This window comes from Pseudomonas sp. IT-P4 (genome assembly GCF_949767755.1).
Lineage (GTDB): Bacteria > Pseudomonadota > Gammaproteobacteria > Pseudomonadales > Pseudomonadaceae > Aquipseudomonas > Aquipseudomonas monachiensis.
Genome location: NZ_CATKPX010000038.1, coordinates 1 through 46,855, shown reverse-complemented (window position 1 = coordinate 46,855; position 46,855 = coordinate 1). Strand labels below are relative to the sequence as shown.

General features: G+C 59.4%; 43 protein-coding genes and 2 pseudogenes. 18 read left to right on the top strand and 27 right to left on the bottom strand.

Translation table 11 applies throughout. The features are described 5' to 3' along the window. Positions 1-48 precede the first annotated feature (48 nt). The 4 genes from ACM6IT_RS16995 to ACM6IT_RS16980 form a co-directional block, all read right to left on the bottom strand. Positions 49-777 (bottom strand): dienelactone hydrolase family protein, encoded by a 729-nt coding sequence (locus tag ACM6IT_RS16995; protein ID WP_414918390.1) that lies wholly within the window; start codon positions 775-777, stop codon positions 49-51. A gap of 67 nt (positions 778-844) precedes the next feature. After that, on the bottom strand, positions 845-2,749 hold the full coding sequence (htpG, locus tag ACM6IT_RS16990; RefSeq protein WP_056722293.1) for a molecular chaperone HtpG: 1,905 nt from the start codon (positions 2,747-2,749) through the stop codon (positions 845-847). Between the two features lie 81 nt (positions 2,750-2,830). Further along, a complete protein-coding gene (locus tag ACM6IT_RS16985) occupies positions 2,831-3,283 on the bottom strand; it encodes a PaaI family thioesterase (protein WP_414913119.1) in 453 nt (150 codons plus the stop codon). Next, on the bottom strand, positions 3,280-3,756 hold the full coding sequence (locus tag ACM6IT_RS16980; RefSeq protein ID WP_056721692.1) for a PaaI family thioesterase: 477 nt from the start codon (positions 3,754-3,756) through the stop codon (positions 3,280-3,282). Before ACM6IT_RS16980 ends, ACM6IT_RS16985 begins: the two co-directional genes overlap by 4 nt. 157 nt (positions 3,757-3,913) lie before the next feature. Between ACM6IT_RS16980 and ACM6IT_RS16975 the strand changes: the two genes are divergently transcribed. Then, positions 3,914-4,186 (top strand): hypothetical protein, encoded by a 273-nt coding sequence (locus ACM6IT_RS16975; RefSeq protein ID WP_056722291.1) that lies wholly within the window; start codon positions 3,914-3,916, stop codon positions 4,184-4,186. A 68-nt stretch (positions 4,187-4,254) separates the two neighbouring features. On the opposite strand, the gene ACM6IT_RS16970 is transcribed toward ACM6IT_RS16975, so the two are convergent. From ACM6IT_RS16970 to sdhC, 12 genes are all read right to left on the bottom strand, one after another. Further along, complete coding sequence (locus ACM6IT_RS16970; RefSeq protein WP_056721690.1) at positions 4,255-4,656, bottom strand: MAPEG family protein; 402 nt, start codon at positions 4,654-4,656, stop codon at positions 4,255-4,257. Then, positions 4,656-5,393, bottom strand: coding sequence for a DUF599 domain-containing protein (locus tag ACM6IT_RS16965; protein ID WP_056721688.1), 738 nt, complete (start codon positions 5,391-5,393; stop codon positions 4,656-4,658). The genes ACM6IT_RS16970 and ACM6IT_RS16965 overlap by 1 nt, the downstream gene beginning before the upstream one ends. 194 nt (positions 5,394-5,587) lie before the next feature. Beyond that, a complete protein-coding gene (gene brnQ, locus ACM6IT_RS16960; protein WP_056721686.1) occupies positions 5,588-6,901 on the bottom strand; it encodes a branched-chain amino acid transport system II carrier protein in 1,314 nt (437 codons plus the stop codon). Positions 6,902-7,302: 401 nt separating this feature from the next. Further along, positions 7,303-8,184: a succinate--CoA ligase subunit alpha gene (gene sucD, locus ACM6IT_RS16955; RefSeq protein ID WP_007919877.1), complete on the bottom strand. Its 882-nt coding sequence runs from the start codon at positions 8,182-8,184 to the stop codon at positions 7,303-7,305. Continuing rightward, the gene (sucC, locus tag ACM6IT_RS16950; RefSeq protein WP_007919879.1) at positions 8,184-9,350 is read right to left on the bottom strand and encodes an ADP-forming succinate--CoA ligase subunit beta; all 1,167 of its coding nucleotides are present in this window, start codon (positions 9,348-9,350) and stop codon (positions 8,184-8,186) included. Before sucC ends, sucD begins: the two co-directional genes overlap by 1 nt. A gap of 198 nt (positions 9,351-9,548) precedes the next feature. Then, a complete protein-coding gene (lpdA, locus tag ACM6IT_RS16945) occupies positions 9,549-10,985 on the bottom strand; it encodes a dihydrolipoyl dehydrogenase (protein ID WP_007998079.1) in 1,437 nt (478 codons plus the stop codon). A 98-nt stretch (positions 10,986-11,083) separates the two neighbouring features. Beyond that, positions 11,084-12,304: a 2-oxoglutarate dehydrogenase complex dihydrolipoyllysine-residue succinyltransferase gene (gene odhB / locus ACM6IT_RS16940; RefSeq protein ID WP_056721685.1), complete on the bottom strand. Its 1,221-nt coding sequence runs from the start codon at positions 12,302-12,304 to the stop codon at positions 11,084-11,086. A gap of 42 nt (positions 12,305-12,346) precedes the next feature. Continuing rightward, positions 12,347-15,178, bottom strand: a complete 2,832-nt coding sequence (locus tag ACM6IT_RS16935) for a 2-oxoglutarate dehydrogenase E1 component (RefSeq protein WP_223542121.1) — start codon at positions 15,176-15,178, stop codon at positions 12,347-12,349. 253 nt (positions 15,179-15,431) lie between these two features. Beyond that, complete coding sequence (locus tag ACM6IT_RS16930) at positions 15,432-16,136, bottom strand: succinate dehydrogenase iron-sulfur subunit (protein ID WP_008063297.1); 705 nt, start codon at positions 16,134-16,136, stop codon at positions 15,432-15,434. 11 nt (positions 16,137-16,147) lie between these two features. Beyond that, complete coding sequence (sdhA, locus tag ACM6IT_RS16925; protein ID WP_056721681.1) at positions 16,148-17,920, bottom strand: succinate dehydrogenase flavoprotein subunit; 1,773 nt, start codon at positions 17,918-17,920, stop codon at positions 16,148-16,150. A 3-nt stretch (positions 17,921-17,923) separates the two neighbouring features. Then, on the bottom strand, positions 17,924-18,292 hold the full coding sequence (sdhD, locus tag ACM6IT_RS16920) for a succinate dehydrogenase, hydrophobic membrane anchor protein (RefSeq protein WP_056721678.1): 369 nt from the start codon (positions 18,290-18,292) through the stop codon (positions 17,924-17,926). After that, positions 18,286-18,660, bottom strand: coding sequence for a succinate dehydrogenase, cytochrome b556 subunit (sdhC, locus tag ACM6IT_RS16915; protein ID WP_032829628.1), 375 nt, complete (start codon positions 18,658-18,660; stop codon positions 18,286-18,288). The genes sdhD and sdhC overlap by 7 nt, the downstream gene beginning before the upstream one ends. A 364-nt stretch (positions 18,661-19,024) precedes the next feature. On the opposite strand from sdhC, the gene gltA reads away from it, so the two are divergent. Beyond that, on the top strand, positions 19,025-20,314 hold the full coding sequence (gene gltA, locus ACM6IT_RS16910; protein WP_056721677.1) for a citrate synthase: 1,290 nt from the start codon (positions 19,025-19,027) through the stop codon (positions 20,312-20,314). A 1,012-nt stretch (positions 20,315-21,326) separates the two neighbouring features. On the opposite strand, the gene ACM6IT_RS16905 is transcribed toward gltA, so the two are convergent. The 3 genes from ACM6IT_RS16905 to ACM6IT_RS16895 form a co-directional block, all read right to left on the bottom strand. Further along, positions 21,327-22,985 carry a cation acetate symporter gene (locus tag ACM6IT_RS16905; protein WP_414913117.1) on the bottom strand — a complete coding sequence of 553 codons (1,659 nt, stop codon included), beginning with the start codon at positions 22,983-22,985 and terminating at the stop codon, positions 21,327-21,329. Then, positions 22,982-23,293 carry a DUF485 domain-containing protein gene (locus ACM6IT_RS16900; protein WP_056721673.1) on the bottom strand — a complete coding sequence of 104 codons (312 nt, stop codon included), beginning with the start codon at positions 23,291-23,293 and terminating at the stop codon, positions 22,982-22,984. Before ACM6IT_RS16900 ends, ACM6IT_RS16905 begins: the two co-directional genes overlap by 4 nt. 228 nt (positions 23,294-23,521) lie before the next feature. Continuing rightward, positions 23,522-24,373 carry a glycine betaine ABC transporter substrate-binding protein gene (locus tag ACM6IT_RS16895; protein WP_056721670.1) on the bottom strand — a complete coding sequence of 284 codons (852 nt, stop codon included), beginning with the start codon at positions 24,371-24,373 and terminating at the stop codon, positions 23,522-23,524. A 289-nt stretch (positions 24,374-24,662) separates the two neighbouring features. Between ACM6IT_RS16895 and ACM6IT_RS16890 the strand changes: the two genes are divergently transcribed. Continuing rightward, positions 24,663-26,258: a beta (1-6) glucans synthase gene (locus ACM6IT_RS16890; RefSeq protein WP_414918389.1), complete on the top strand. Its 1,596-nt coding sequence runs from the start codon at positions 24,663-24,665 to the stop codon at positions 26,256-26,258. An 83-nt stretch (positions 26,259-26,341) separates the two neighbouring features. Here ACM6IT_RS16890 and ACM6IT_RS16885 read toward each other — a convergent pair whose 3' ends face one another. Then, complete coding sequence (locus ACM6IT_RS16885; RefSeq protein WP_409078478.1) at positions 26,342-26,710, bottom strand: hypothetical protein; 369 nt, start codon at positions 26,708-26,710, stop codon at positions 26,342-26,344. 225 nt (positions 26,711-26,935) lie between these two features. On the opposite strand from ACM6IT_RS16885, the gene ACM6IT_RS16880 reads away from it, so the two are divergent. Both ACM6IT_RS16880 and ACM6IT_RS16875 read left to right on the top strand, forming a co-directional pair. Then, a complete protein-coding gene (locus ACM6IT_RS16880; RefSeq protein ID WP_414918388.1) occupies positions 26,936-28,234 on the top strand; it encodes a serine/threonine protein kinase in 1,299 nt (432 codons plus the stop codon). Beyond that, on the top strand, positions 28,227-29,015 hold the full coding sequence (locus tag ACM6IT_RS16875) for a VacJ family lipoprotein (protein WP_056721662.1): 789 nt from the start codon (positions 28,227-28,229) through the stop codon (positions 29,013-29,015). The genes ACM6IT_RS16880 and ACM6IT_RS16875 overlap by 8 nt, the downstream gene beginning before the upstream one ends. Before the next feature lie 156 nt (positions 29,016-29,171). Here ACM6IT_RS16875 and ACM6IT_RS16870 read toward each other — a convergent pair whose 3' ends face one another. Next, on the bottom strand, positions 29,172-30,086 hold the full coding sequence (locus tag ACM6IT_RS16870) for a DUF808 domain-containing protein (protein WP_056721659.1): 915 nt from the start codon (positions 30,084-30,086) through the stop codon (positions 29,172-29,174). A 134-nt stretch (positions 30,087-30,220) separates the two neighbouring features. Between ACM6IT_RS16870 and ACM6IT_RS16865 the strand changes: the two genes are divergently transcribed. Further along, a complete protein-coding gene (locus tag ACM6IT_RS16865; protein ID WP_015096199.1) occupies positions 30,221-30,829 on the top strand; it encodes a TetR/AcrR family transcriptional regulator in 609 nt (202 codons plus the stop codon). Between the two features lie 145 nt (positions 30,830-30,974). Here the strand turns inward: ACM6IT_RS16865 and ACM6IT_RS16860 are convergent, their stop codons facing one another. Continuing rightward, positions 30,975-31,415, bottom strand: coding sequence for a GlcG/HbpS family heme-binding protein (locus ACM6IT_RS16860; protein ID WP_056721658.1), 441 nt, complete (start codon positions 31,413-31,415; stop codon positions 30,975-30,977). Positions 31,416-31,696: 281 nt separating this feature from the next. Here ACM6IT_RS16860 and gcl point away from each other — a divergent pair, with 281 nt between their 5' ends. The 8 genes from gcl (at position 31,697) to ACM6IT_RS16820 (ending at position 41,416) form a co-directional block, all read left to right on the top strand. Beyond that, positions 31,697-33,472 (top strand): glyoxylate carboligase, encoded by a 1,776-nt coding sequence (gene gcl, locus ACM6IT_RS16855; RefSeq protein ID WP_056721656.1) that lies wholly within the window; start codon positions 31,697-31,699, stop codon positions 33,470-33,472. 137 nt (positions 33,473-33,609) lie between these two features. Continuing rightward, positions 33,610-34,392: a hydroxypyruvate isomerase gene (hyi, locus tag ACM6IT_RS16850; RefSeq protein WP_414918387.1), complete on the top strand. Its 783-nt coding sequence runs from the start codon at positions 33,610-33,612 to the stop codon at positions 34,390-34,392. Between the two features lie 131 nt (positions 34,393-34,523). Beyond that, positions 34,524-35,414, top strand: a complete 891-nt coding sequence (locus ACM6IT_RS16845; RefSeq protein WP_056721654.1) for a 2-hydroxy-3-oxopropionate reductase — start codon at positions 34,524-34,526, stop codon at positions 35,412-35,414. A gap of 180 nt (positions 35,415-35,594) precedes the next feature. Further along, the gene (locus ACM6IT_RS16840; protein ID WP_414918386.1) at positions 35,595-36,875 is read left to right on the top strand and encodes a glycerate kinase type-2 family protein; all 1,281 of its coding nucleotides are present in this window, start codon (positions 35,595-35,597) and stop codon (positions 36,873-36,875) included. Next, a complete protein-coding gene (gene pyk / locus ACM6IT_RS16835; RefSeq protein WP_414918385.1) occupies positions 36,865-38,280 on the top strand; it encodes a pyruvate kinase in 1,416 nt (471 codons plus the stop codon). The genes ACM6IT_RS16840 and pyk overlap by 11 nt, the downstream gene beginning before the upstream one ends. A 203-nt stretch (positions 38,281-38,483) precedes the next feature. Then, positions 38,484-39,398, top strand: coding sequence for an urea transporter (locus tag ACM6IT_RS16830; protein ID WP_414918384.1), 915 nt, complete (start codon positions 38,484-38,486; stop codon positions 39,396-39,398). Between the two features lie 21 nt (positions 39,399-39,419). Further along, the gene (locus ACM6IT_RS16825) at positions 39,420-40,244 is read left to right on the top strand and encodes an ion transporter (protein ID WP_056721646.1); all 825 of its coding nucleotides are present in this window, start codon (positions 39,420-39,422) and stop codon (positions 40,242-40,244) included. 173 nt (positions 40,245-40,417) lie between these two features. Continuing rightward, entirely contained in the window at positions 40,418-41,416 is a 999-nt protein-coding gene (locus ACM6IT_RS16820) for a sulfate ABC transporter substrate-binding protein (protein WP_046037670.1), read from the top strand. An 84-nt stretch (positions 41,417-41,500) separates the two neighbouring features. Here the strand turns inward: ACM6IT_RS16820 and ACM6IT_RS16815 are convergent, their stop codons facing one another. Beyond that, on the bottom strand, positions 41,501-42,130 hold the full coding sequence (locus ACM6IT_RS16815; protein ID WP_056721642.1) for a hypothetical protein: 630 nt from the start codon (positions 42,128-42,130) through the stop codon (positions 41,501-41,503). A 235-nt stretch (positions 42,131-42,365) separates the two neighbouring features. Here ACM6IT_RS16815 and ACM6IT_RS16810 point away from each other — a divergent pair, with 235 nt between their 5' ends. The 4 genes from ACM6IT_RS16810 (at position 42,366) to ACM6IT_RS16795 (ending at position 45,829) form a co-directional block, all read left to right on the top strand. Next, positions 42,366-43,571, top strand: coding sequence for an MFS transporter (locus tag ACM6IT_RS16810; protein WP_414918383.1), 1,206 nt, complete (start codon positions 42,366-42,368; stop codon positions 43,569-43,571). A gap of 248 nt (positions 43,572-43,819) precedes the next feature. After that, positions 43,820-44,707, top strand: coding sequence for a LysR family transcriptional regulator (locus ACM6IT_RS16805; protein ID WP_414918382.1), 888 nt, complete (start codon positions 43,820-43,822; stop codon positions 44,705-44,707). Between the two features lie 82 nt (positions 44,708-44,789). Next, positions 44,790-45,257, top strand: a complete 468-nt coding sequence (locus ACM6IT_RS16800) for a helix-turn-helix domain-containing protein (RefSeq protein WP_414918381.1) — start codon at positions 44,790-44,792, stop codon at positions 45,255-45,257. Further along, positions 45,254-45,829: a PIN domain-containing protein gene (locus tag ACM6IT_RS16795; RefSeq protein WP_414918380.1), complete on the top strand. Its 576-nt coding sequence runs from the start codon at positions 45,254-45,256 to the stop codon at positions 45,827-45,829. Before ACM6IT_RS16800 ends, ACM6IT_RS16795 begins: the two co-directional genes overlap by 4 nt. Positions 45,830-45,831: 2 nt before the next feature. Here ACM6IT_RS16795 and ACM6IT_RS16790 read toward each other — a convergent pair whose 3' ends face one another. From ACM6IT_RS16790 to ACM6IT_RS16775, 4 genes and pseudogenes are all read right to left on the bottom strand, one after another. Next, complete coding sequence (locus tag ACM6IT_RS16790) at positions 45,832-45,966, bottom strand: hypothetical protein (protein WP_414918379.1); 135 nt, start codon at positions 45,964-45,966, stop codon at positions 45,832-45,834. Next, positions 45,933-46,069, bottom strand: a pseudogene (locus ACM6IT_RS16785) (phosphonate metabolism protein PhnP); the annotation flags it as partial. The gene ACM6IT_RS16790 and the pseudogene ACM6IT_RS16785, both read right to left, overlap by 34 nt. After that, entirely contained in the window at positions 46,066-46,632 is a 567-nt protein-coding gene (gene phnN, locus ACM6IT_RS16780; protein WP_414913108.1) for a phosphonate metabolism protein/1,5-bisphosphokinase (PRPP-forming) PhnN, read from the bottom strand. The pseudogene ACM6IT_RS16785 and the gene phnN, both read right to left, overlap by 4 nt. 20 nt (positions 46,633-46,652) lie before the next feature. After that, positions 46,653-46,855: pseudogene (locus tag ACM6IT_RS16775) on the bottom strand (alpha-D-ribose 1-methylphosphonate 5-triphosphate diphosphatase); the annotation flags it as partial.

Genomic DNA, 46,855 nt, shown 5'->3' with positions numbered 1-46,855 from the left:
GCGAAGGGGCCGGTTCAGGCTCTGACAAAGTCGGTGTCAGGCAACAGATCAGCCCTTGAACACTTCATCCAGCAGATTGTGCATCGACGTGAACGCCCGGGCAGCCACCTTGGCGTCATACATCATCATCCCCGGCACGTTGGCGTGCGGGTCGGTGAACGAGTGGAACGCACCGCCATAGCTCAGCAATTGCCAATCCACAGCCGCCGCATTCATCTCATCTTCGAACGCCGGCAACTGCTCCTTCGGCACCAATGGGTCGGAAGCGCCGTGCAGCACCAATACCTTGCCCTTGATGTTATTCGCATCAGCAGGGTTCGGCGTGTCCAGCGTGCCGTGGAACGACACCGCGGCCTTTACCGGCGCGCCGGTACGGGCGAATTCCAGGGCGCAGCAGCCGCCGAAGCAGAAACCGAAAGTGGCCAGTTTCGAAGTATCGACAGCCACCTCGCCCTGCCCCTGCAGCTGCTCGAACGCCACTTGCATGCGCTTGCGCAGCAATGGGCGGTCATTCTTCAACGGCATCATGGCCGCGCCGGCCTCGTCATTGTTCGTCGGACGAACCGATTGACCGTAAAGGTCAGCGATCAACACCACATAACCCTTGGATGCCACTGCTTTGGCGATCTCTTCGGCACCGGCGCTGACACCCATCCAGTTCGGCGCCATCAACAACCCCGGGCGCGGGCCTTTATGGTCGGCATCAAAGGCCAGACGGCTTTCGTAAGCCTGGCCGTCAATCTGATAAGCAACGGAACGTAGAGTGATTTGGCTCATTTCTGACTCCTGATTATTGAACACCAGAATGAAAAAACCCGCCGAAGCGGGTTTTTCTGCAACACGGTCAGGCCGATAGTTCGACCAGCAGCTTGTTCAGACGGCGCACATAGGCCGCCGGGTCTTTCAAACTGTCGCCGGCCGCCAGGGCCGCCTGATCGAAGAGGATGTGCGCCAACTCACGGAAGCGCTCGTCGCTCTGCTCGTTGTCGAGCTTCTCGATCAGCGGGTGAGTCGGGTTGAATTCGAAGATCGGCTTCGAATCCGGAACCTTCTGACCGCTGGCTTCGAGGATCTGACGCATCTGCAAACCCAGGTCCTGCTCGCCGATGGCCAGAATCGCCGGGGAGTCGGTCAGACGATGGGAAACCCGAACGTCAGCAACGGATTCGCCCAGCGCAGCTTTCAGACGCTCGACCAGACCTTCTTTGGCCTTGGCGACTTCTTCCGCGGCCTTCTTGTCCTCTTCCGAGTCCAGGTTGCCCAGGTCCAGGTCACCGCGTGCCACGTCGACAAAGCTCTTGCTGTCGAAATCGCTGAGGTAGCTCATCAGCCACTCGTCGATGCGGTCGGTCAACAGCAGCACTTCGATGCCTTTCTTGCGGAAGACTTCCAGGTGCGGGCTGTTTTTGACCTGGGCGTAGGTTTCGCCAGTCAGGTAGTAGATCTTGTCCTGACCTTCCTTGGCACGCGCCAGATACTCGGCCAGGCCAACAACCTGCTCGCCATCGTCGCCATGGGTCGATGCGAAACGCAGCAGGCCGGCGATTTTTTCCTTGTTGGCGAAATCTTCTGCCGGGCCTTCTTTCATGACCTGACCGAAGTTTTTCCAGAAGCCCTTGTATTGCTCAGGCTCGTTCTTCGCCAGTTTTTCCAGCATGTCCAGGACGCGCTTGGTCAGCGCCGACTTCATCGAGTCGATGATCGGGTCTTTCTGCAGGATTTCCCGCGACACGTTCAGCGACAGGTCGTTGGAGTCGACCACACCCTTGATGAAGCGCAGGTACAGTGGCAGGAAGGACTCGGCCTGATCCATGACGAACACGCGCTGCACGTACAGCTTCAGGCCTTTCGGCGCTTCACGCTGGTACAGGTCGAACGGCGCACGGGTCGGCACGTACAACAGCGAGCTGTATTCGAGCTTGCCTTCGACCTTGTTGTGGCTCCAGCTCAGCGGGTTTTCGAAATCGTGAGCGATGTGCTTGTAGAACTCCTGGTATTCCTCGTCCTTGATCTCGGTACGCGGACGGGTCCACAGGGCGCTGGCGCGGTTGACGGTTTCCCACTCAACGGCCGGCTGCTCTTCGCCTTCGGCAGCGGCCACTTCTTTCGGCAGCTCGATCGGCAAGGCGATGTGGTCGGAGTACTTCTTGATGATGTTGCGCAGGCGCCAGCCATCGGCGAACTCGTCTTCACCGGATTTCAGGTGCAGGACGATGCGAGTTCCGCGTTCGGCCTTGTCGATGGTCGCCACTTCGAAGTCACCTTCGCCCCTGGACGACCAGTGCACACCTTCGCTGGCAGCGCTGCCGGCACGACGGCTGTACACATCGACTTTGTCAGCAACGATGAATGCGGAGTAGAAACCGACACCGAACTGGCCGATCAGGTGCGAGTCTTTCTTCTGGTCGCCGCTCAGGTGCTTCATGAAATCGGCGGTGCCGGACTTGGCGATGGTACCCAGGTGGGTGATCGCGTCTTCGCGGCTCATGCCGATACCGTTGTCTTCGAGGGTGACGGTTTTAGCGTCCTTGTCGAAGCTCACACGGATTTTCAGTTCGGTGCCGCCTTCCAGCAACTCTGGCTTGGCCAGGGCTTCGAAACGTAATTTGTCGACAGCGTCAGAGGCGTTCGAGATCAATTCGCGAAGGAAAATTTCCTTGTTGGAATACAGCGAATGGATCATGAGATGCAGCAGTTGCTTCACCTCGGTCTGGAAGCCCAGGGTTTCCTTTTGAGTTTCCACACTCATGGTCATCAAACTCCAATCAGATGGCATAAGCCGCGACCATGAGGGTCGACGGCGGGTTGTCCTCAGAGTTTGGGGCTGAGTTCAGGATTTCAAGGGCTCTTCGAGTTTGAAATGTGCACGGGCCGTGGCGATGGGTTCGGCTTCGGTGCTTTGCCAGGCGGTAATCGCCACATTGGCGACCCGGCGTCCCTGGCGCCAGACCTGGCATCGGGCCCAGGTATCGCGAAATTGCCCGGCTCGCAGGTAATCCAGGGAGAAGTCGATGATCTTCGGTACCCCGGGCGATCCGGCAAACACCAACAGGTGCAGCGCCGCGGCCAATTCCATGAAACCGGCGATCACACCGCCATGAATCGCCGGCAACAAAGGGTTGCCAATGTTGTCCTTGTTCGCAGGCAGCTTGAACAGCAACTCATCCCCCACCCGCGAACATTCGACGCCGATCAGCCGAGCATAGGGAATCAAATCCAGCAGCGCGGCGTAATCGCCCTGCTCGTGGGCCTTTTGCAATTGATCCTTGATCGACTCGTTCATTGCGCACCTCCGGTAACCGCGCCACCAAAGCCCTTGGTGCCCTTGATGTGCTTGCCCATGCGCATGAAAGTGCCCATCACATGGGCAATGGGTTGCCCGGGGTCATCCTGATAGGCGAAGCCACGGGCAAAAATCACGTCGGTGGTGACCCGATAGCACTGGGCAAAGCCATAGACATCCTTATGCGGCTCGGCGGCGTGCATGTAGTCGATGCGCAGGTCGAGGGTCGGACAGACTTCGAATTCCGGGAGCACGCAGAGGGTCGCCATGCCACAGGCGGTATCCATCAACGAGGTCAGCGCTCCGCCATGAATCACGCCGGTTTCGGGATTGCCGACGATCTGCGGGCTGTAAGGCAGTACAATCGTCAGCCCTTCGTTGCTGGCGCTGTGAACGCTTAGTCCAAGTACCTGGCAATGTCGCAGCGCTGACAAAAAGCGCTTCGCACGCTCAAAAACGGGGTTTTCAGCCATTTGATAAAGCCCTTGTTTATGTCCGTACAGTGCGGTGGCGGCCCGGATAAGAGTTCCGCGCTAGAGCAAACTTATATATCTGAAAGAATTATGGAACTTAACCCTGATGCGTGGGCTCTTAATGCCAGTAGATGCTTTTCATCAGGAGAAACACCCCATGCGTAAGACTTTAGCTATTGCCTTGATGTTGACCGCTTCCCTCGGTCTCGCGGCCTGCGATAAAAAATCCGAGGACAAAGCTCAAGATGCTGCCAAACATGCTGAGCAAGCTCAGCAAGACATGAGCAAAGCTCAGGATAAAGTGAACGACGCTGCGAAAGAAAACGCCGAAGCCGCCAAAGATCAGGCTGAATCGAACGCTGAAGCGGCAAAAGAGGCTGCTCCGGCTGCTCCAGCCACTCCAGCCGCTCCGGAAGCACCTAAGAACTAATACGGTTTTTAGCGTGGCAAAAGAAAACCCGCCAAGTGCGGGTTTTCTTTTGCCTTGAAAAAAAGTGGTTAGAGCAAAAACGTTCGAAAAGTCGGACTAATCATCAACAACAGCGAACAGATTAATCCCAGTAGCCAAACCAGACTGCGCTGCCAGGCCAGGTCCTTCCAGTAACACACCAGATAAATAACCCGCGTGATCACGAAGATGATCGCCAGACAGTCGATCAGCCAGCCCGCCGTCTGCGTGGTATGCGCCATCAACACACCCACCGCAAACAACATGAAGGCTTCGAAACTGTTCTGATGCGCTGCCACCGCCCGGGCACCCAGCCCCGTGAGTTGCATCTGCTGTTGGCGCGGCAGGTGGTTATCGTAACCACCCTGCTCTTTCATGGCCCTGGTCACGGGCATTCGCGCCAGATAAATCAACACTGCACTGATAAACACGCACCAGAATGGAATACTCATCAAGCAGCCTCTTTGATTACCTCCGGCAACGGCGCCTCTGTAGGGGTATAGACCATCACGTCGAGTACGTCGGAATGAAACTCGCGGTGGTACAACACGAATACGACGCCGGCACTCATCAACATGAACAGCCACGGGCTGACGAACCAGGCCAGCATGGTCATGCCGAAGTAGTAGGAACGCAATCCGAAGTTGAACTGGTTGGCGGCCATGGAGATGACGCGGGCGGCGCGGGAAGCGAATGCCTTGCGTTCCTGCTCCGACACATGGCGCTCGCCGACCATCGGCGCCGAACCCACCAGTACCGCGGCAAAGTTGTACTGGCGCATGCACCAACTGAAGGTGAAGAACGCATAGACAAACACCAGCGCCAGGCACAGCAACTTGATTTCCGACATGCCCTGAGACGCCTGTTGCACCATCGGGATATCCGCCAGCAACGATACCGCCCGTTCCGAAGCCCCCAATACCGTGAGAATACCGGCCAGGATAATCAACGTACTGGAGGCAAAGAACGAAGCATTGCGTTCCAGATTGCCGATCACGCTGGCATCGGCGATTCGGTTGTCGCGCAGCAGCATGCGGCGCATCCAGTCTTCTCGATACAGGTGCAGCACACTGGCCAGGCACGCGGTGTCACGGCCTTTCCATGTGGCATAGCGGGTGTACCCGCCCCAGCAGATAACGAACCAGACGGCGGCAAGAAGGTGGATCAGGTTGGCTTGGATGAACGACATGCAGGTCCTTGTGAAGTAAATGCGGATTACACAGCCCCTGTGGGAGCGAGTTCCCACAAAGGGTGTTGCAGTGCTTCGACGTTAGCTCAACGGAAAAGACACCGCATCCCTCACAAAAAAAATGCCCCGTATCGATTGATACGGGGCATTTCTGTTTTTGCTCAAGACCCGCTTGTGGCGGGTCGTGAAGCGACTTAAGCCAAGGCTTCGGCGCGCTTGCCCAGCAGGCGATCGCAGACCACCGCGACCACCAGTGTCATCACCGACGGCACCAGCCAGGCCAGGCCCTGCTCGCTCAGCGGCAGGTGGGCCATTTGCGTCGGCATCCAGTCCGCCAGGCCTGCACCCTTGAGGGCATCGATCAGGCCGAAGATGAACGACACCAGCATCACCGGGCCGAGGATACGACCCTGCTCATGCCAGAAGTCCTTGCAGAAGCTCAACGCCACCAGAACGATGCACGGCGGGTAGATCGCGGTCAGCACCGGGATCGAGAACGCAATCAGCTTGGTCAGGCCCAGGTTGGACACCAACAGCGAGAACGCGGCGAGGATGATCACCAGCGTCTTGTAGGACAGTGGCACCACACGGCTGAAGTACTCGGCGCAAGCACAGGTCAGGCCGACCGCGGTCACCAGGCACGCCAGGGAGATCAGCACGGCCAGGAAGCCGCTGCCCAGCGAACCGAAGGTGTGCTGCACGTAAGCATGCAATACCGCCGCGCCATTGGTAGCGCCAGCGGCCACTTCATGGCTGCCCGAACCGAGACGGAACAGGCTGACATACACCAGTGCCAGGCCCACGCCGGCGATCAAACCGGCGATGATCGCATAACGGGTGATCAGTGCTGGCGACTCGACGCCGCGGGAACGGATGGCGTTGACGATGACGATGCCGAACACTAGCGCGCCCAGGGTATCCATGGTCAGGTAACCATTGATGAAGCCTTGGGAGAACGGCGCCGCCACGTATTCAGGCGTGGCCTGGCCAATGTCACCGGCCGGCAAGGCGAAAGCTGCAATGCCCAGCACGGCCAGGGCGATGATCTTCAGCGGCGCGAGGAAGCGCCCTACGGTATCGAGCAAACGGCCCGGATACAGCGAGATGAAGAACACCAGCAGGAAGTACACCGAGCTGTACAGGAACAGCGCCAGCGGGCTCTCGCCGGTCAGCGGCGCCAGGCCCACTTCGAAGGATACCGTCGCGGTACGTGGCGTCGCGAACAGCGGGCCAACAGCGAGGTAACAAGCCGCTGCCAGCAGGCCACCGGCGACTTTACCGATCGGGCTGCTCAAGGCATCCATTGCACCGCCGACCTTGGCCAGCGCCACAACGGTGATCACCGGCAGACCGACCGCCGTGACCAGGAAACCCAGCGCCGCCATCCAGACATTGGGCCCGGACTGCAAACCGACGATAGGCGGGAAGATGATGTTGCCAGCCCCGACGAACAGGGCAAACGTCATAAAACCAAGTGCCAGGATGTCCTGGCCTTTCAACACTTTCATTAAGGAAATACCACACTACTGAATCGGAATTTAGAGAGGGATTTCCCTATGGGTGAGGGAAATGCTGTCAGTCCGTATAAGACCGACCCTTTTAGCGCGTTGCCGCCTTGTGGGCCGCAGACGCAAAAATGGCGCGTAGCCTAACGAATTTGGACCAGAAACGCACTGTTAGAGGGCGAACATTCCGATCTACGACATTTTCGTGTCGCGTTTATGCATGTAAATGGTTGGTGTCTGTAAGTCCGTCATCGCGAGCAAGCTCGCTCCCACATTGGAATGCGTCCACCTGTGGGAGCGGGCTTGCCCGCGAAGAGGCCAGCACAGCCAACACAAATGCCGGAAACGACAAAGGCCACCCGAAGGTGGCCTTTGTCAGCAGAGTTGCAAGCTAAGCGCGAGGCTTACTTGACAGCCCAACCGGTCAGCTCGGCCAGGGCCTTGCCGATGTCTGCCAGCGAACGCACGGTTTTAACGCCTGCGTCTTGCAGAGCAGCGAATTTCTCGTCTGCAGTGCCTTTGCCGCCAGAGATGATTGCGCCAGCATGGCCCATGCGCTTGCCCGGAGGAGCAGTCACACCAGCGATGTAGGAAACAACCGGCTTGGTCACGTGTGCCTTGATGTAGGCAGCCGCTTCTTCTTCAGCCGAACCGCCGATCTCACCGATCATTACGATCGCTTCGGTCTTCGGGTCTTCCTGGAACAGCTTCAGGATGTCGATGAAGTTCGAACCCGGGATCGGGTCACCACCGATGCCGACGCAAGTCGACTGACCGAAACCGGCGTCAGTGGTCTGCTTCACAGCTTCGTAGGTCAGGGTGCCGGAACGGGAAACGATACCGACCTTGCCTGGCAAGTGAATGTGACCTGGCATGATGCCGATCTTGCATTCGCCTGGGGTGATCACGCCTGGGCAGTTAGGGCCGATCAGGACTACGCCCAGCTCGTCGCACTTAACTTTGGCGTCCAGCATGTCCAGGGTAGGAATGCCTTCGGTGATGCACACGATCAGCTTGATGCCGCCGAAGGCAGCTTCCAGGATCGAGTCCTTGCAGAAAGGAGCCGGAACGTAGATCACGCTGGCGGTGGCGCCAGTGGCAGCTACAGCGTCTTTCACGGTGTTGAACACTGGCAGGCCCAGGTGCTCGGTGCCGCCTTTGCCTGGAGTTACACCACCAACCATCTTGGTGCCGTACTCGATGGCTTGCTGGGTGTGGAAACTACCTTGCGAACCGGTAATACCCTGGCAGATAACTTTGGTGTCTTTATTGATCAGGACGCTCATTATTTGCCCTCCGCAGCTTTGACAACTTGTTGAGCAGCGTCGGTCAGGCTGGTAGCAGCGATGATGTTCAAACCGCTTTCTGCCAGTACTTTAGCGCCCAGCTCAGCGTTGTTGCCTTCAAGGCGAACAACAACCGGGATTTTCACGCCGACTTCTTTCACAGCGCCGATGATGCCTTCGGCAATCATGTCGCAACGAACGATGCCGCCGAAGATGTTGACCAGTACTGCAGCGACGTTAGTGTCGGACAGGATGATCTTGAACGCTTCGGTAACGCGTTCCTTGGTAGCACCGCCGCCCACGTCGAGGAAGTTGGCTGGCTTGCCGCCATGCAGGTTGACGATGTCCATGGTACCCATGGCCAGGCCAGCACCGTTGACCATGCAACCGATGTTGCCTTCCAGCGCTACGTAGTTCAGTTCGAACTTGGCAGCGTGCGCTTCGCGCGGATCGTCCTGCGACGGATCGTGGAAAGTCTTCAGCTTAGGCTGACGGTACATGGCGTTGGCGTCGATGTTGATCTTGGCGTCCAGGCAATGCAGATCGCCGTCAGCCTTGATCACCAGCGGGTTCACTTCCAGCAGGGCCAGGTCGTGATCCTTGAACAGTTTGGCCAGACCTACGAAGATCTTGGCGAACTGGGCAACTTGCTTGCCTTCCAGACCCAGCTGGAATGCCAGCTCGCGACCCTGGAATGGCTGAGCGCCAACCAGTGGATCGATAGTGGCTTTCAGAATTTTTTCTGGAGTGTCGTGAGCGATTTTCTCGATGTCCACGCCACCTTCGGTGGAAGCCATGAACACGATGCGACGGCTCGAACGGTCAACGACAGCGCCCAGGTACAGCTCTTTAGCGATATCAGTGCACGATTCAACCAGGATCTTGGTGACTGGCTGGCCATTGGCGTCAGTCTGGTAAGTCACCAGACGCTTGCCCAGCCACTGCTGTGCGAAGGCTTTGGCGTCTTCTTTGCTGCGAACCAGCTTTACGCCGCCCGCTTTACCGCGACCACCGGCGTGGACCTGGGCTTTGACAACCCACTCGCTGCCGCCGATTTTGTCGCAAGCTTCTGCTGCTGCTTCCGGGGTGTCTACTGCATAACCAGTGGAAACTGGCAGGCCGTATTCAGCGAACAGCTGCTTACCCTGATACTCGTGAAGATTCATGCTTTTTACCGTCTTCGTTAGGTACTGCGCATTCGGTGCTGCACTCATTCAAGTGCCGCACCACCTGTGACTGCTGCTTGCATAGCCTTTCCGGGTACCCGGTGCAGCTATGCAAGACTGCGTCCAGCGGATATTCCGCGGTGAGTCTTGCATGCAAGGCTCACGACGGGCCAAACCGCCGTGGTTTCTTATTATGTCTTAACGCTTCTTGCGGTTGGCGATGTGAATAGCGCCGCCATTCACTGCCAAAGCAGCTTCGTGCAAGGCTTCAGACAGGGTCGGATGGGAGAAAACCATCATGCCCAGGTCTTCAGCGCTGGTGCCGAATTCCATACCGATCGCGCCCTGCTGAACCAGTTCTGCAGCGCTTGGGCCAATCACGTGGACGCCCAGTACGCGGTCTGTCTTGGCATCTGCGATGACCTTGACGAAACCACCGGTGTCGTTGGCAGCCATGGCACGGCCGGAGGCTGCGAACGGGAAGGTGCCGACGTTAACTTCAACGCCTTCAGCTTTCAAGGCCTGCTCGGTTTTACCGACCCACGCGATTTCCGGGTGAGTATAAATAACCGAAGGGATCAGGTCATAGTTCATCTGGGCCTTGTGGCCCTTGATGCGCTCGACAACCATGATGCCCTCTTCCGAGGCCTTGTGCGCCAGCATCATGCCGCGAACCACGTCACCGATGGCGTAGACGCCCGGTACGGTGGTGGCGCAGTGATCGTCAACGTGCACGAAACCGCGCTCGTCCAGGGTCACGCCGCAGTCGGCAGCCAACAGATCAGTGGTCACCGGACGGCGACCAACGGCTACGATCAGCTTGTCGAAAGTGATGTTCTGTTCGCCCTTGGCATCGGTGTAGTTCACCACGACTTCGTCGCCGTTCACTTTGGAACCGGTTACGCGAGCGCCCAGCTTGATGTCCAGACCCTGCTTGGTCAGGGTTTTCAGCGCTTCCTTGGAAACAGCGGTGTCCGCTGCCATCAGGAAGGTGTCCAGGGCTTCCAGGACAGTCACTTCCGCGCCCAGACGCGACCAGACCGAACCCAGTTCCAGACCGATCACGCCAGCGCCGATCACGCCCAGACGCTTAGGCACGGACTGGAATTCCAGGGCGCCAGTCGAATCGACGATCACATTCTGGTCAACCGGAGCTGGCGGAATGTCGATCGGACGCGAACCTGGAGCCAGGATGACGTTTTCGGCTTCGATGATTTCTACCGAGCCATCAGGCTTGGTGACTTCGACTTTCTTGCCGGCCAGCAGCTTGCCGTGACCCTGGATAGAGGTCACACCGTTGGCTTTGAACAGGGTCGCAACGCCGGAGGTCAGGCCTTTGACGATGTTGGCCTTGCGGCCGACCATCGCTGGCACGTCCATGGTCACGCCAGCGTGATTGATACCGTGGATCGCGAAACCGTCCTGGGCTTCGTGGAATTTCCACGAGCTGTCCAGCAGGGCCTTGGATGGAATGCAGCCGACGTTCAGGCAAGTACCGCCCAGAGCCAGTTTGCCTTCCTTGTCGGTGTACTTCTCGATGCAGGCAGTGCTGAGGCCCAGCTGAGCGGCCTTGATGGCAGCCACGTAACCGCCAGGGCCCGCGCCGATCACTACTACGTCAAATTTCTGCGACATTCAAAAAATCCTCTTTAGCGAAAAGCTTCAAGCCGCGAGCGGCAAGCCAGGCTGCGGGTTTTCCGACAGCACGGGCTTGCAGCTCATGGCTGCTTCTATCAGATATCCAGCAACAGACGAGCCGGATCTTCCAGCAGGTTCTTGATGGTCACCAGGAAGGTCACAGCTTCTTTGCCATCGATCAGACGGTGATCGTAGGACAGTGCCAGGTACATCATCGGACGGATAACGACCTGACCGTTGATGGCCATCGGACGCTGGATGATGTTGTGCATGCCCAGGATGGCGGCTTGTGGCGGGTTGACGATCGGGGTCGACATCATCGAACCGAAAGTACCACCGTTGGTGATGGTGAAAGTACCACCGGTCATTTCGTCCATCGACAGTTTGCCGTCGCGGGCTTTCTTGCCGAAGGTGGCGATGCCGCCTTCGATTTCAGCCAGGCTCATCAGTTCGGCGTTACGCAGAACCGGTACAACCAGGCCGCGATCGCTGGAAACTGCAACGCCGACGTCAGCGTAGCCGTGGTAAACGATGTCGCCACCGTCGATCGAGGCGTTGACAGCCGGGAAGCGTTTCAGCGCTTCGGTGGCCGCTTTCACGAAGAACGACATGAAGCCCAGGCGCACGCCGTTGTGGGACTTCTCGAACAGGTCCTTGTACTTCGAACGCAGTGCCATGACTTCAGTCATGTCGACTTCGTTGAAAGTGGTCAGCATCGCCATGTTCGATTGAGCTTCAACCAGACGCTTGGCCACGGTGGCACGAACGCGGGTCATCGGTACGCGCTTCTCGATGCGATCGCCAGCGGCAAACACAGGAGCAGCGGCAGCCGGAGCAGCAGCCTTGGCAGGTGCGGCAGCAGGAGCAGCTTTCTTGGCTTCGACAGCGGCAACCACGTCTTCCTTGGTTACACGACCATCTTTGCCGGTGCCTTTGACGGAAGCCAGGTTGATGCCGTTTTCTTCGGCCAGCTTGCGAGCAGCTGGAGCTGCGATAGCGTCTTCGTCAGCGCCGGCAGCTGGAGCAGCGGCAGCAGCGGCCGGAGCAGCAGCGGCAGCCGGAGCGGCAGCAGCAGCGCCGCCTTCAACGATGGAGCCCAGGACTTCGTCGGACAGAACGGTTTCGCCTTCGTTCTTGACGATAGCGCCCAGCACGCCGTCAGCGGTAGCCAGCACTTCCAGCACGACTTTGTCGGTTTCGATGTCGACAATCAGTTCGTCGCGCTTGACCGCGTCGCCCGGTTGCTTGTGCCAGGTGGCAACGGTGCCATCGGCAACCGATTCCGGGAAAGTGGGGGCTTTGATCTCGATAGCCATTGTCTGTGGTTCCTTAAATTCGGTTTCAGGTGCGCGAAGGCGTTAAACAGTAAAGGCGTCTTGCAGCAGTTTTTCCTGCTGTTCGGCGTGCATCGATGCGTAACCGCATGCTGGTGCAGCAGAAGCCTCGCGGCCCGCGTACTCAAGTACGAGAGACTTGTTGAGGTTGCTGATGCTGCGACGCATGTGGTGTTGGCTGCAGTACCACGCACCCTGGTTCATCGGCTCTTCCTGACACCAGACGGCAGCTTTGACGTTGGTGTAAGGCGCCAGGACTTCTTTCAAGTCGTCCTCAGGGAATGGGTACAGCTGCTCGATACGCACGACAGCGATGTCGTCACGACCTTCGGCACGGCGTTTTTCCAGCAGGTCGTAGTAGACCTTGCCGCTACACAGAACAACGCGCTCGACCTTTTTCGGGTCTTGGGCATCGATTTCCGGGATGACGGTCTGGAACGAACCTTCGGCCAGATCTTCCAGCGTCGAGATGGCCAGCTTGTGGCGCAACAGCGACTTCGGAGTCAGAACGATCAAAGGCTTGCGCAGCGGGCGAATCACCTGGCGACGCAGCAAATGATAGATCTGTGCCGGCGTAGTCGGCACGGCTACCTGAATGTTGTGCTCGGCGCACAGCTGCAGGTAACGTTCCAGACGCGCCGAGGAGTGCTCCGGCCCCTGACCTTCGTAACCGTGCGGCAGCAACATGGTCAGACCGCACAGACGGCCCCACTTGTGCTCGCCACTGGTGATGAACTGGTCGATAACTACCTGGGCACCGTTGGCGAAGTCGCCGAACTGGGCTTCCCAGATCACCAGCGCATCAGGCGTGGTGGTCGAGTAACCATATTCGAACGCCAGTACGGCCTCTTCGGACAGGAACGAATCGTACAGGTCGAAACGTGGCTGGCCGTCGTACAGGTTTTGCAGCGGGATGTAGGTGCCCGCGTCCTTCTGGTTGTGCAGGACAGCATGGCGGTGCGAGAACGTTCCGCGACCGATGTCCTGGCCAGTCATGCGAATCGGGTGACCTTCGAACGCCAGGGTCGCGTACGCCATGGTTTCGGCGTAACCCCAGTTGATCGGCAGGCCGCCGGCTTGCATCTTCTGGCGGTCTTCGTAGATCTTGGCAACCTGGCGCTGGACCACGAAGCCTTCCGGGATTTCCAGCAGCTTGGCGGACAGTTCCTGCAAGGTCTTGAGGTCGAAGCGAGTGTCGTGACGTGCGGTCCAGGCGTGGCCCAGATACGGACGCCAGTCCACGAACAGCTCTTTGTTCGGCTCTTTGACCAGGCTTTTCACTACGTGCAGACCGTTGTCCAGCGCATTGCGGTATTCGTCGACTTTCGCCTGAACACGCTCTGCGTCGAGCACACCGCCCTGGGTCAGACGATCGGCATACAGCTCACGGGTGGTGCGCTGCTTGGTGATCTGCTGATACATGATCGGCTGGGTGCCGCTTGGCTCGTCGGCCTCGTTGTGGCCGCGACGACGGTAGCAGACCAGGTCGATCACCACGTCACGCTTGAACTGCATGCGGTAGTCGATGGCCAGCTGGGTCACGAACAATACGGCTTCCGGATCATCACCATTCACATGGAGGATCGGCGCCTGGATCATTTTCGCAACGTCGGTCGCGTACTCGGTGGAACGCGAGTCCAGCGGGTTGCTGATGGTGAAACCGACCTGGTTGTTGATCACGATGTGCACGGTACCGCCGGTCTTGAAACCGCGGGTCTGCGACATCTGGAAGGTTTCCATGACCACGCCCTGACCTGCGAAAGCAGCGTCACCGTGGATGGAGATCGGCAGAACCTTCTCACCGGTCGGGTCGTTACGACGATCCTGACGGGCGCGAACCGAACCCTCGACCACCGGGGAAACAATTTCCAGGTGGGACGGGTTGAACGCCATGGCCAGGTGAACTTCACCGCCGGAGGTCATTACGTTGGACGAGAAGCCCTGGTGGTATTTCACGTCACCGGAACCCAGCTCGACCTTCTTCTTGCCTTCGAACTCGTCGAACAGCTCACGCGGGTTCTTGCCGAAGGTGTTGACCAGCACGTTCAGACGGCCACGGTGGGCCATGCCGATGACGATTTCCTTGGTGCCGTAGGAACCGGAACGCTGGATCAGCTCGTCGAGCATCGGAATCAGGCTTTCGCCGCCTTCCAGACCGAAACGCTTGGTACCCGGGTATTTGGTGCCCAGGTATTTTTCCAGGCCTTCACCGGCGGTCACGCGCTCAAGCAGGTGGCTCTTGATGTCGGCGGAGTACGTCGGACGACCGCGCACGCTTTCCAGACGCTGCTGGAACCACTGGCGCTGCTCGGAATCGGTGATGTGCGTGAACTCAGCGCCGATGGTGCGGCAATATGTCTGCTGCAACGCTTCGTGAATTTCGCGTAGGCTCGCTTCCTCTTTGCCGATGAACAGGTCGCCGGCACGGAAGGTCGTATCAAGATCGGCATTGGTCAAGCCGTAATGATTGATCGACAGGTCTGCAGGTGCAGGACGCTGCCACAGTCCCAGCGGGTCAAGCTGGGCTGCCTGGTGGCCACGCATACGGTAGGCCTGGATCAATCGCAGCACTTCAACTTGCTTCTTCTCGTGCTCACTGCTCACGCTGCCGGCGGAAACCGGTTGGGCGCGGCGCTGGTTCTTTGCCAGCAAGACGAAATGATCGCGAATTGTGGAGTGCGAAACATCGGTGGCAGAGTTGCCGTCAGCAGGCAACTTCTGGAAGTAGGTGCGCCACTCTTCTGGCACAGCGTTAGGGTCGTGCAGGTAGAGCTCGTAAAGCTCTTCCACATAGGCAGCGTTACTACCGGATAGGTAGGCACTGTTCCACATGCGCTGCATCACGCTTTCTTGCATGCTTGGTCACCCTCGGTTAGGGGAACACCATCGGTGTCGACACCGAGCAAACTTGCAGAAGTCCGAATGCAGCGACCAAAACAAGCCACTAGGATCACACTGATAGTCCGGGTACCAGCCCGGATGCCCCTGCTTGTCTCATTTCTTCAAAATAAGAGCCGCAGCCTTTTAGGCTGCTGCTCAGGTTAAAACTACGGCGCCGGTTGAAGCCTGCGCCGCAGCATCTACGGGTACAACGGGTACAGCAGCTGAATCACACGCCGCTTGAGAGCAACATGTTACGGATGTGACCGATGGCCTTAGTCGGGTTCAGGCCTTTCGGACATACGTTGACGCAGTTCATGATCCCGCGGCAGCGGAATACGCTGAACGGGTCATCCAGCGAAGCCAGACGCTCGGACGTCTTGGTATCACGGCTATCTGCCAGGAAGCGGTACGCTTGCAGCAGGGCAGCCGGACCCAGGAACTTGTCCGGGTTCCACCAGAAGGACGGGCAGGAAGTCGAGCAGCAAGCGCACAGGATGCACTCGTACAGACCGTCCAGCTTTTCACGCTCTTCAGGGGACTGCAGACGCTCGATGGCCGGAGCCGGCGTGTCGTTCTGCAGGTATGGCTTAACCTTTTCGTATTGCTTGTAGAAGATGCTCATATCGACGACCAGGTCACGGATAACCGGCAAACCTGGCAGAGGACGAACGATCAACTTGTTACCTTTTACGACAGCGGACAGCGGCGTGACGCATGCCAGGCCGTTTTTGCCGTTGATGTTCATGCCGTCGGAACCGCAAACACCTTCACGGCAAGAGCGACGATAGGAGAAACCCTCGTCCTGCTCTTTGATCAGGGCCAGCACGTCCAGCACCATCAGGTCTTTACCACCGGTATCAACCTGGAATTCCTGCATGAACGGCGCGGCGTCCTGATCAGGGTTGTAACGATAAACGCTGACTTGCAACATGGCGGCCACCCTTAATAAGTCCGAATCTTAGGTTCAAAAGTCGGAACAGTCTTCGGCGAGAAGTTCACGGCACGCTTGGTCACGCGCTTGTCACCCGGGAAGTACAGGGTGTGGCACAGCCAGTTTTCGTCGTCACGATCTTCGAAGTCTTCACGGGCGTGAGCACCACGGGACTCCTTACGTACTTCTGCGGCGATGGCGGTGGCTTCGGCCACTTCCAGCAGGTTCTGCAGCTCCAGAGCTTCGATACGTGCAGTGTTGAACGCCTGCGACTTATCGTTGATCTTCACGTTGGCGATGCGCTTGCGCAGGTCAGCCAACTGGGCAATACCCTTCTGCATGTATTCGCCGGTACGGAATACACCGAAGTAGTTCTGCATGCAGTTCTGCAGCTCGCGACGCAGGGTAGCCACGTCTTCGCCTTCGGTACGGCTGTTCAGAGCGTTCAGGCGCGACAGTGCAGCTTCGATATCGGCTTCGGTAGCGTCGTCGTATTCGATGCCGTCGGTCAGTGCTTTTTCCAGGTGCAGGCCGGCAGCGCGACCGAATACCACCAGGTCGAGCAGCGAGTTGCCGCCCAGACGGTTGGCACCGTGAACCGATACGCAAGCCACTTCACCCACTGCGAACAGGCCAGGGATGATTTCGTCGACGCCTTCGCCGTTCTGGGTGATCGCCTGGCCATGAATGTTGGTGGCAACGCCGCCCATCATATAGTGGCAAGTCGGAACAACCGGAACCGGAGCAACAACCGGGTCAACGTGGGCAAAAGTCTTCGACAGTTCGCAGATACCTGGCAGACGGCTGTGCAGCACTTCCTCGCCCAGGTGGTCGAGCTTGAGCATCACGTGGTCGCCATTCGGACCGCAACCATTGCCGGCGATGATCTCTTTAACCATCGAACGGGCAACCACGTCACGACCGGCAAGGTCTTTGGCGTTCGGAGCATAACGCTCCATGAAACGCTCGCCGTGCTTGTTGATCAGGTATCCACCTTCACCACGGCAACCTTCGGTAACCAGTACACCGGCGCCGGCGATACCGGTCGGGTGGAACTGCCACATTTCGATGTCTTGTACCGGTACACCGGCACGCAGCGCCATGCCAACGCCGTCACCGGTGTTGATCAGGGCGTTGGTGGTCGAAGCGTAGATACGACCTGCACCGCCGGTAGCCAGTACGGTGGCCTTGGCACGGATGTAGGTGGTTTCGCCGGTTTCGATGCAGATGGCAATCACGCCGACGAACTCGCCTTCGCCGTTCTTCACCAGATCGACAGCGTAGTACTCGTTCAGGAACACGGTACCGGCTTTCAGGTTGCCCTGATAAAGGGTGTGCAGCAGTGCGTGACCGGTACGGTCGGACGCAGCGCAAGTACGCGCAGCCTGGCCGCCTTTACCGTAGTCCTTGGACTGACCGCCGAATGGGCGCTGGTAGATACGACCTTGCTCGGTACGCGAGAACGGCATACCCATGTGGTCCAGCTCGTAAACGGCAGCCGGGCCTTCCTGACACATGTACTCGATAGCGTCCTGGTCACCGATGTAGTCGGAACCCTTGACGGTATCGTACATGTGCCAGCGCCAGTCATCGTTCGGGTCAGCGGACGCGATGGCGCAGGTGATGCCGCCCTGGGCGGATACAGTGTGCGAACGGGTCGGGAAAACCTTGGTGATCACGGCAGTCTTGTGACCGCCCTGTGCCAGTTGCAGCGCTGCGCGCATGCCGGCACCGCCACCACCAATAATGATGGCATCGAAAGAAATCGTTGGAATGTTAGCCATGACTCAGATACCCCAGAGAATCTGCACGCCCCAGACGAAGTAAGCGAACATCGCAACGCCGCAGACTGCCTGGAAAAGGAAACGTATAGCCGTCGCGGACTTGCCGAACGCCATTGGCGTCAGGTAGTCGGTCGCGATGGTCCACATGCCGACCCAGGCGTGAGCGCCGAGGGCAACGAGGGCCAGGAGGCTGAAGATACGCATTCCGTTGTGGGCGAACAGTTCATGCCACTGGGCGTAATCGAGGCCAGGGTTGGCCACGATGTATCCGATCAGGAAGATGAAGTAAGCCGCGAGAACGACCGCAGACACACGTTGCGCCATCCAGTCATAGAGGCCCGAACGCGACAGGTTCGTGACGTTAGTTACCATATCCAAACTCCTGCCAGAACGATTACCACCACGGAAACGGCGATAACGATTTTCGAGCCCAGCTTGCCGCCTTCCAGCGTCTCACCGATGCCCATGTCCATGATCAAATGGCGCACACCGGCTACCAGGTGATAAAGCAGAGCGGACAGGATGCCCCATGTCACTAGCTTGGCTAGCGGACTGGTCAGACACGCTTTCACCTGACCGAAGCCTTCCTCGGAACTCAGCGACTTGTCCAATGCGTAAAGCATGATGGCAAGGCACACGAAGAGGATGACACCGGAAATTCGGTGAAGGATGGACGTGTAAGCAGTGACTGGGAGTTTGATGGTCCTTAGGTCTAGGTTTACAGGTCGTTGGCTTTTCACGGCTTTTTTTTCACACTGAAGAGCCCCTAACAATCAGGGCAAAGTTGTTGGGGAGTGCACTGGTCAGGTAACCACCACCCAGGGATGCGACCCCCAATGAAAGCAAGCCCAAAAGCCCTTGGCGGTCGGTGGCCGAGTATAGACAGTTAGGCTACTAATGACAACGCAAACACCTAACCCAAACAGCTGATTGCGCAACCGGCATAAAAGGCGTAAATGGCAGCCAATTTCGAGAAAAAAGTCCGGTTAAAGCCTTCTGGAGCAAGACTTTAGGCAAATTGACATTCGAATTTATCTCACTATAGTGGTGCGGGCCCTGCGTGGGGGGTCTGTCTGATGATTTCAAGCATAAATAGGAGGCCACATGGCTGACAAAAAAGCGCAGTTGATCATCGAGGGCGCAGCCCCCGTCGAGCTGCCCATTTTAACCGGCACCGTTGGTCCCGATGTTATCGATGTTCGGGGCCTGACGGCCACGGGCCGTTTCACCTTTGACCCAGGCTTCATGTCGACCGCCTCGTGCGAGTCGAAGATCACCTATATCGACGGCGACAACGGCATTCTGCTGCACCGCGGCTACCCGATCGAACAGCTGGCTGAAAAGTCGGACTACCTGGAAACCTGCTATCTGCTGCTCAACGGCGAACTGCCGACCGCAGAACAGAAGGCCCAGTTCGTCAGCACCGTGAAGAACCACACCATGGTTCACGAGCAGCTGAAGACCTTCTTCAACGGCTTCCGTCGCGACGCCCACCCAATGGCCGTCATGTGCGGCGTAGTCGGCGCCCTCTCGGCGTTCTACCACGACTCCCTGGACATCAATAACCCGCAGCATCGCGAAATCTCCGCGATCCGCCTGGTTGCCAAGATGCCGACCCTGGCAGCGATGGTTTACAAGTACTCCATGGGCCAACCCATGATGTACCCGCGCAACGACCTGTCGTACGCGGAAAACTTCCTGCACATGATGTTCAACACCCCGTGCGAGATCAAACCGATCAGCCCGGTACTCGCCAAGGCCATGGACCGGATCTTCATCCTCCACGCCGACCACGAGCAGAACGCATCGACTTCCACCGTGCGCCTGGCCGGCTCTTCGGGTGCCAACCCGTTCGCCTGTATCGCCGCCGGTATCGCCGCACTGTGGGGCCCTGCCCATGGCGGTGCGAACGAAGCCGTTCTGACCATGCTCGATGAAATTGGCGATGTCTCGAACATCGACAAGTACATCGCCAAGGCCAAGGACAAGAACGATCCGTTCAAACTGATGGGCTTCGGTCACCGCGTTTACAAAAACCGCGACCCGCGCGCCACGGTAATGAAGCAGACCTGCGACGAAGTGTTGAAGGAACTGGGCATCCAGAACGATCCGCAACTCGAACTGGCCATGCGCCTGGAAGAGATCGCCCTGACCGACCCGTACTTCATCGAGCGCTCGCTGTACCCGAACGTCGACTTCTACTCGGGGATCATCCTCAAGGCGATCGGCATTCCAACCAGCATGTTCACCGTGATCTTCGCCCTGGCGCGGACCGTCGGCTGGATCTCCCACTGGAAGGAAATGCTCTCCAGCCCGTACAAGATCGGCCGTCCGCGCCAGTTGTACACCGGCTACGAGTCGCGTGATATCACCAAGCTGGAAGACCGCAAGTAAGCGCTGTCTTGCTGTAGGGTGTTGAGCTGTACCGGGAACGGCCTCTGCTTTTTATATAAAGAGCAGGAGGCCGTTTTTGTTTGTGGGCTTTTTTTGCTGGTGTACATATCCGTTTTTTGCGGTAGCGGCCACTTACGGTTCCGCCCTTACGGCGGGTCACTTTCGAAAAGCGCGAAAGTAACCAAAGCGCTTTTGCCCCTGACATTCGGTGCCTCGCCTAGGCTCGGCATGCCCTCGCTCCGGTCCTGCTCCGTGGGCCCGCCGCCATCGGCCATCCATGGCCGGGGGCGGCTAACCCGGCATCCATGCCGGGTTGCCCACTGCGCAGAACCTCCACTCGGCCTCACGAGGGGGCGTACACCGCAACAGCGCCCGAGGCGGCCTACCGGCCGGCCTGTTTGCTGGGTGCGTTCGTCTGCAGGGTACCTGGTCGACTGGCAGGCCGTCATCGCGAGCAAGCTCGCTCCCACAGAAAAGCAAAGGCAGATCGGCGTACACCCACGCTCTTCACCACTCATCAGGCCGAGCGTTAGCTCGCCTGCAGCTCTTGATCTTGATCCACCCGCCCCCTCGGAAGGCTGAGTGGAGGTGTTTATCCGGGGATTGGCGCGCAGCGCCGTTCGACGCAGTCGAACTCATTGCATGTAGGTCGAAGCGAAGCCGACCGGAGGGCAATGCCCCCGGATGAATACCGCAGCGAAGGAACGCCGAGCCTTAGCGAGGGGCCGTACGTTCGGGGCGAGCGTTTTTTTGGTTACTTTTTTTAGGCGCTTGTAAAAAAAGTGACTCGCCGTAAGGGCGAAACCATAAGTCGCCGCTACCGAAGGAATGGATATGTACACCATCAAAAAGCACTCCGCCTGACACAAAGCCTTCGCGAGCAAGCCCGCTCCCACAGTAAATCGGGTACATCCACGAAATTCGGGTCGATTACCGCCCAATAAAAAAAAACCCCGATCTCTCGACCGGGGCATTACGCGTTAGTGCAATTTATATATAAAGCTTTAAAGCCTTAGTGCGAAACAGCACCACTTGCACCCAGGCCAGTCTGCGAACGAACAAACTGCGGGAAGAACAGCGCACGCTCATTATCAGCCGCAGTGGACTTGTCGGTAACCGAGAAGAACCAGATCCCGACAAAGGCAATCATCATCGAGAACAGCGCCGGGTACTCATACGGGAAGATGGCCTTCTCGTGATGCAGGATCTGCACCCAGATGGTCGGACCAAGCACCATCAGACCCACGGCACTGACCAGCCCCATCCAGCCGCCGATCATCGCACCGCGAGTGGTCAGTTTTTTCCAGTACATGGAAAGCAGCAGCACCGGGAAGTTACAGCTCGCTGCGATGGAGAACGCCAGGCCCACCATGAACGCAATGTTCTGGCTCTCGAACAGGATACCCAGACCAATGGCCAGCACCGCCAAGGCGATGGTGGTGATTTTCGAAACGCGAATCTCGTCCTTCTCGTTGGCCTTGCCCTTCTTGATCACGCTGGCATACAGGTCGTGGGACACCGCCGAAGCACCGGCCAGGGTCAGACCGGCAACCACTGCCAGAATGGTCGCGAACGCCACCGCCGAGATGAAGCCCAGGAAAATGCTGCCACCCACCGCGTTGGCCAGGTGCACCGCCGCCATGTTGTTACCACCCAGCAAGGCGCCAGCAGCGTCTTTGAAGGCAGGGTTGGTACTGACCAGCAGGATCGCGCCGAAGCCGATGATGAAGGTCAGGATGTAGAAGTAGCCAATGAAGCCGGTTGCGTACAACACGCTCTTGCGAGCTTCTTTTGCGTCACTCACGGTGAAGAAGCGCATCAGGATGTGTGGCAGACCAGCAGTACCGAACATCAGCGCCAGACCGAGGGAGAACGCCGAGATCGGATCTTTCACAAGGCCGCCCGGGCTCATGATCGCTTCAGCTTTCGGGTGAACCTTGATTGCCTCGGAGAACAGCATGTTGAAGTCGAAGTTGACGTGCTTCATCACCATCAGCGCCATGAAGGAGGCGCCGGACAGCAGCAAAACTGCCTTGATGATCTGCACCCAGGTGGTCGCCAGCATGCCGCCGAACAGCACGTACATGCACATCAGGATACCAACCAGGATCACCGCAACGTGATAATCGAGACCGAACAGCAGCTGGATCAGCTTGCCGGCGCCGACCATTTGCGCGATCAGGTAGAACGCAACCACCACCAGCGAACCGCAAGCGGACAGCGAGCGGATCTGGGTTTGCCCAAGGCGATAGGACGCCACGTCGGCAAAGGTGTATTTACCCAGGTTACGCAGGCGCTCAGCGATCAGGAACAGGATGATCGGCCAGCCCACCAGGAACCCGATCGAGTAGATCAGGCCGTCGTAGCCGGAAGTGAACACCAGCGCGGAAATACCCAGGAAGGACGCCGCGGACATGTAGTCACCGGCAATCGCCAGGCCGTTCTGGAAACCGGTGATCTTGCCGCCCGCCGCGTAGTAGTCGGAAGCCGACTTGTTTTTCTTGGACGCCCAGTAGGTGATGCACAGGGTCGCGCCAACGAATGCGATGAACATCAGAATCGCGGACACGTTAAGGGGTTGTTTCTGCACAGCGCCGGTCAGGGCATCAGCGGCCCAAGCGCCAGGTGCGAACGCTGCGATGCTCAACAGAGCCATTAGACGCCGGATCATTGCTGAGCCTCCTTGAGAATCGCATTGTTCAGGTCGTCGAACTCGCCGTTGGCGCGCCGTACGTAGATACCGGTCAGGATGAAGGCCGAGAGAATCAGACCGACACCGATCGGAATGCCCCAGGTGATCGATGACTCAGGGCTGATTTTCGCCCCCAGTACATGCGGCCCATAAGCAATCAAAAGGATGAATCCGGAGTAAAGCCCTAGCATGATCGCCGAAAGGATCCAGGCGAATCGTTCCCTCTTGCTAACCAGCTCCTTGAAGCGCGGGCTGTTTTGAATCGAGAGGTAAATGCTGTCGTTCATTGTTTTTATCCTCGCAGCACAGATTTAGTTGGAACGGTCTCCACTCTATGCGGCTGCGGGGCAGGTTCCAGACGACCTTAGTCTTAGATCCCCATGACGGATTCGCCAATTTCAAGCATGAACAAAATAAATGTGGGAGCGGGCTTGCTCGCGAAGGCATCATGTCAGTCAACTGACAGACAGCATTCGCGAGCAAGCCCGCTCCCACAGGTAAAAGCGAGGCGACTGTTACTTGACCCAGTCAGCCACACGCTCAGGGTGCTTGGCGATCCAATCCTTCGCCGCGGCTTCAGGCTTGGCACCGTCCTGAATCGCCAGCATGACCTGACCGATTTCGTCCTTGGAGGCCCACTGGAAGTTCTTCAGGAACTTGGCCACTTCCGGCGCCTTGGCTTCCAGGCCCTTGCTACCGATGCTGTTCACGGTTTCAGCCGCGCCGTACACGCCTTTCGGGTCTTCGAGGAAGCGCAGTTTCCACTTGGCGAACATCCAGTGCGGCACCCAGCCGGTCACTGCGATGGATTCGTTCTTCTTCTCGGCACGGGTCAGCTCGGCGATCATGCCGGCGCCGGAACTGGCCTTGAGTTGATAGCCGGTCAGGTCGTAGTCCTTGATCGCCTGGTCGGTCTTGAGCATCACGCCTGAACCGGCGTCGATGCCGACGATGCGGTTCTTGAAGGTGTCGTCGGTCTTGAGGTCCTCAATGGACTTGGCCTTGACGTACTCCGGCACGATCAGGCCGATTTTCGCGTCCTTGAAGTTCGGGCCGTAGTCGACGACCTGATCCTTGTTCTTCGCCCAGTACTCACCGTGGGTCACCGGCAGCCAGGCCGACAACATGGCGTCGAGTTTTCCGGTGGCCACGCCCTGCCACATGATCCCGGTAGCGACGGCTTGCAGCTTCACGTCATAACCGAGTTTCTGCCTGATCACTTCAGCCGCCACGTTGGTCGTGGCGACACTGTCCGACCAGCCATCGACATAACCAAGCGTCACGTCCTTGCCAGCGGCGCTTGCCACGGTCGAACTGATCGCCAGCACCAAAGCCGCACCTGCGCCCAAGAGTCGTCGCATCTTCATCGTTACTTCCCCGAAAGTGCTGCGCTCGACGGATGCCGAGTCGCTTAAACGTATTGTTATGGTGCACAGCGCCCCCATCACGCCCACCGCAAACTCGTTCGAACATCAGCGGAGTACTGACACTTGCGATAATCAACCTGACGCTCATGGCGACCTGCTCTGCCAGCGACCTCAAGGCATCGAGAAACGACATCAGAAAGCCATTAACCCTCTGCGCGACAGACACCCCCCCGCCAATCCGCCCGGACTTTGCATGTCAAAATCATGCAGGCCACCAGACACGCTTTAAATGCAGGTAACATGCGCCGCTTTGTTCCCACACGGCCTGACCATGTCCGCGACCTCCCGCTTCCCTTTTGCTGCTTATCTATTCGCTTGCCTGCTCGGGCTGTTTGCCCTGGGCGGCTTCTGGTACGGCCTCGGCAAACCGGTAATTTTGCCGGACGTGGCCAGCGCGACGCACAAGCTGCAATGCGCCTCCTACACCCCGTTCGACAAGGATCAATCGCCGTTCGACGTGCCATTCAACTTGCGCCCCGAGCGTATGGATGCCGACCTCGCGCTACTGTCCAAAAGCTTCGAATGCATCCGCACCTATTCCATGACCGGCCTGGAAGCCCTGCCGGACCTGGCACGCAAGCATGGCTTGAAGCTGATGATCGGCGCCTGGGTCAACAGCAACCCGGTGGACACCGAGAAAGAAGTCGACCTGCTGATCGCCTCGGCCAACGCCAACCCGGATGTGGTCAGCGCGGTAATCGTCGGCAACGAAACCCTGCTGCGCAAGGAAGTCACCGGCGCGCAACTGGCGAAGCTGATCAACAAGGTCAAGAGCCAGGTCAAACAGCCGGTCACCTACGCCGACGTCTGGGAGTTCTGGCTCAAGCATCCGGAAATCGCCCCCGCCGTGGACTTCCTGACCATTCACTTGCTGCCGTACTGGGAAGACGATCCGTCGAACATCGACGCTGCCCTGCAACATGTGGCCGACATACGCCAGGTATTCGGCAACAAGTTCGCGCCCAAGGATGTGCTGATCGGCGAAACTGGCTGGCCTAGCGAAGGTCGCCAGCGCGAAACGGCCCTGCCGAGCCGCGTCAACGAAGCAAAATTCATTCGCGGTTTTGTTGCCATGGCCGAGCAACAGGGTTGGCATTACAACCTGATCGAAGCCTTCGACCAGCCCTGGAAACGCGCCAGTGAAGGTGCGGTCGGCGGTTACTGGGGGCTATTCGATGCCGATCGCCAGGACAAGGGCGTGCTGGCCGGGCCAGTGACAAACGCCCCGTACTGGACGCAGTGGCTGGCGGTGGGTGGCTTGATCTTCATCGGCACGTTGCTGCTTGGTGGTCGGGTCCGCACGACCCGCTCGGCACTGGTGCTGCCGCTGCTTGGTGCCTTGGCGGCGTGTTCGATCGGCGCCTGGGGTGACCTGGCACGGGTGACCACGCGCTTTACCAGTGAATGGCTATGGGTCGGATTGCTGACCGCTCTGAATCTGCTGGTGCTGGCCCATGCCGCGCTGGCATTGAGCCCTCGCAGCGGATGGCGCGGGCGGGCTTTCGACTTGTTCGAGCGTCGTGCTGGCTGGCTGGTTGCAACAACAGGTTTCGCGGCAGCCGTGATGATGCTGGAACTGGTGCTCGAGCCCCGTTATCGCAGCTTCCCGAGCGTCGCGTTCATCGTGCCGGCGCTGGTATATCTGTGCCGCCCGGTGAACGTGCCGCGCCGCGAAATTGCGTTGCTGACCTTCATCATCGGTGCCTGCATTGCGCCGCAGCTGTTCCGCGAAGGCTTGCAGAACCAGCAGGCCTGGGGCTGGGCGCTGGTGAGTGTGTTGATGGTGGCGGCGTTGTGGCGCTGTTTGCGGGTTCGCAAGGGCTAGATCAAAAGATCGCAGCCTGCGGCAGCTCCTACACAGGAATTCGTGTTCCCCTGTAGGAGCTGCCGCAGGCTGCGATCTTTTGATCAACCGAAGCGATTCTCCCGAACCAGCCGCAACCCGGCAATCACCACCGCAAACACCGCCAACGTCGTGTTGTACAAGGCCAACGCCGGAAAACCGAGCACCAGCGCCAGCACCGCCAACCACCACCCCGCACGCCCGGACAACACAAAGCCGATCACGGCAGCAGCCAAGGCGCCCCACCCCAGCACCCCGAAGTGAATCATCAGCCCCAGGTTCGAACGCACCTGGCATTCCCAACGACTCGCTTCATCCACGCAAATGCCGACCCACTGCGCATCCTCCATGAAGCCATAACGCGCGCCATAACTGGCGGCCAGCCAGACAGGCAGCAAAACAAGCAGCAGAATTACGGGCAGGCGGCGGGACATGAAACACTCCAATTGGCGAAAAACGGCGGCCAGCTTAATCGCCCCCAAGGGTTTCGCAAGCGATAACAACTGATAACTGGTCATTCAATCGCTGCAAAGTGTATCGTCCAGCTACTATTACTTCGAAATTAAGCCTGTTTGGTGCCGAGGCTTGGCACTTTGGCGCAAATCCGGTGGTCATAGCCTGCGAAATTCATTCGGCACCTTCTTCTAAGGGATTTAGTCATGCTCCGTTCCTTGCGCTTCGCTGCCCTGTTTGGCGGCATTATATTGAGTGCGTCCGCACTGGCGGTCGACATTGACGCCGCCAGTTACGGCTACCCCCTGACCAACCCGTTCGAGGCGACCATCGCGACCACGCCGCCGGACCTGCGTCCGGAGTTACCCCTGGACGACGATATCGATCAGGAAGTGCGCAGCGTTACCTTGCGTCCGGAACGGGCATTCGAGTTGCCGGACAATTTCTGGGCGGTCAAGAAACTCGACTACCGCATTGCCACGCAGGATCACGCCGCGCCGCTGATTTTCCTGATCGCCGGCACCGGCGCACGCTATGACAGCACCCTGAACGAATACCTGAAGAAGCTCTATTACAAAGCCGGCTACCACGTGGTTCAGTTGTCGTCGCCCACCAGCTATGACTTCATGAGCGCGGCATCACGCTTCGCCACCCCGGGTGTTTCCAAGGAAGACGCCGAAGATCTGTACCGGGTGATGCAGGCCGTGCGGGCACAGAACCCGAAAATGCCGGTTACCGATTACTACCTGACCGGGTACAGCCTGGGTGCCCTGGATGCCGCTTTCGTCGCGCACCTGGACGAAACCCGCCGCAGCTTCAACTTCAAGAAAGTCCTGCTGCTCAACCCGCCGGTCAACCTCTACACCTCGATCACCAACCTCGACAAGCTGGTCCAGACCGAGGTCAAAGGCATCAACACCAGCACCACGTTCTATGAACTGGTACTGGACAAGCTGACCCGCTACTTCCAGCAGAAGGGCTACATCGACCTCAATGACGCCCTGCTCTACGACTTCCAGCAGTCCAAGCAGCACCTGTCCAATGAGCAGATGGCCATGCTGATCGGCACCTCGTTCCGCTTTTCGGCGGCCGACATTGCCTTCACTTCGGACCTGGTCAACCGTCGCGGCCTGATCACCCCACCCAAGTTCCCGATCACCGAGGGCACCAGCCTCACGCCATTCCTCAAGCGAGCGCTGCAATGCGACTTCGACTGCTACATCACCGAACAGGTGATCCCGATGTGGCGCGCCCGCACCGACGGCGGCAGCCTGCTGCAACTGATTGACCAGGTGAGCCTGTATGCGCTGAAGGACTATCTGCACGAAAGCCCGAAAATCGCAGTGATGCACAACGCCGATGACGTGATCCTCGGCCCTGGCGACCTGGGCTTCCTGCGCAAGACTTTCGGTGATCGCCTGACCGTTTACCCGTATGGCGGCCACTGCGGCAACATTAACTACCGCGTCAACAGCGACGCCATGCTGGAGTTTTTCCGTGGCTAAATATCTCCTGCTTTTCGCAGCGTTACTCTGTGCAAGCGTCGCCAATGCCGACAACAGCAAAGCCAACGCCCCCCTGGTCGTCGACAGCGACGGCTTCAAGGAGCCGCTGAGCAAACTCAAATTCAACCCGGGCCTGGATCAGCGCGAGTTCGAACGTTCGACGCTCAACGCGCTGGCCGTCTACGATCCGCTGGAAGAGTGGAATCGGCGCGTCTATCACTTCAACTACCGCTTCGACCAATGGGTGTTCCTGCCGGTGGTCAATGGTTACCGCTACGTCACCCCGAGCTTCCTGCGTACCGGTGTCAGCAACTTCTTCAACAACCTCGGCGACGTGCCGAACCTGATGAACAGCCTGCTGCAACTCAAGGGCCAGCGTTCGCTGGAAATTACCGGGAGACTGCTGCTCAACACCACCATCGGCATCGCCGGCCTGTGGGACCCGGCCACCGCAATGGGCCTGCCCCGCCAGAGCGAAGACTTCGGCCAGACTTTAGGCTTCTACGGCGTGCCGGGCGGCGCTTATTTCGTCCTGCCGATCCTCGGTCCGTCGAACCTGCGTGATACTGGCGGCCTGCTGGTGGATTACTCTGCCGAGAATGCGATCAACTTCCTCAACGTCGCCGAAGTCAGCTCCAATCATCCGGAAGTCTGGATCCTGCGCGGCATCGACAAGCGCCACCAGACCAGCTTCCGCTATGGCCAGATGAACTCGCCATTCGAGTACGATAAAGTGCGTTACGTGTACACCGAAGCGCGCAAGTTGCAGATCGCCGAGTAAACAAGGCAGCCGAAAAACACTGTGGGAGCGGGCTTGCTCCGGGCGGCGTTCCGACGAAAGCGGTGTGTCAGACAACCTTTTTGGTGACTGACACGACCTCTTCGCGAGCAAGTCGGATCGCCGCACCGCCGCTCCCACATTTGTTATGTGCTGTCTTCAGCCTTTCAGGGCTTTCCAGATCCTGCTGACGGCCATCACGCCAACCAACACCACCGCCCCTGCGACAATCCCCGCCACGCCATTGAGCAACACCGGCACGATAAATCCGCCGCCACCCGCCGCCGCACCGACACTTTCGATCCAGTGATGCACCACCGGCACACCGTGCGTGAGGATCCCGCCGCCCACCAGAAACATCGCCGCCGTGCCGATCACCGACAGGCTCTTCATCATGTACGGTGCCGCACGCAAAATCCCGCCGCCGATGCTTTTCGCCACCTGTCCGGGTTTCTGAGTCAACCACAGGCCGAGGTCGTCAAGCTTGACGATACCCGCCACCAATCCGTACACGCCGACAGTCATGACAATGGCAATGCCCGACAGCACGATGATTTGCTGGGTCAATGGCGCGCCGGCCACGGTGCCGAGGGTGATGGCGATGATTTCCGCCGAAAGAATGAAATCGGTGCGGATCGCGCCTTTGATCTTGTCCTTCTCGAACGCCACCAGGTCGATGGCAGGATCGGCCACCGCCTCGACCAACTGCGCATGCTCGGCGACATCTTCAGCCTTGCTGTGCAGGAACTTGTGGGCAAGTTTTTCGAAACCTTCGAAGCACAGATAGGCGCCACCGACCATCAACAGCGGTGTGACCAGCCACGGAATGAACGCACTGATGGCCAGCGCCGATGGCACCAGGATCAGTTTATTGATGAACGACCCCTTGGCGACCGCCCAGACCACCGGGATTTCCCGCTCGGCACGCACGCCACTGACCTGCTGGGCATTGAGTGCCAGGTCGTCACCGAGTACGCCGGCCGTTTTCTTGGCGGCCATTTGGGTCATCAAGGACACGTCGTCCAATACGGTCGCGATGTCATCGATCAGCACCAGCAAACTGCTTCCTGCCATGAATCGGGTTTCCTTCTGCAATGAATGCGCAGCAGCATAGCGCGACATAAGAGCCTACGGTGCATTCTTGAGCGCCGCGCGAGGCCGGTGATACCATGCGCAACCGCCAGAACAGGCAAGGAATCACCCGGTTTATGAGCACTATCCGCGAGCGCAACAAACAACTGATCCTGCGTGCCGCCAGTGAGGAATTCGCCGACAAAGGCTTCGCTGCGACCAAAACCAGCGACATCGCAGCCAAGGCGGGATTGCCCAAGCCCAACGTCTACTACTACTTCAAGTCCAAGGAAAACCTCTACCGCGAGGTTCTGGAAAGTATCATCGAGCCGATCCTGCAGGCTTCGACACCGTTCAATCCGGACGGCGAGCCTGGTGAAGTGCTCAGCGGCTACATTCGCTCGAAGATCCGCATCTCCCGCGACCTGCCTTTCGCCTCCAAGGTGTTCGCCAGCGAAATCATGCACGGCGCCCCCCACCTGAGCAGCGATCTGGTCGAACAGCTCAATGGCCAGGCCAAACACAACATCGAGTGCATCCAGACCTGGATCGACCGCGGCCAAATCGCCCCCATCGACCCCAACCACCTGATGTTCAGCATCTGGGCCGCGACCCAGACCTACGCCGACTTCGACTGGCAAATCACCGCCATCACCGGCAAGGCCAGGCTGGATGAAGAAGATTATGAAGCGGCGGCGCAGACGATTATCCGGTTGGTGTTGAAGGGATGTGAGCCTGAGCGGTAAACCGCATCAAGGCTATTCGCGAGCAAGCCCGCTCCCACACTTGATCGCTGACGTTCACAAAATTTGTGTACGCAAAAAATCCAATGTGGGAGCGGGCTTGCTCCGGGCGGCGTTCCGACGAAAGCGGTAGTTCAGTCAGCGAAGATCAAGCCGCCACCCCCGCATCCGCCACCAACCCCAACGCCTCGATGGCATTGATTGCGCACTGCTCGTCGACATCCGACAGATCGCCGCTGATCCCCACCGCCCCCAGCACGTTCCCGTCCTGATCGCGAACCAGCACACCACCCGGTGCCGGCACGACGCTGCCCTGCCCCAGGCTGTTCAACGCGGCGATAAACGCCGGGCGTTGCTGGGCGTCCAGCGCCAGCAGGCGCGAACCCTTGCCCAGCGCGATGGCGCCCCAGGCCTTGCCGATGGCGACGTGCGGGCGCAGCAGGCTGGCGCCGTCTTCGCGTTGCAGGGCGATCAGATGCCCGCCGGCATCCAGTACCGCAATGGTCAAGGGTGCCGCAGCGATTGCACGCCCTGCAGTGATGGCCTCGTTGACCAGGTTGACTGCGACTTTCAAGGTTAAAGCGCTCATGGTGCCGTCCTCATTTTGTTTTTCGGAAAGTCGGTGGGCTGCGGCACAAGTGCGCACGCTTGCGTCGCAGCCCGATGCAACAAATAGAACACAATGAATTATTTTTTTGTATACAATAATTCTCGAAAGGCGCCACATGCGACGAAAAGCCACAGTAGAACGGGCTTCCGACGAATGAAACAAGCGCTTGAGAAAATGGATTGACCTGCGCCGTCCGCCGTGAATACACTCTGCGCAAAGCCACTTGTATACAATTACAAAACGTAAAGAGGCACAAAACCATGAGCAAAATGAGAGCAATCGAAGCCGCCGTTCTGGTGATGCGCCGTGAAGGGGTCGATACCGCTTTTGGCATCCCGGGTGCCGCCATCAACCCGCTGTACTCCGCCCTGCAAAAGGTCGGCGGCATCGATCACGTACTCGCTCGCCACGTTGAAGGCGCCTCGCACATGGCCGAGGGCTACACCCGCACCAAGGCCGGCAACATCGGCGTGTGCATCGGTACTTCCGGCCCTGCCGGCACCGACATGGTCACCGGGCTCTACAGCGCCTCGGCCGACTCGATTCCAATCCTCTGCATTACCGGCCAGGCACCCCGCGCCCGTATGCACAAGGAAGACTTCCAGGCTGTCGATATCACCACCATCGTCAAGCCAGTCACCAAGTGGTCGACCACCGTCATGGAACCGGGCCAGGTGCCTTATGCGTTCCAGAAGGCTTTCTATGAAATGCGCTCCGGCCGTCCTGGCCCAGTGCTGATCGACCTGCCGTTCGACGTGCAGATGGCCGAAATCGAATTCGACATCGACGCCTACCAGCCACTGCCATTGGCCAAGCCGAGCGCTACCCGCGTTCAGGTGGAAAAAGCCTTGGCGATGCTGGATCAGGCCGAGCGTCCATTGCTGGTGGCCGGTGGCGGTATCATCAACGCCGACGCCGCCGACCTGCTGGTGGAGTTCGCCGAGCTGACCGGTATTCCGGTTATCCCGACCTTGATGGGCTGGGGCGCCATCCCGGACGATCACCCGCTGATGGTGGGCATGGTGGGTCTGCAGACCTCGCACCGCTACGGCAACGCAACCATGCTGAAATCCGACGTGGTTCTGGGCGTGGGTAACCGTTGGGCCAACCGTCACACCGGTTCCGTCGACGTCTACACCGAAGGCCGCAAGTTCATTCACGTTGATATCGAACCGACCCAGATCGGCCGCGTGTTCACCCCGGACCTGGGCATCGTTTCCGACGCCGCTGCCGCGCTGACCGTGTTCATCGAAGTCGCTCGCGAATGGCAAGCCGCCGGCAAGCTGAAGAACCGTAGCGCCTGGCTGCAAGACTGCCAGCAGCGTAAAGCCAGCCTGCAGCGCAAGACTCACTTCGACAACGTTCCGGTCAAGCCGCAACGCGTCTACGAAGAAATGAACCAGGTGTTCGGCAAAGACACCTGCTACGTCAGCACCATCGGTCTGTCGCAGATTGCCGGCGCGCAGTTCCTGCACGTCTACAAGCCGCGCCACTGGATCAACTGCGGCCAGGCAGGCCCGTTGGGCTGGACCATTCCGGCAGCGCTGGGCGTGGTCAAGGCCGATCCGAACCGTAAAGTCGTGGCCCTGTCGGGGGACTATGACTTCCAGTTCATGATCGAGGAATTGGCGGTGGGCGCGCAGTTCAAGCTGCCGTACATCCATGTTGTGGTGAACAACTCGTACCTGGGCCTGATCCGTCAGGCGCAGCGCGGTTTCGACATGGACTACTGCGTGCAGCTGTCCTTCGACAACCTGAACGCGCCGGAACTCAACGGCTACGGTGTCGACCACGTCGCAGTTGCCGAAGGCCTCGGCTGCAAGGCCCTGCGCGTATTCGAACCGTCCCAGATCCAGCCTGCCCTGCGCAAGGCCCAGGAGCTGATCGAAGAGTTCAAGGTTCCGGTGATCGTCGAGATCATCCTGGAGCGCGTGACCAACATTTCCATGGGTACCGAGATCAACGCCGTCAACGAATTCGAAGACCTGGCGCTGGTCGGCGACGACGCACCGACTGCGATTTCGTTGCTCGATTAACTGCTGACCGCTCCCCCTGTGGGAGCGGGCTTGCCCGCGAAGAGGGAGTGTCAGTCGACATCAATGTTGACTGAACCACCGCCTCCGCGAGCAAGCCCGCGCCCACAGAGGACATCAAACACATACAGGAGACCACCATGCCGCGTTTCGCAGCCAACCTGTCCATGCTGTTCACCGAACAGGACTTTCTCGCCCGTTTCGAAGCGGCCGCCAAGGCCGGCTTCAGTGGTGTCGAATACCTGTTCCCGTACGACTTCAGCTCCGCCGAAATCAAGGCCCAGCTCGACGCACACGGTCTGACCCAAGTGCTGTTCAACCTGCCGGCCGGTGACTGGGCCAAGGGCGAGCGCGGTATCGCGTGCCTGCCGGACCGGGTCGAAGAGTTCCGTGCCGGTGTCGACCTGGCCATCGCTTACGCGCAAGTGCTGGGCAACACCCAGATCAACTGCCTGGCCGGTATTCGTCCGCAGGGCTTTGACGATGCCACCGTGGAGAAAACCTTCGTCGCCAACCTCAAGTACGCGGCCGACAAGCTGCAAGCGGCGGGTATCAAGCTGGTGATGGAAGCGATCAACACCCGTGACATCCCGGGTTTCTACCTGAACAACACGGCGCAAGCCCTGTCGATTCGCGAGCAGGTCGGCAGCGCCAACCTGTTCCTGCAATACGACATCTATCACATGCAAATCATGGAAGGCGATCTGGCCCGCACCCTGCAATCGCATCTGGGCGAGATCAACCACGTGCAACTCGCGGACAACCCGGGGCGCAACGAACCAGGCACCGGTGAAATCAACTACCGCTTCCTGTTCGAACACCTGGACCGCATCGGTTACCAGGGCTGGGTCGGTTGCGAATACAAGCCGCTGACCACCACTGAAGCGGGCCTGGGCTGGTTGAAGACCCATAACGCGATCTGATCAAACACATTTATCACTGTAGGAGCTGCCGAAGGCTGCGATCTTTTGATCTTGACCTTCAAAAGCAAAATCAAAAGATCGCAGCCTGCGGCAGCTCCTACGGCTGTTTATAAAAACAAGAGGACTTTCTCATGGCTAAAATCGGATTTATCGGCACCGGCATCATGGGCCACCCAATGGCGGCGAACCTGCAGAAAGCCGGTCACAGCCTGTTCCTGTCGGCCCACCACGACCCTGCGCCTGCCGACCTGGTCGCCGCTGGCGCCGTTGCCCTGGCGAACCCGAAAGAAGTTGCCCAGGAAGCCGAATTCATCATCGTCATGGTGCCGGATACCCCGCAGGTCGATGACGTGCTGTTCCGTGCCGACGGCATCGCTGCCGGCGTGGGCAAAGGCAAAGTCGTGATCGACATGAGCTCGATCTCGCCGACCGCCACCAAGGCGTTCGCGGCCAAGATCAACGAAAAAGGCGCGCAATATCTCGACGCTCCGGTGTCCGGTGGTGAAGTCGGCGCCAAGGCTGCGACCCTGAGCATCATGGTCGGCGGCGATGCCGACGCCTTCGAACGCGCCCTGCCGTTGTTCCAGGCGATGGGCAAGAACATCACCCTGGTCGGTGGCAACGGCGACGGTCAAACCGCCAAGGTGGCCAACCAGATCATCGTGGCCCTGAACATCCAGGCCGTAGCTGAAGCCCTGCTGTTCGCTTCGAAAAACGGTGCCGATCCAGCCAAGGTGCGTGAAGCACTGATGGGCGGTTTCGCGTCCTCGAAGATCCTCGAAGTGCACGGCGAGCGCATGATCAAGGGCACCTTCGATCCAGGCTTCCGCATCAGCCTGCACCAGAAGGACCTGAACCTGGCCCTGCAAGGCGCCAAGGAGCTGAACATCAACCTGCCGAACACCGCCAACACCCAGCAAGTGTTCAGCACCTGCGCGGCCATCGGCGGCAGCAACTGGGACCACTCGGCGCTGATCAAGGGTCTGGAACACATGGCGAACTTCTCGATTCGCGACAAGTAGGAGCTGCCGAAGGCTGCGATCTTTTGATCCTCAGGCCCGACTCTCCACCGCACTACCCGCTAAAAGATCGCAGCCTGCGGCAGCTCCTACAGGAACAGGTTCATCCAGTTGCAAGGGTGTTCCACCCAGAGCTTGCCCAGGCTGCTTTCCTTCAAATAACAAGAATTCCGGGAGCCCGCCATGTCGGTCGATCCGCAACAATTGCTGCGCGAGCTGTTTGCCACAGCCATCGACGCGGCGCATCCGCAACAAGTCCTCGAAGCCCATCTGCCTGCCGACCGCAGCGGTCGCGTGATCGTCATTGGCGCCGGCAAAGCCGCAGCCGCCATGGCCCAAGTGGTCGAGCGCTGCTGGCAGGGTGAAGTCTGCGGCCTGGTGGTGACCCGTTACGGTCACGGCGCGCCTTGCGAAAAAATCGAAGTGGTCGAAGCCGCGCATCCGGTACCAGATGCCGCTGGCCTGGCCGTGGCCAAGCGTGTGCTGGAACTGGTCAGCGACCTGAACGAATCCGACCGCGTGATCTTCCTGCTCTCCGGTGGTGGCTCTGCCCTGCTGGCACTGCCGGCCGAAGGCATCACCCTGGCCGACAAGCAGTCGATCAACAAAGCCCTGCTCAAATCCGGCGCCTCCATCGGCGAGATGAACTGCGTGCGCAAGCACCTCTCGGCGATCAAGGGCGGTCGCCTGGGCAAAGCCTGCTGGCCTGCCACTGTTTATACCTATGCGATTTCCGATGTACCGGGCGACCTCGCAACGGTCATCGCCTCCGGCCCTACCGTAGCCGACCCGAGCACGTCGGCCGAAGCGCTGGCCATTCTCAAGCGCTACGCCATCGAGGTTCCGGCTTCGGTGCGCACCTGGCTGCAAAGCCCCGAGTCGGAAACCGTCAAACCCGGTGACCCGAGCCTGGCCCGCAATCATTTCCAGTTGATCGCCCGCCCGCAGCAATCCCTTGAAGCGGCGGCGGTGAAATGCCGTCAGGCCGGGTTCAGCCCGCTGATCCTCGGCGACCTCGAAGGCGAATCCCGCGAGGTGGCGAAAGTCCACGCCGGCATCGCGCGGCAGATCGTCCAGCACGGGCAGCCATTGGCGGCGCCCTGCGTGATCCTCTCGGGCGGTGAAACCACCGTCACCGTGCGCGGTAATGGCCGTGGCGGGCGCAACGCCGAGTTCCTGCTGAGCCTGACCGACAGCCTCAAAGGCCTGCCCGGCGTCTACGCGCTGGCCGGTGACACTGACGGCATCGACGGCTCCGAAGACAACGCCGGCGCAATCATGTCCCCGGACAGTTACGCCCGTGCTGCCGCCCTGGGCCTGAGCGCCAGCGACGAGTTGGACAACAACAACGGCTACGGCTACTTCGAGGCGCTGGACGCCCTGATCGTCACCGAACCGACCCGTACCAACGTCAACGACTTCCGCGCCATTCTGATCCTTGAGAGCACTAAACATGACGCCTGATAAAAAGGTCAAAATCCTCGCCACGCTCGGCCCGGCCACCGACGGCATCGACGCCATCCGTGAACTGGTGCTGGCCGGGGTCAACATCTTCCGCCTGAACTTCAGCCATGGCGATCATGCCGACCACGCCCAGCGTTTCCAGTGGATTCGTGAAGTCGAGCGCCAGCTCAATTATCCATTGGGCATCCTGATGGACCTGCAAGGCCCGAAACTGCGGGTCGGCAAGTTCGCCGACGGCAAGGTGCAACTGGTGCGCGGCCAGGCCTTGCGCCTGGACCTCGATACCACGCCGGGCGATGAGCGCCGGGTCAACCTGCCCCACCCGGAAATCATCGCCGCGCTGGAACCGGGCATGGACCTGCTGCTGGACGACGGCAAGCTGCGTCTGCGGGTCGTGACCAAGCACGCCGACGCCATCGACACCACAGTGCTCAATGGCGGCGAACTGTCGGACCGCAAAGGCGTGAACGTACCGCAAGCGGTGCTCGACCTGAGCCCGCTGACCGCCAAGGATCGCCGCGACTTGACCTTCGGCCTGGAACTGGGCGTGGACTGGGTGGCGCTGTCGTTCGTACAACGTCCCGATGACATCCGCGAAGCTCGCTCCCTGATCGGCGACAAGGCGTTCCTGATGGCCAAGATCGAGAAGCCCTCGGCCGTCGAACAACTGCGCGAGATCGCCGAATTGAGCGACGCGATCATGGTCGCCCGTGGTGACCTGGGCGTAGAAGTGCCGGCCGAAAGCGTGCCGCAGATCCAGAAGAACATCATCAGCACCTGCCGCCAACTCGGCAAACCGGTGGTGGTGGCGACCCAGATGCTGGAGTCGATGCGCTTCTCACCGGCGCCAACCCGCGCCGAAGTCACCGATGTCGCCAACGCGGTGGCCGAAGGGGCGGACGCGGTGATGCTGTCGGCGGAAACCGCGTCCGGCGAATACCCGCTCGAAGCCGTGCAGATGATGAGCAAGATCATCCGCCAGGTGGAAAACGGTCCGGACTATCAGACTCAACTCGACGTCAGCCGACCGAAAGCCGAGGCGACTGTTTCCGACGCGATCAGCTGCGCCATTCGCCGTATCAGCAACGTGCTGCCGGTGGCAGTGCTGGTGAACTACAGCGAGTCCGGCGCATCGAGCCTGCGTGCGGCGCGGGAGCGGCCGACGGTGCCGATCCTCAACCTGACACCGAACCTGCAAACCGCCCGTCGCCTGAGCGTGGCGTGGGGTGTGCACTCGGTGGTCAACGATCGTCTGCGTCAGGTCGATGAAGTCTGCTCGACGGCACTGGAAATTGCCCAGGCCCAGGGCATGGCCCAGCGTGGCGACACGCTGTTGATCACCGCAGGTGTGCCGTTTGGCCAGCCGGGGTCGACTAACTCTTTGCGCATCGAGACATTGATCTAACGAACGCTTTTTGTGGCGAGGGAGCTTGTCGGATCGCCGCATCGTCCCGCTCGGCTGCGTAGCAGTCGTCTTTCGGCATGACGGGTTCCACAGAGAAACCGCATTCACCGGAGTTGGGGTCGCTTCGCGACCCAGCGGGAGCAAGCTCCCTCGCCACAGAGTTTGTGCAACACCTTTGATTTTCCACTGCCCTAGATTTCAAAATGCCTGCCATTCACTTCAACACCCACTGCCCCGACTGGGCCGAAGCATTGCTCAACGGCTTCAGCCAGATCTTTCTCCAGCGCAATCCGCTGTGCGGCCTGCTGTGCGTCCTGGCCATCCTGTTTACTGCGCCCGCCTTACTTGGCGGCGCCTTGCTCGGTGGTGTCGCCGGGCTGCTCACCGCGCAACGCCGCAACTATGCCAAGGCTGATCGCCAGGCCGGGTTGTTCAGCTACAACGGCGTCCTGCTCGGACTGTTACTGAGCCTGTATTTCCCCTGGTCGGCGATGATGCCGCCACTGATCCTGGCCGCCGGTGGCCTGAGCGCGATGGTCACCCAACAGTGGCTCAAGCGCGTCCGGTTCAGCCAATGCCTGCCGGCCTACACCGCGCCCTTCGTCGGGCTCGGCTGGTTGCTGCTGTGCTTCGCCACGCCCTCGACTGAGCCGCATTTGATCGAAGTCAGCACCCTGAACATGCTTGCCGCGCCACTCAAAGGCATTGGTCAGGTGATGTTCCTCGGTCATCCGCTGGCGGGTGCGATGATTGCCGCCGGTTTGCTGATCGCTGATCGCCGCGCCTTCTGCTGGGCGTTGCTGGCCTCGGTCGCTGGTATGGGCTGGAGCCTGCTGAACCACGATTTCTATACCGCACTGCTCGGCCTCGGTGGCTATAACGCCGTGCTGGCCGCCCTCGCCTTCAGCTCCCGGCGTCGCCAACCGTGGCTGCCGCTGCTTGGCATCGGCCTTGCGCTGTTGCTGACGCCGGTGTTTGCCGCCATCGGTCTGCCTACGCTGACCGCGCCGTTCATTCTTGCCGGCTGGCTGATTCGCAGCGTTGTTCAAATGCTCGGCAAAGCCTCGGTCGAAAGCGCGCCTTGCGCTTCCGGGGAGAATCAACCTAGGCTGCGCTGATTTGCGGCCAAGGCGATGTGCATGAACAGCAACGACACGTGGCGTAACCGCCTGTACGTGATTATTTTCCAGACCGACACCGTCGCCGGTCGACGCTTCGACTCCACCTTGCTGCTGATCATCCTCGCCAGCCTGGTGGTGGTGATCCTGGACAGCATCGATGACGTCCACCAGAACTACGCCAGCGTGCTTGCGTACATCGAGTGGGGCTTCACGGTGATCTTCCTCGGCGAGTACATCCTGCGCCTGTACTGCTCGCCCAAGCCCCTGCGCTATGCCTTCAGTTTCTATGGACTGGTGGACCTGCTGGCCATCGTGCCCGGCATCCTCGCGCTGTACTACAGCGATGCCCAGTACCTGCTGATCATCCGGGTGATCCGGATGCTGCGGATCTTCCGCGTGCTCAAGCTCGGCCCGTACCTCAAGCAAGCCCACTACCTGCTTGATGCCCTGCGTGGCAGCAAGCAGAAAATCCTCGTGTTCCTGCTCAGCGTCTGCACACTGGTCATCGTGTTCGGCACCCTGATGTATGTGGTCGAAGGCCCGCAACATGGCTTCACCAGCATTCCCAAGGGCATTTACTGGGCTATCGTGACCTTGACCACCGTCGGTTACGGCGACATCGTGCCCAAGACCGCACTGGGCCAGGTCATTTCATCGATGGTGATGATCACCGGTTACTCGATCATCGCCGTGCCCACAGGGATCTTCACCGCCGAACTGGCCACGGCCATGCGTGGCGGCCAGTTGCATCGCGACTGCCCGGTGTGCGCCAAGGACAGCCATGAACCCGAGGCGTCGTTCTGCTCCCGATGTGGCAATGCACTGTTCAAAAAACTGGAATAAGCAAAGAGCTTTTTAATCTTTAAAGGACTATATGAGCCCGGCTATAGTCGACACATCGTTGATAACTAATAAATAACCCGTAGGAGCTGCCGTAGGCTGCGATCTTTTGATCTTGAAAATCAAAGCCAAAGGATCGCAGCCTGCGGCAGCTCCTACATCAAAAGGAATTCGCAGTGAAAAAACTCTTTGGCGCCTCGCTTCTCGCCGCTGGCCTGGCCCTGGGCAACATCGCCCAGGCTGCACCGACCCTGCTCAACGTTTCCTACGACGTGATGCGAGATTTCTACAAGGACTACAACACTGCGTTCCAGAAACACTGGCAAGCCGAGCACAACGAAAACATCGTCCTGCAGATGTCCTTCGGCGGCTCCAGCAAACAGGCGCGTTCGGTCATCGACGGTTTGCCGGCCGATGTCATCACCATGAACATGGCCACCGACATCAACGCCCTGGCGGACAACGGCAAACTGGTCCCGGACAACTGGGTCACGCGCCTGCCGAACAACAGCGCACCGTTCACCTCGGCCACCGTGTTCATTGTGCGCAAGGGCAACCCGAAAGCCCTGAAAGACTGGCCCGACCTGCTCAAGGACGGCGTCCAGGTCATCGTCCCGAACCCGAAAACCTCCGGTAACGGTCGCTACACCTACCTCTCGGCCTGGGGCTACGTGCTGAAAAACGGCGGCGACGAGAACAAGGCCAAAGACTTCGTCGGCAAGCTGTTCAAGCAAGCGCCAGTACTCGATACCGGCGGCCGTGCCGCCACCACCACCTTCATGACCAACCAGATCGGCGACGTGCTGGTGACCTTCGAGAACGAAGCGGAAATGATTGCCCGCGAGTTCGGTCGCGATCAGTTCGAAGTCATCTACCCAAGCGTTTCCGCCGAAGCCGAGCCACCGGTGTCGGTGGTCGACAAGACCGTCGACAAGAAAGGCACCCGCGCGGCGGCCGAAGAATACCTGAAGTACCTGTGGTCACCGGAAGGCCAGGAGATTGCCGCGGCGAACTACCTGCGCCCGCGTGACCCGGCTGTTTTGGCCAAATACACCGACCGCTTCCCGAAAGTGGACTTCCTGTCGGTGGAGAAGACCTTTGGCGACTGGCGCACCGTGCAGAAGACCCACTTCAATGATGGCGGGGTTTTCGACCAGATCTACAGCGGTCAGTGATGACTGGACGCTAACGAAAAAGGCGACCCGTGCAGGTCGCCTTTTTTGTGGCGGTCATTTTCAGCTCAGGTTGCCACGCGCCGGCTACATCGGCGGCGTCACGCCATCCTTGCCCGCCGAAATGGATTGAGCCGTGAGCGTGCCATCAGCGCCCTGAGTCACAAAGGTCACAATCTTCACACCCACCTTCAACAGGCTGCGATCGGCCGGTATCAGGTTGACGATGGGTACGTCTTCGGGCACCAGAATCCTCTGTTGGCCGCCCTTGTAGTTGACGGTCAGCACCCGGCCATTGCTCACCACCAGGTCGCCGACGCTGCCGTTGGTCATGCTGCTGCCCTTGACCAGGTCAAACGGCCGATGACCGTCGCCACTACCGGCCAGCTCCGGAGGAAAGACATGGACCTCCAGGGCCTTGAGGGTGCCATCCTCCTGGGGAACAGCCGCCGAGCCGATGTAGCTGCCAGGCTTGATGTCTTCGATGTTGGCCAGGGTCACGGCGCGGACCTTGGTGTCCTTGGTCAGGTTGATCATCACGTTTTCACCGCTGTTGGCATGGACTTTCAGAATGTCCGCGCTGACGCCGGTGATCTCGCCGCGCACCCCGATGCGCGTGCCCGGAGCATCGTCGGCATCGGCCAGGCCAACACCGAAGACGCTGATCAAGGTAACGACACACGCGCGACGAATCAGCTGACGAAACTTCACCTTCATGGGACGACCCTCCGGTGGTGAGACAGGAAGAGAGAACATAAGCACGCCATCGAATAAGATGTAAGTGAATGTATCATTCACTTACATCGTTCTGACGCAAGGCTCTTCGACGGACGACACACGCGTTCGTCAGTCATTGCGCAATGGAATGACTGTTATCACTCCAACCCCACTTCCGCCGTTTCAGTCAGCCCATTAGCCTGCGCGCATTCCTTTCCGTACAGCGAGACCCGTTATGAACCCAGCGACCCAGGTGCCCCACGGCACCGCGACAATGACCCCAGGGATGGTGCTGCTGTTCGCCTTCTGCTGCGGCGCGATTGTCGCCAACATCTACTACGCCCAACCGATCATCGGCCTGATCGCCCCGGACATCGGCCTGACCAACACCATGGCCAGCCTGATCGTCTCCCTGACTCAGATCGGCTATGCGCTGGGTCTGTTTTTCCTGGTGCCGCTGGGGGATCTGCTGGAGAACCGCCGGTTGATGATCATCACCACCCTGGTGGCGATTGTCAGCCTGCTGGGGGCGGCGTTTACCGATCAGCCGAACGTGTTCTTGCTGATTTCGCTGTTGGTGGGGTTCAGTTCGGTGTCGGTGCAGATCCTGATTCCGCTGGCCGCACACCTGGCGCCGGAAGAAACCCGTGGCCGTGTGGTAGGCGGGATCATGGGCGGATTGCTGCTCGGCATTCTGCTGGCCCGACCGGTGTCCAGCGTGGTGGCCGACCATTTGGGCTGGCGGGCGATGTTCATGATAGCCGCGGTTTTGATGGCGGCCATCAGCATCGTGCTGGCCGTGACCATTCCCAAGCGTGAACCTGATCACAGCGCGTCCTACGGCCAGTTGCTGGGCTCGTTGTGGACGCTGTTGCGCAAACAACCGGTACTGCGTCAGCGGGCGTTTTACCAGGGCTGCATGTTTGCCACCTTCAGCCTGTTCTGGACCGCCGTGCCACTGGAGCTGGCGCGCAATCACGGTTTGTCGCAAAGCGAGATCGCGATTTTCGCCCTGGTGGGCGCCATCGGCGCCATCGCCGCCCCCATCGCCGGACGCCTGGCCGATGCCGGCCACACCCGCATCGCCTCATTGCTGGCCCTGCTGTTCGCCAGCCTGAGTTTCATGCCGGCGTTTATCCATCCGGCCTACAGCGTCATCGGCCTGGCGGTGACCGGCGTGGTGCTCGACTTCTGCGTGCAGATGAACATGGTCCTCGGCCAGCGCGCGGTCTACGCCCTCGACGGCAAAAGCCGCAGCCGCCTGAATGCGCTGTACATGACCAGCATCTTTATCGGCGGCGCCTTCGGCTCTTCGGTGGCCAGCGCGGTGTACGAACACGGCGGCTGGTTGTGGATCGTGATCGTCGGCAGCGCGTTTCCACTGTTGGCGTTGCTGCGGTTCTTGAGTGTTTCGCAAAAGGGTTCGTTGGTGACAGCGTAAATCGCAAAAAAACGAATGCCATACCGCACACCTGTGTTGCGCCCGTGCCTATCCACGATCAACGATGATCCGTTATGCCGGGGTCAACCCCGATTACACTCAACGCCTGAAGCGATGCTGGATGCTATTCGCCTTGCTGAAAGGGCAAAGCGAATATCAGCCAAAAGCCAGTTGAGGGGTTTCCCTCAACCATAGAATCTCCCACAGGAGGCTTCCGATAACTTCCGGAGTTTGCACAAGGACCCTCAATGGACCGCCTCGGCTCAATGGAAACCTTCGTCTACGTGGTGGAAACCGGTTCGTTTTCCGCCGCGGCCCGGCGCTTGAATATCGGCCAGCCGGCCGTGTCGAAAACCATCGCGCAACTCGAATCGCGGTTGGCGGTGCGGCTGTTGCTGCGTTCGACCCGGGGCCTCACGCCCACCGAAGCCGGGCTGGCCTTCTTCGAACGGGCCAAGCGCGCCATCGAAGAAGCCGACGAGGCCGATAATGCCGCACGGGGCTGCGCCGACGGGCTCAGTGGCAACCTGCGCATCTGCGCGCCTGTCACCTTCGGCCGGCTGCACATCGTTCCGCACCTGGGGCCCTTCCTGGAGCAAAACCCGGCGCTGGACATCGACCTGATGCTCGATGATCGCAACGTCAATCTGGTGGAGGAAGGCGTCGATATCGCCCTGCGCATGGGCGTGTTGAACGACTCGGGCCTGACCGCCCGCAAGATCGCCGAATGCCGGCGCATGGTACTGGGCACGCCGGCCTACTTTGAAAAACACGGCGAGCCCACCTGCCCCGCCGACCTGCGCAAGCATCAGGCCATCCTCTACACCCTCGGTGGCAGCGCCAGTTGGCAGTTCAACAAGGCAGGCGAGGAGCAATCGGTGAACATCAGCGGCCGGATCCGCGTCAACGCCGCCGAAGGCCTGCGTGAAGCCGTGCTGGCCCATCAAGGGCTGACGATGGCTTCGCAATGGATGTTCGCACCGGAACTGGCCGACGGCTCGGTCCGGGAAGTGATGAAGGACTGGGCACTGCCGAACCTGGACCTGTGGGCGGTGTTCCCCACTGGGAGAATGGCCAGTGCCAAGGCTCGGGCGTTTGTGGAGTATGTGCAGGGGTTGTTGATGAACGAGGTTTGAAAGCACCTTTTTCGTTTATTGCGATTTTCGATTAATTCGAATAGCCTGCCGACATCGATTATTCAGAATATTGGTAACCGTCATGTCGACCGTCATTCATCCGCCAATCAACTTACCCGCGAAACACGAAATACAGGCCGCAATCGAGGGGCAACGCACCCTGGCGGCCTATCTCGCCACCCGGTTCGAAACTCAGCACATCCAGATATTCGATGAGCAGAACGAAGCGCATAACATCGAACTGCCTACCTCGGCACTCCGTTTGCTGGTCGATATTCTAGCGGAGCTCGCAGCCGGTAACGCAGTGAAAGTAGTCCCGGTTCACGCAGAACTGACTACGCAAGAAGCGGCGGACCTACTCAATGTCTCACGCCCACACCTGATCAAACTGCTCGAATCCGGCGTACTGTCCTACCACAAAACCGGTAAGCACCGACGTGTGCGCTTTGCCGATTTGATGGACTATAAAAACCGGCGCGACACCGCCAGCGAACAGGCAATGATGCTTCTCGCCGAGCAAGCACAGGCGCTAAGGACAGGATACGAGTGAGGCACACTTCATTTACCGCTGTATATGACGCTTGCGTGCTTTACCCCGCTCCCTTGAGAGACTTTCTGATGTGGCTCGCGCTCTCCGGGCTTTTCAGGGCGAAATGGTCAGCGGCAATACACGATGAATGGAAACGCAATCTGCTAAGAAACCGCCCGGATCTCAACGCCGCACAATTGAATCGCACCTGCGAGCTAATGGATCTGGCGATTCCCGACGCCTGCGTCTCGGGGTACGAAGCGTTGATACAAGGATTGACGCTGCCCGACGCGGATGACCGACATGTCCTGGCGGCTGCCATTCGTTGCAACGCCAGCGTCATTGTCACCTTCAACCAGAAAGACTTCCCCCGCACCGCGCTGCAACCTTATGGCATCGAGGCCCAGCACCCCGACGAGTTCGTCGATAACCTTTTCGACCTTGATCCGGCAGCGGTGGTCGCCACGGCACAACGACAGCGCAAGCAACTGAAGGCCCCACCGATGAACACTGACACTTATCTCGATCTCTTGTTACGTCAAGGCCTGGTTCAGTCGGTCAAGGCATTGAACAGTTTCCGGGCAATGCTCTGAAATCAGCACACCTGATCGCTACACCCCCCCACATTCGCCGGCAATTCACCCCGATGCCCCATCAACCAGGCATCCAGGGTATGCCCGACATGGGGCAGTACCGCCGACTTCGGCTGCAACTCATCAATGCACTGCAAGGTCGGTCAACCAGCGCTGATCCTGGCGGGCCGCATCACAAGCCACGCACTCGCAGCCGTAGACCGGCACTTGCCGAGAATCACCGGTGCCCGGCAACGTCAGGCGCGAGGAGCTTGCTCGTCAATGCAGGCCAGCAAGCGTTCGACCGTAAGCTCCAGCGGCCCGGAGTTGTCGAGCAGGTGCACGGCAGAATCTTCCGCCAGCAGCCGCTCGTTGAATCGGGCATTGCGTGCCAGGCGCTGATCGATCTCGCTAACCGATTCACGCCCGCGCTTGAGCAGTCGTTCACGCAGCACCGCCTGGTCCACGCTCAGCAACAACACCAACACATCCGGATAGCGCAGGTGCGTATTCTGCAAATGCCCCCGCGAGCCATTGACCAGTACGTCCTGGCCAGCGGCCAGCCAATCGTCGATTTCCCGTGGGATGCCATAGGACAACCCATTGGCGTGCCAGCTCAGGGCAAACGCGTCCCGGGCTTCCATGTCGGCGAATTGCCGGGCACTGACGCCCAGTGCCGCCTCGCCCACGGCTTCGGCCGAGCGGGTAATGATCCGGCGCACGATACGGCAGCCGCGTTCGGCCAACCGCGTTCGCGCGGCATCCAGCAGGCTGTCCTTGCCCGAACCTGAAGGCCCGATGAGATAGATCAACCTGCCTGCCATCAAAACCCCCTCTTCGCTTGTCACCACACTTGTTGGACCACCGGCAAACCGTCCTGACTGCGTGCCTGCAGCAGTTCGGCCCGCAGGCCCGTCGCAATCTCGCCATGATCGTTCAGCCCGGCGGCCAGCTCTGCGGCGGCCACGTTACCCGAGTGCGACCGGCCGCGCACGATGTTCGGTGCGCCCATCAACATACTCCTGCCGTGAAAGCACAACTTCAACG

Excerpts from the sequence above, each read along its gene's own strand:
- ACM6IT_RS16995 (WP_414918390.1), bottom strand. The coding sequence starts at position 777 with ATGAGCCAAATCACTCTACGTTCCGTTGCTTATCAGATTGACGGCCAG.
- htpG (WP_056722293.1), bottom strand. The coding sequence starts at position 2,749 with ATGAGTGTGGAAACTCAAAAGGAAACCCTGGGCTTCCAGACCGAGGTG.
- ACM6IT_RS16985 (WP_414913119.1), bottom strand. The coding sequence starts at position 3,283 with ATGAACGAGTCGATCAAGGATCAATTGCAAAAGGCCCACGAGCAGGGC.
- ACM6IT_RS16980 (WP_056721692.1), bottom strand. The coding sequence starts at position 3,756 with ATGGCTGAAAACCCCGTTTTTGAGCGTGCGAAGCGCTTTTTGTCAGCG.
- ACM6IT_RS16975 (WP_056722291.1), top strand. The coding sequence starts at position 3,914 with ATGCGTAAGACTTTAGCTATTGCCTTGATGTTGACCGCTTCCCTCGGT.
- ACM6IT_RS16970 (WP_056721690.1), bottom strand. The coding sequence starts at position 4,656 with ATGAGTATTCCATTCTGGTGCGTGTTTATCAGTGCAGTGTTGATTTAT.
- ACM6IT_RS16965 (WP_056721688.1), bottom strand. The coding sequence starts at position 5,393 with ATGTCGTTCATCCAAGCCAACCTGATCCACCTTCTTGCCGCCGTCTGG.
- brnQ (WP_056721686.1), bottom strand. The coding sequence starts at position 6,901 with ATGAAAGTGTTGAAAGGCCAGGACATCCTGGCACTTGGTTTTATGACG.
- sucD (WP_007919877.1), bottom strand. The coding sequence starts at position 8,184 with ATGAGCGTCCTGATCAATAAAGACACCAAAGTTATCTGCCAGGGTATT.
- sucC (WP_007919879.1), bottom strand. The coding sequence starts at position 9,350 with ATGAATCTTCACGAGTATCAGGGTAAGCAGCTGTTCGCTGAATACGGC.
- lpdA (WP_007998079.1), bottom strand. The coding sequence starts at position 10,985 with ATGTCGCAGAAATTTGACGTAGTAGTGATCGGCGCGGGCCCTGGCGGT.
- odhB (WP_056721685.1), bottom strand. The coding sequence starts at position 12,304 with ATGGCTATCGAGATCAAAGCCCCCACTTTCCCGGAATCGGTTGCCGAT.
- ACM6IT_RS16935 (WP_223542121.1), bottom strand. The coding sequence starts at position 15,178 with ATGCAAGAAAGCGTGATGCAGCGCATGTGGAACAGTGCCTACCTATCC.
- ACM6IT_RS16930 (WP_008063297.1), bottom strand. The coding sequence starts at position 16,136 with ATGTTGCAAGTCAGCGTTTATCGTTACAACCCTGATCAGGACGCCGCG.
- sdhA (WP_056721681.1), bottom strand. The coding sequence starts at position 17,920 with ATGGCTAACATTCCAACGATTTCTTTCGATGCCATCATTATTGGTGGT.
- sdhD (WP_056721678.1), bottom strand. The coding sequence starts at position 18,292 with ATGGTAACTAACGTCACGAACCTGTCGCGTTCGGGCCTCTATGACTGG.
- gltA (WP_056721677.1), top strand. The coding sequence starts at position 19,025 with ATGGCTGACAAAAAAGCGCAGTTGATCATCGAGGGCGCAGCCCCCGTC.
- ACM6IT_RS16905 (WP_414913117.1), bottom strand. The coding sequence starts at position 22,985 with ATGATCCGGCGTCTAATGGCTCTGTTGAGCATCGCAGCGTTCGCACCT.
- ACM6IT_RS16900 (WP_056721673.1), bottom strand. The coding sequence starts at position 23,293 with ATGAACGACAGCATTTACCTCTCGATTCAAAACAGCCCGCGCTTCAAG.
- ACM6IT_RS16895 (WP_056721670.1), bottom strand. The coding sequence starts at position 24,373 with ATGAAGATGCGACGACTCTTGGGCGCAGGTGCGGCTTTGGTGCTGGCG.
- ACM6IT_RS16890 (WP_414918389.1), top strand. The coding sequence starts at position 24,663 with ATGCAGGTAACATGCGCCGCTTTGTTCCCACACGGCCTGACCATGTCC.
- ACM6IT_RS16885 (WP_409078478.1), bottom strand. The coding sequence starts at position 26,710 with ATGTCCCGCCGCCTGCCCGTAATTCTGCTGCTTGTTTTGCTGCCTGTC.
- ACM6IT_RS16880 (WP_414918388.1), top strand. The coding sequence starts at position 26,936 with ATGCTCCGTTCCTTGCGCTTCGCTGCCCTGTTTGGCGGCATTATATTG.
- ACM6IT_RS16870 (WP_056721659.1), bottom strand. The coding sequence starts at position 30,086 with ATGGCAGGAAGCAGTTTGCTGGTGCTGATCGATGACATCGCGACCGTA.
- ACM6IT_RS16865 (WP_015096199.1), top strand. The coding sequence starts at position 30,221 with ATGAGCACTATCCGCGAGCGCAACAAACAACTGATCCTGCGTGCCGCC.
- ACM6IT_RS16860 (WP_056721658.1), bottom strand. The coding sequence starts at position 31,415 with ATGAGCGCTTTAACCTTGAAAGTCGCAGTCAACCTGGTCAACGAGGCC.
- gcl (WP_056721656.1), top strand. The coding sequence starts at position 31,697 with ATGAGCAAAATGAGAGCAATCGAAGCCGCCGTTCTGGTGATGCGCCGT.
- hyi (WP_414918387.1), top strand. The coding sequence starts at position 33,610 with ATGCCGCGTTTCGCAGCCAACCTGTCCATGCTGTTCACCGAACAGGAC.
- ACM6IT_RS16845 (WP_056721654.1), top strand. The coding sequence starts at position 34,524 with ATGGCTAAAATCGGATTTATCGGCACCGGCATCATGGGCCACCCAATG.
- ACM6IT_RS16840 (WP_414918386.1), top strand. The coding sequence starts at position 35,595 with ATGTCGGTCGATCCGCAACAATTGCTGCGCGAGCTGTTTGCCACAGCC.
- pyk (WP_414918385.1), top strand. The coding sequence starts at position 36,865 with ATGACGCCTGATAAAAAGGTCAAAATCCTCGCCACGCTCGGCCCGGCC.
- ACM6IT_RS16830 (WP_414918384.1), top strand. The coding sequence starts at position 38,484 with ATGCCTGCCATTCACTTCAACACCCACTGCCCCGACTGGGCCGAAGCA.
- ACM6IT_RS16825 (WP_056721646.1), top strand. The coding sequence starts at position 39,420 with ATGAACAGCAACGACACGTGGCGTAACCGCCTGTACGTGATTATTTTC.
- ACM6IT_RS16815 (WP_056721642.1), bottom strand. The coding sequence starts at position 42,130 with ATGAAGGTGAAGTTTCGTCAGCTGATTCGTCGCGCGTGTGTCGTTACC.
- ACM6IT_RS16810 (WP_414918383.1), top strand. The coding sequence starts at position 42,366 with ATGAACCCAGCGACCCAGGTGCCCCACGGCACCGCGACAATGACCCCA.
- ACM6IT_RS16805 (WP_414918382.1), top strand. The coding sequence starts at position 43,820 with ATGGACCGCCTCGGCTCAATGGAAACCTTCGTCTACGTGGTGGAAACC.
- ACM6IT_RS16800 (WP_414918381.1), top strand. The coding sequence starts at position 44,790 with ATGTCGACCGTCATTCATCCGCCAATCAACTTACCCGCGAAACACGAA.
- phnN (WP_414913108.1), bottom strand. The coding sequence starts at position 46,632 with ATGGCAGGCAGGTTGATCTATCTCATCGGGCCTTCAGGTTCGGGCAAG.